Origin of the sequence: uncultured Actinomyces sp. (assembly GCA_900541895.1) — a bacterium.
Taxonomy (GTDB): Bacteria; Actinomycetota; Actinomycetes; order Actinomycetales; family Actinomycetaceae; genus Pauljensenia.
This window is the reverse complement of sequence record UWSI01000008.1, coordinates 1-57671: the sequence shown is the minus strand read 5'-3', so window position 1 is coordinate 57671 and position 57671 is coordinate 1. Positions and strand designations below refer to the sequence as shown.

At 53.3% G+C, this 57671-nt stretch carries 43 protein-coding genes, 1 tRNA gene and 1 pseudogene (1 of these 45 running past the window's edge); 8 read left to right on the top strand and 37 right to left on the bottom strand.

Annotated features, from left to right (window positions below; translation table 11 throughout):
• The 4 genes from scpB to xerD all read right to left on the bottom strand — a co-directional run.
• Nucleotides 1-417 carry the 5' portion of an SMC-Scp complex subunit ScpB gene (scpB, locus tag QZR18_RS03670; RefSeq protein ID WP_178707170.1) on the bottom strand. Its footprint begins 165 nt before the window's first position, so 417 of the gene's 582 nt are visible here — the first part of the coding sequence; its start codon is at nt 415-417; its stop codon lies beyond the left edge, outside the window.
• The gene (locus QZR18_RS03665; RefSeq protein WP_178707252.1) at nt 414-1202 is read right to left on the bottom strand and encodes a ScpA family protein; all 789 of its coding nucleotides are present in this window, start codon (nt 1200-1202) and stop codon (nt 414-416) included. The genes scpB and QZR18_RS03665 overlap by 4 nt, the downstream gene beginning before the upstream one ends.
• Nucleotides 1192-2058 (bottom strand): ParA family protein, encoded by an 867-nt coding sequence (locus tag QZR18_RS03660; RefSeq protein ID WP_178707172.1) that lies wholly within the window; start codon nt 2056-2058, stop codon nt 1192-1194. The genes QZR18_RS03665 and QZR18_RS03660 overlap by 11 nt, the downstream gene beginning before the upstream one ends.
• Before the next feature lie 69 nt (nt 2059-2127).
• The gene (gene xerD, locus QZR18_RS03655) at nt 2128-3084 is read right to left on the bottom strand and encodes a site-specific tyrosine recombinase XerD (RefSeq protein WP_178707254.1); all 957 of its coding nucleotides are present in this window, start codon (nt 3082-3084) and stop codon (nt 2128-2130) included.
• A gap of 128 nt (nt 3085-3212) precedes the next feature.
• Here xerD and tkt point away from each other — a divergent pair, with 128 nt between their 5' ends.
• Complete coding sequence (tkt, locus tag QZR18_RS03650) at nt 3213-5294, top strand: transketolase (RefSeq protein ID WP_178707174.1); 2082 nt, start codon at nt 3213-3215, stop codon at nt 5292-5294.
• A 10-nt stretch (nt 5295-5304) separates the two neighbouring features.
• On the opposite strand, the gene QZR18_RS03645 is transcribed toward tkt, so the two are convergent.
• From QZR18_RS03645 to uvrC, 9 genes are all read right to left on the bottom strand, one after another.
• Nucleotides 5305-6339 (bottom strand): YdcF family protein, encoded by a 1035-nt coding sequence (locus QZR18_RS03645; protein ID WP_178707176.1) that lies wholly within the window; start codon nt 6337-6339, stop codon nt 5305-5307.
• Nucleotides 6340-6411: 72 nt separating this feature from the next.
• Nucleotides 6412-6657, bottom strand: a complete 246-nt coding sequence (secG, locus tag QZR18_RS03640; protein ID WP_178707178.1) for a preprotein translocase subunit SecG — start codon at nt 6655-6657, stop codon at nt 6412-6414.
• Between the two features lie 119 nt (nt 6658-6776).
• On the bottom strand, nt 6777-7556 hold the full coding sequence (tpiA, locus tag QZR18_RS03635; protein ID WP_178707180.1) for a triose-phosphate isomerase: 780 nt from the start codon (nt 7554-7556) through the stop codon (nt 6777-6779).
• Between the two features lie 3 nt (nt 7557-7559).
• A complete protein-coding gene (locus QZR18_RS03630; protein ID WP_178707182.1) occupies nt 7560-8753 on the bottom strand; it encodes a phosphoglycerate kinase in 1194 nt (397 codons plus the stop codon).
• Between the two features lie 107 nt (nt 8754-8860).
• On the bottom strand, nt 8861-9868 hold the full coding sequence (gene gap, locus QZR18_RS03625; protein WP_034503387.1) for a type I glyceraldehyde-3-phosphate dehydrogenase: 1008 nt from the start codon (nt 9866-9868) through the stop codon (nt 8861-8863).
• Nucleotides 9869-10052: 184 nt separating this feature from the next.
• On the bottom strand, nt 10053-11036 hold the full coding sequence (gene whiA / locus QZR18_RS03620; RefSeq protein ID WP_178707184.1) for a DNA-binding protein WhiA: 984 nt from the start codon (nt 11034-11036) through the stop codon (nt 10053-10055).
• A gap of 41 nt (nt 11037-11077) precedes the next feature.
• Nucleotides 11078-12082: a uridine diphosphate-N-acetylglucosamine-binding protein YvcK gene (gene yvcK / locus QZR18_RS03615; protein ID WP_178707186.1), complete on the bottom strand. Its 1005-nt coding sequence runs from the start codon at nt 12080-12082 to the stop codon at nt 11078-11080.
• Nucleotides 12083-12085: 3 nt separating this feature from the next.
• Nucleotides 12086-13042, bottom strand: coding sequence for an RNase adapter RapZ (gene rapZ / locus QZR18_RS03610; RefSeq protein ID WP_178707188.1), 957 nt, complete (start codon nt 13040-13042; stop codon nt 12086-12088).
• Between the two features lie 59 nt (nt 13043-13101).
• Nucleotides 13102-15114: an excinuclease ABC subunit UvrC gene (uvrC, locus tag QZR18_RS03605; protein ID WP_178707190.1), complete on the bottom strand. Its 2013-nt coding sequence runs from the start codon at nt 15112-15114 to the stop codon at nt 13102-13104.
• A gap of 110 nt (nt 15115-15224) precedes the next feature.
• Between uvrC and glnA the strand changes: the two are divergent.
• The 3 genes and pseudogenes from glnA to QZR18_RS03590 all read left to right on the top strand — a co-directional run bounded on the left by glnA (nt 15225) and on the right by QZR18_RS03590 (nt 20530).
• Nucleotides 15225-16650 (top strand): annotated as a pseudogene (glnA, locus tag QZR18_RS03600) (type I glutamate--ammonia ligase).
• Nucleotides 16651-16723: 73 nt separating this feature from the next.
• The gene (locus QZR18_RS03595; RefSeq protein ID WP_178707192.1) at nt 16724-18583 is read left to right on the top strand and encodes a long-chain fatty acid--CoA ligase; all 1860 of its coding nucleotides are present in this window, start codon (nt 16724-16726) and stop codon (nt 18581-18583) included.
• A 33-nt stretch (nt 18584-18616) separates the two neighbouring features.
• A complete protein-coding gene (locus tag QZR18_RS03590) occupies nt 18617-20530 on the top strand; it encodes a long-chain fatty acid--CoA ligase (RefSeq protein ID WP_178707194.1) in 1914 nt (637 codons plus the stop codon).
• Nucleotides 20531-20670: 140 nt separating this feature from the next.
• On the opposite strand, the gene uvrA is transcribed toward QZR18_RS03590, so the two are convergent.
• The 3 genes from uvrA to QZR18_RS03575 all read right to left on the bottom strand — a co-directional run bounded on the left by uvrA (nt 20671) and on the right by QZR18_RS03575 (nt 27003).
• Nucleotides 20671-23526, bottom strand: coding sequence for an excinuclease ABC subunit UvrA (gene uvrA / locus QZR18_RS03585; protein ID WP_178707196.1), 2856 nt, complete (start codon nt 23524-23526; stop codon nt 20671-20673).
• Between the two features lie 67 nt (nt 23527-23593).
• A complete protein-coding gene (locus QZR18_RS03580; protein WP_178707199.1) occupies nt 23594-26005 on the bottom strand; it encodes an HAD-IC family P-type ATPase in 2412 nt (803 codons plus the stop codon).
• Nucleotides 26002-27003 (bottom strand): TerC/Alx family metal homeostasis membrane protein, encoded by a 1002-nt coding sequence (locus tag QZR18_RS03575; RefSeq protein ID WP_178707202.1) that lies wholly within the window; start codon nt 27001-27003, stop codon nt 26002-26004. The genes QZR18_RS03580 and QZR18_RS03575 overlap by 4 nt, the downstream gene beginning before the upstream one ends.
• Nucleotides 27004-27210: 207 nt before the next feature.
• Between QZR18_RS03575 and QZR18_RS03570 the strand changes: the two genes are divergently transcribed.
• Nucleotides 27211-28125 (top strand): hypothetical protein, encoded by a 915-nt coding sequence (locus QZR18_RS03570; RefSeq protein ID WP_178707204.1) that lies wholly within the window; start codon nt 27211-27213, stop codon nt 28123-28125.
• On the opposite strand, the gene QZR18_RS03565 is transcribed toward QZR18_RS03570, so the two are convergent.
• The 4 genes from QZR18_RS03565 to coaE all read right to left on the bottom strand — a co-directional run bounded on the left by QZR18_RS03565 (nt 28101) and on the right by coaE (nt 33915).
• Nucleotides 28101-28844 carry a phosphatidylcholine/phosphatidylserine synthase gene (locus QZR18_RS03565; protein ID WP_178707260.1) on the bottom strand — a complete coding sequence of 248 codons (744 nt, stop codon included), beginning with the start codon at nt 28842-28844 and terminating at the stop codon, nt 28101-28103. The two genes, QZR18_RS03570 and QZR18_RS03565, sit on opposite strands and share 25 nt — an antisense overlap.
• A 90-nt stretch (nt 28845-28934) precedes the next feature.
• Nucleotides 28935-31043 carry an excinuclease ABC subunit UvrB gene (uvrB, locus tag QZR18_RS03560; protein ID WP_178707206.1) on the bottom strand — a complete coding sequence of 703 codons (2109 nt, stop codon included), beginning with the start codon at nt 31041-31043 and terminating at the stop codon, nt 28935-28937.
• 153 nt (nt 31044-31196) lie between these two features.
• On the bottom strand, nt 31197-32969 hold the full coding sequence (locus QZR18_RS03555; RefSeq protein ID WP_178707208.1) for a family 16 glycosylhydrolase: 1773 nt from the start codon (nt 32967-32969) through the stop codon (nt 31197-31199).
• A 274-nt stretch (nt 32970-33243) separates the two neighbouring features.
• Complete coding sequence (coaE, locus tag QZR18_RS03550; RefSeq protein ID WP_178707210.1) at nt 33244-33915, bottom strand: dephospho-CoA kinase; 672 nt, start codon at nt 33913-33915, stop codon at nt 33244-33246.
• A 138-nt stretch (nt 33916-34053) separates the two neighbouring features.
• On the opposite strand from coaE, the gene brnQ reads away from it, so the two are divergent.
• A complete protein-coding gene (gene brnQ, locus QZR18_RS03545; RefSeq protein ID WP_178707263.1) occupies nt 34054-35361 on the top strand; it encodes a branched-chain amino acid transport system II carrier protein in 1308 nt (435 codons plus the stop codon).
• A 230-nt stretch (nt 35362-35591) separates the two neighbouring features.
• Here the strand turns inward: brnQ and rpsA are convergent, their stop codons facing one another.
• Both rpsA and polA read right to left on the bottom strand, forming a co-directional pair.
• Nucleotides 35592-37049 (bottom strand): 30S ribosomal protein S1, encoded by a 1458-nt coding sequence (gene rpsA / locus QZR18_RS03540; RefSeq protein WP_009409460.1) that lies wholly within the window; start codon nt 37047-37049, stop codon nt 35592-35594.
• A 127-nt stretch (nt 37050-37176) separates the two neighbouring features.
• On the bottom strand, nt 37177-39861 hold the full coding sequence (polA, locus tag QZR18_RS03535) for a DNA polymerase I (protein WP_178707212.1): 2685 nt from the start codon (nt 39859-39861) through the stop codon (nt 37177-37179).
• Nucleotides 39862-39889: 28 nt separating this feature from the next.
• Between polA and QZR18_RS03530 the strand changes: the two genes are divergently transcribed.
• Nucleotides 39890-40309, top strand: a complete 420-nt coding sequence (locus QZR18_RS03530; protein ID WP_178707214.1) for a PaaI family thioesterase — start codon at nt 39890-39892, stop codon at nt 40307-40309.
• A 45-nt stretch (nt 40310-40354) separates the two neighbouring features.
• Here the strand turns inward: QZR18_RS03530 and QZR18_RS03525 are convergent, their stop codons facing one another.
• The gene (locus tag QZR18_RS03525) at nt 40355-40945 is read right to left on the bottom strand and encodes an ANTAR domain-containing response regulator (RefSeq protein ID WP_009409463.1); all 591 of its coding nucleotides are present in this window, start codon (nt 40943-40945) and stop codon (nt 40355-40357) included.
• Nucleotides 40946-41017: 72 nt separating this feature from the next.
• Between QZR18_RS03525 and QZR18_RS03520 the strand changes: the two genes are divergently transcribed.
• A tRNA-Leu gene (locus tag QZR18_RS03520) sits at nt 41018-41094 on the top strand.
• A 174-nt stretch (nt 41095-41268) separates the two neighbouring features.
• Here the strand turns inward: QZR18_RS03520 and QZR18_RS03515 are convergent.
• The 14 genes from QZR18_RS03515 to QZR18_RS03450 form a co-directional block, all read right to left on the bottom strand.
• Entirely contained in the window at nt 41269-41484 is a 216-nt protein-coding gene (locus tag QZR18_RS03515) for a hypothetical protein (RefSeq protein ID WP_295910358.1), read from the bottom strand.
• 148 nt (nt 41485-41632) lie between these two features.
• Nucleotides 41633-43534, bottom strand: coding sequence for an acyltransferase family protein (locus QZR18_RS03510; RefSeq protein ID WP_295910356.1), 1902 nt, complete (start codon nt 43532-43534; stop codon nt 41633-41635).
• Nucleotides 43535-43653: 119 nt separating this feature from the next.
• Nucleotides 43654-45102 (bottom strand): pyruvate kinase, encoded by a 1449-nt coding sequence (pyk, locus tag QZR18_RS03505; protein ID WP_178707221.1) that lies wholly within the window; start codon nt 45100-45102, stop codon nt 43654-43656.
• A gap of 9 nt (nt 45103-45111) precedes the next feature.
• Entirely contained in the window at nt 45112-46059 is a 948-nt protein-coding gene (gene lgt / locus QZR18_RS03500) for a prolipoprotein diacylglyceryl transferase (RefSeq protein WP_178707224.1), read from the bottom strand.
• Between the two features lie 48 nt (nt 46060-46107).
• A complete protein-coding gene (locus QZR18_RS03495) occupies nt 46108-46980 on the bottom strand; it encodes an indole-3-glycerol-phosphate synthase (RefSeq protein ID WP_178707227.1) in 873 nt (290 codons plus the stop codon).
• Nucleotides 46981-47054: 74 nt separating this feature from the next.
• A complete protein-coding gene (locus QZR18_RS03490; protein ID WP_178707230.1) occupies nt 47055-47801 on the bottom strand; it encodes a prepilin peptidase in 747 nt (248 codons plus the stop codon).
• Between the two features lie 2 nt (nt 47802-47803).
• Nucleotides 47804-48652, bottom strand: coding sequence for a shikimate dehydrogenase (locus QZR18_RS03485; RefSeq protein WP_295910367.1), 849 nt, complete (start codon nt 48650-48652; stop codon nt 47804-47806).
• Entirely contained in the window at nt 48652-50061 is a 1410-nt protein-coding gene (gene mltG, locus QZR18_RS03480; protein ID WP_178707236.1) for an endolytic transglycosylase MltG, read from the bottom strand. The genes QZR18_RS03485 and mltG overlap by 1 nt, the downstream gene beginning before the upstream one ends.
• Nucleotides 50061-50531 carry a Holliday junction resolvase RuvX gene (gene ruvX / locus QZR18_RS03475; protein ID WP_178707239.1) on the bottom strand — a complete coding sequence of 157 codons (471 nt, stop codon included), beginning with the start codon at nt 50529-50531 and terminating at the stop codon, nt 50061-50063. The genes mltG and ruvX overlap by 1 nt, the downstream gene beginning before the upstream one ends.
• On the bottom strand, nt 50531-53239 hold the full coding sequence (gene alaS / locus QZR18_RS03470; RefSeq protein WP_178707242.1) for an alanine--tRNA ligase: 2709 nt from the start codon (nt 53237-53239) through the stop codon (nt 50531-50533). The genes ruvX and alaS overlap by 1 nt, the downstream gene beginning before the upstream one ends.
• Before the next feature lie 105 nt (nt 53240-53344).
• Nucleotides 53345-53968 carry a 30S ribosomal protein S4 gene (gene rpsD, locus QZR18_RS03465; RefSeq protein WP_009409474.1) on the bottom strand — a complete coding sequence of 208 codons (624 nt, stop codon included), beginning with the start codon at nt 53966-53968 and terminating at the stop codon, nt 53345-53347.
• 120 nt (nt 53969-54088) lie between these two features.
• On the bottom strand, nt 54089-55465 hold the full coding sequence (locus tag QZR18_RS03460) for a replication-associated recombination protein A (protein ID WP_178707243.1): 1377 nt from the start codon (nt 55463-55465) through the stop codon (nt 54089-54091).
• A 12-nt stretch (nt 55466-55477) separates the two neighbouring features.
• A complete protein-coding gene (locus QZR18_RS03455) occupies nt 55478-56896 on the bottom strand; it encodes a L,D-transpeptidase/peptidoglycan binding protein (RefSeq protein WP_178707246.1) in 1419 nt (472 codons plus the stop codon).
• 97 nt (nt 56897-56993) lie between these two features.
• On the bottom strand, nt 56994-57611 hold the full coding sequence (locus QZR18_RS03450) for an L-threonylcarbamoyladenylate synthase (RefSeq protein ID WP_178707249.1): 618 nt from the start codon (nt 57609-57611) through the stop codon (nt 56994-56996).
• Nucleotides 57612-57671 lie beyond the last annotated feature (60 nt).

Sequence of the window (57671 nt, the reverse complement as noted above, 5' to 3'; positions counted from 1 at the left end):
GCGTGCACACAAGGTTCGAACCACCGCATCAACATTCACGCCGCGAATTTGAGAGATCCTCGCACGCGAAATCGGCTGACGATAGGCAATAACCGCAAGTGTTTCCAGAGCAGCTTGTGACAGTTTAGATTGTCCCGACCCAACAATAAACTGGGACACAAGCGACTCCCAGCGAGGAGAAGAATAAATCCGCCATCCTCCGCCTAGACGCCGAAGTTCAAATCCGTGTTCACGGCCACCAGAGTGTCCACTGTATTGCGCAGAGAGTGCCTCAAGCACGTGCTCGACATCTTCGGCTGACACATTGAGAACACCTGCAAGCTGTTGAGCTGTAACTGGCTGATCGACAACCATCAAAATTGCTTCGATGGGAGCGAAGAGAAGTTGAGTCTCAGCAAGATCAAGTGCATCGCTCATACGTCCTCCTCCCATTCATCGACCTTTGGGTCATTTCCATTCCATACGAGTTCCAGTGTTGAAAGAGCCTCTTCCTGCTGGAACTCAATAGCTCGGCGCCTGTACAACTCTAAGATAGCGAGGAAACGCGAGACAACAACAGCCGTATCGCGCGCGTCCGAGATGAGCTGAGAAAAGGTTGCATGGCCATGAGCGCTTAGGTATGCGATGACGACCTTTGCTTCCTGAGCAACCGGAACTGCAGCTGAATGGAGGTGCGTCACTTCGACAGTCGGCGGTTGGGCGCTGAGCGCGTCCGCACATGCACGAGCAAGATCCTCGGCGCTTACTTCCCATCGAAGTTCCGGAAGAAGCCGAGTGAATTGAGGTTCAAGCGCAACGCTGCGCGGGATTAAACCCACATGGGCCTCAAGCCGTTGTGCGATCTCCCCCGCCGCAAGCTTGAATGCCCGATATTGAAGCAAACGACTGAAGAGCAGATCACGTGCCTCAAGGTCTTCACTACTCAGCGAGGATTCCTCTTCATAATCAGGAAGCAAACGCGCTGCCTTCATATCCAATAGAGTCGCTGCTACGACAAGGAATTCACTGGTCCGTGAAAGATCAGGAAAGGCATGCATATGCGCAATGAACTCATCGGTCACCTCGGCGAGGGCAACCTGAGTGATATCGAGCTTCTTCCGAGAGATCAATTGGAGCAGAAGGTCAAAAGGACCTTCGAAGACTTCAAGCGAAACTTGAAAATCATCAAGTGCCGCTTGAGTCCCGTCATATTCAGGCGACATCTCCACGCGCGATGATCTCTCTGGCCAAACGTCGGTAGGAACGCGCGCCCGGGTGGTTCGGCGCGTAGCTGGTAATTGGCACCGTCGCGACTGAAGCATCAGGGAACTTCACAGTACGCGCAATCCGTGTTGTGAAAACAAGGTCACCGAAGGCCTCGTCGAGTCGCTCCAATACCTCACGCGAGTGCAAGGTGCGGGTATCAACCATCGTCGCTAGGATTCCATCGATCTTCAGGCGCGGATTAATTCGATCGCGCACTGTTTCAATGGTTTCGACCAGCAATGCGACACCGCGAAGAGCAAAAAACTCTGCTTCCATAGGAACAATCACGCCGTGCGCCGCGGTCAAGGCATTGACGGTGAGTAGTCCGAGCGAAGGCTGGCAGTCAATCAAAATGACGTCGTAGTCATCGACGACTGGTCGAAGAACACGCGAGAGCGCTGATTCTCGCGCAACCTCGTTAACCAGCTGCACTTCGGCAGCCGAAAGATCGATATTCGCAGGCACGATATCGAGGCCGGGAATTGAGGTGTGGCACAGGGCCTGATGAACATCTTCCTTCGGATTCATCAGGAGGTTATAGATTGTGTGTTCCATCTCCAGGGTATTGATGCCCAAGCCGACAGATGCAGCGCCTTGAGGATCAAAGTCAACAATGAGAACACGACGTCCATATTCAGCAAGCGACGCTGCAAGATTGATGGTCGTCGTTGTCTTTCCAACCCCACCTTTTTGATTACACATCGCAATAATGCGTGCAGGTCCATGCCCGGTCAGTGGTGCCGGGACGGGGAAATCATTATCTTCGTTGGCAGGAAGATCCCCGGTAAGCGTTGGCTGAGATGGATTCGTCACGTATTCCATCTTAGTGCATTGCTCCATACAATTCCGCCCTACCCCACTTAATTTGTGCGCTCGCTTGTCTTATTGGGAGTCCGAGGCCGAGGTTGTGATAGCACGTGGATCGAGCTGCGCGCGCGGATGGGCAGTTCGGTACATTTCTTTAAGAGTCGCGATCGTCACCTTGGTATAAATTTGCGTCGTTGAAACAGAGGAATGCCCAAGCAATTCTTGTACGTCGCGGATATTCGCTCCGCCTTCTAATAAATGTGTGGCAAAGGAATGCCGCAGGGTGTGTGGAGAAACGGGGACCTGAAGCTGCGCACGAGTTGCCGCGCGTTGAATGATATCCCAAGCAGACTGACGTGAAAGTGCGCCTCCCCTATTGTTGAGGAAGACGTTTGGACACCCTTTCCCCTTTGAAGAAAAGAAGGGGCGCGCACGCACAAGATAGGCTTCAAGAGCCTGTTTCGCCATCGATCCCAAGGGAACAAGTCGTTCCTTACGTCCTTTTCCAAACAGACGAATAATCGGAAGTTCTTCATTAAGGTCTAGGTCATCAATTGCCATTGAAACGGCCTCGCTGACGCGGGCACCCGTTGCGTAGAGGGTCTCGAGCAGGGCTCGATCACGAAGGGAACGCGGATCATCTCCGGTACCTGCTGCCTCCAGCAAGGCTTCGACTTGATCGACTGTTAGAGCTTTTGGAAGGTGTTCAGCAACCTGAGGAACACGAACTTGGGCGCTGGGATCTTGAGCACTGAGGCCTTCTCGAAGTGCGTATTTGTGGAAGGAGCGAATCGCCGCTAACGCGCGCGCCACAGAGGAGGGGGCTGCAGCATGTCCGTCTTTTGCCTCGCTGAGTGATGCAAGAAAGTCTTCAATCGAACTCTCAGTGATCTGATCGCATTGTTCAATGCCGTGTGCTTCTTGGAAAGCACAATATTTTTGTACGTCGCGCCGATAGTTGGAGACAGTATGCGGGGATGCCCCCTTCTCCACACTCAGGAAAATGAGCCATTCTTCCTGAACACGCTCCATTTGTTTAGCCACGGGGTTATTGTATTTGCGCCCCACTGATTTGCTGCATATTCGCTGTTCGAGCGCGGCGAGCGGCTACACTTAACCCTGCAGGGAAGCCATCTTACCGATTGCCAGGAGGTCCAATCGTGCCCGCGTCTTGGAATGAGCTCGATAGCCGCGCTATTTCCACCGCCAAAATTCTCGCCGCTGATGCAGTTGAACGTGTCGGAAATGGACACCCGGGAGCAGCGATTTCTCTTGCTCCTGCGGCGTATGCGCTCTACCAGCATCACCTTCACCTTGACCCATCAGACCCGCACTGGTTGGGCCGAGATCGTTTCATTCTTTCATCGGGCCACTCTTCACTGACTCAATACCTGCAGCTCTATCTTGCGGGAATGGGCGTCGAACTTGAGGACCTGAAAGCCCTGCGTACCGAAGGCGCACTCACTCCCGGGCACCCCGAGTTCGGGCATACCCCGGGAGTTGAGCTCACGACAGGACCGCTGGGAACCGGTCTTGCTTCTGCTGTTGGTTTCGCAATGGCAGAACGTTTTACCCACGGTCTTCTTGATCCCGACACTCCTCATGGTCAGTCGATTTTTGATCACTGTGTGTACGTCATTGCCGGTGATGGGTGTCTTCAAGAAGGTGTATCAGCGGAGGCCTCGTCTCTTGCGGGAACACAAAAGCTCGGCAATCTCATTGTTTTATGGGACGATAACCGCATCTCGATCGAAGGCGACACCGATATCGCATTCAGCGAGGATGTTCTCAAGCGCTACGAGTCCTACGGTTGGCACATTCAGCGTGTGGACTGGGTGAGTGAGGATGGCTCCTACGTCGAAGACGTTCAGTCCTTGGATGAGGCTTTGGCAGCCGCTCGTGACAACACTGAACAACCATCAATCATTGCGCTTCGGACGATTATCGGATGGCCCACTCCCGAAAAATCTAATACCGGGGGAATCCACGGTGCCAAGCTCGGTGAAGAGGCACTTCGCGGTTTAAAGAGCGCATTGGGAGCCGATCCGGATGCTCACTTTGCCGTCGACGAAGAGGCCGTTGCGCATTCTCGCAGGCAATTTGCTCAGCGTGCACAAACACTGCGCGACCAATGGGATCAGCGCTTCGAAGAGTGGAAGAAAGCGAATCCGCAGCGAGCGGCTCTTCTTGAGCGCCTTCGGCAGGGAGAACTTCCGGAAGGTTGGGAGAAGGCCCTCCCCGAATTCCCGGCGGGAAAGGCAATCGCAACCCGCTCGGCCTCGGGAAAGGTACTGAACGCTATCGCACCGGTACTTCCTGAACTTTGGGGTGGCTCCGCTGACCTCGGTGGGTCAAATAACACCTTCCTCAATGGATTCACGTCATTCCTCCCGGAAGGAACCTACTCGCGTTCCTTTGAAGCTGATCCATACGGCCGTAACCTCCACTTTGGTATTCGCGAATTTGCGATGGCCTGCGCGATGAACGGTATCGCGGCTGATGGTCTCACCCGTGTGTATGGCGGCACTTTCTTCGTGTTCTCGGACTTCATGCGCGGCGCGGTTCGCCTTGCCGCTCTTATGGACCTTCCGGTCACCTATGTTTGGACGCATGATTCGATCGGTGTAGGCGAAGATGGACCTACACACCAGCCAATCGAACATCTTGCTTCCTACCGTGCGATTCCGAATCTCGCAGTGATTCGTCCTGCGGATGCTGCCGAGACCGTCCAGGTATGGAAGAACATTCTCGAGCAGCATCATCCTGCAGCTTTGGTCTTAAGCCGACAAAATCTTCCTAATCTCGCCCGTGGCGAAGGAAACGAGCTTGCTGATGCTCAAGGTGTTGCTCGCGGTGCCTACATTCTTGCCGATTGTGAAGGCACTCCCGAGGTCATTTTGATGGCTACGGGTTCAGAGGTAGCGCCTACTGTGGAGGCTCATCGCCTGCTGAAGGCTGAAGGGATTGCTTCGCGCGTGGTCTCGGTTCCGTGCCTTGAGTGGTTTGAGAGCCAGGACGAGGCCTACCGCGAGTCGGTCCTCCCCTCGGCGGTTCGTGCCCGTGTGGCTGTCGAGGCCGGGATTGCACTTCCTTGGTACCGCTGGGTTGGCGAGGCCGGACGGATCATCTCCCTCGAGCACTTTGGCGAGTCTGTGGACGGTGCCCGGCTCTTTGAGAAGTACGGATTCACGCCTGAGAACATCGCGGCACAGGCGCGCGAAAGTATCGCTGTCGCTCGCTGAGTACGCCATCCTACTGATTGGGAAAAAGGATCCCCAGTAGGTGACCTAAATACGGCGCAAGAACACTGGCTGCCCAGATCATCGTAATGATGACGTAGGGTAGCCAGTGTTCCTTTGTAATAGCAATAAATTCGCGGATAAACGCTGTTGGAAAGTAATATCCAGCTGTCTTCGAACCGATGCCGTCACCCTTAAGTCCAACTTTTGAAGCATAGAGTGCCGTGCGGAAAACATGGTAGTCAGAGGTGACAAAGGCGCAGCGGTATGTTCCTAACCCTTGTGCATCCAGAAGATGCTTGGCGAAAAGAAGATTCTCCATGGTTGTCGTCGAGCGATCTTCAAGAAGAATTGAGTCCTGCGGGATACCGCTCGCAGTTAAATAGCGGGACATGGCTTCAGCTTCGGAAATGACCTCATCACTCCCCTGCCCACCCGAGGGAACAAGGATCGCACGTGCGCCCTGAGCTTTCCAAAGCTCCACAGCTTTATCGATTCGTCCTTTGAGCAGGGGTGTCGGCTCCTCTCCCCTGAGTCCAGCACCATGAATGATGATGTAATCAAAGACGCGTTTCCGGGGAAGCTTGCGGTAGAACCAGGAATAAAGCAATAGCGCAACAAAGCTGAAGAAAAACCACATGCCCAAAACACAAATTAACGCGGCAAGGGATAGCGCAACACTTGATCCCCTGAAGCGACCGAGCACAAGCGGAAGGCCAACAAGCCACGCGATGATCGCCACAGCAAGCAGAAGCGGGAGCAAAGTAGGTAAAGAAACGCCTTCGCGCCTCATCACACGAACACCGTTAACAACCAAGAAAATGATGGTCACAATAGGTGCTAACGGAACAAGTAAAACAAGGAACAGGGTCAGACTTGAGCTATACGAATAAAGGAAGACGACACCAATAAGACTGAGAACGAGAAGAAGGAAGAAGATCGCGTTCTTAAACTGCCGAGGTTCCCTGTGATAGGACCAAGCGAAAAGACATCCCCAAAGAACGACAGGGAACCAGATGACAAGTTCTTCTACAAGGACGCTGAGCATAGTTTCATGCTACTCCGGTGTGAATACACAAACGCCGCGCTTTCCAAAAGCGCGGCGTTAAAAGACTTCCGTTCAGGAGGCAAACTTCATCAGCACTCCCATACCGATGATGCTCACGACCCAAATCAGGAGGATTGCCAAAGTAATTCGGTTGAGGTTCCGTTCTGCGACACCAGAAGAACCGGCAGAAGAAGAAATTCCGCCACCGAACATGTCGGAAAGGCCGCCACCCTTACCCTTGTGCATCAGAATCGTTAGGGTCAGCAAAATGCTGGTCAGAGCGATGATCACGATGAGTGTAATGTTCAGTGCCGCCACGTTCGATTTTCCGATTCTTTCAGAGACTTCAACGGTTTGTAGTCTAGCGAATAATGCCTAGGTAAGGCCAACTGGGCACCGAAGTGTTGCGTACTTCGGTGCCCAGAGCCTTTAAAGGATCACAGCTCCTGGAAGCGAGCCATCGCAGCGAAGGAGTCTGCCTTCAACGATGCGCCACCAACAAGTGCGCCATCAACATCGGGCTGGCTCATGAGCTCCTTGATGTTTCCGGGCTTTGCCGAGCCGCCGTAGAGAATACGGGTGGAGTCAGCAGTCGCGTCGCCATAGTCGGCGCGCAGTGCCTCGCGGATTGCACCGCAAACTTCCTGTGCGTCGTCTGCAGTTGCGGTCTCTCCAGTGCCGATTGCCCAAATGGGTTCGTAGGCGATAACAATCTTCGCGACCTCGTCGGCAGTGAAGCCTTCGAGTGCTGCGCGAACCTGACCAAGAACGAACTCGACATGGGTTCCAGCTTTACGAACCTCAAGGGCCTCGCCACAGCACAGGATTGGGGTCATGCCAGCATCAAATGCCTTGCGGGCCTTTTGGCCAACAAGCTGATCGGACTCGCTGTGGTATTCACGACGCTCGGAGTGGCCAACGACCACGTAGCTGCAGCCGAGCTTGGTCAGCATCTCAGAGGAAATCTCACCGGTGAATGCACCATTATCGTGGACAGAGATGTCCTGTGCGCCGTACTTAATCTGAAGATCATCGGCATCAACAACGGTCTGCACGGTACGAAGATCGGTGAAGGGAGGAATCACCAAAACCTCGCAACGCGAGTAGTCAAAGTTGTGATCAGAAAGTTCCATGGCCAAGCCCTGGACCAGGTGATTTGCCTCGAGGTGATCGAGGTTCATCTTCCAGTTACCTGCCATCAAAGGGGTACGTGTCATTGTTCAGTCCTCCAGTACTGCAATACCGGGCAGAACCTTACCCTCGAGCAGCTCGAGAGAGGCGCCACCACCGGTGGAAATGTGAGAGAAAGTAGATTCGTCAAAGCCGAGGTTACGAACGGCAGATGCGGAGTCTCCACCACCAATGACGGTGAACGCGGTTCCTTCGCTCATTGCACGTGCGACTGCCTTTGTCCCCTCTGCGAATGCGGGGAACTCGAAGACGCCCATGGGGCCGTTCCACACAACGGTCTTTGCAGAAGCAATTGCTTGAGAGAAAATCTCTTGGGTCTTCGGACCAATATCGAGGCCCATCTGATCCGCGGGAATCGCATCAGCGCTGACAACGGTTGCGGGTGCGTCTGCTGCAAACTCAGGTGCAACGACGGTGTCGACGGGCAGAAGAAGCTCGACACCATTCTTCGCGGCGGTCTCCATGTAGCCCTGAACCGTGGGAATCTGATCCGCTTCGAGAAGAGACTTACCAACTTCGTAGCCCTTTGCAGCCAAGAAGGTGTAAGCCATGCCGCCGCCGATAATCAGCTTGTCAGCCTTGGACAGCAGGTTCGCAATAACTCCGAGCTTGTCTGAAACCTTAGAACCACCGAGGACGACGACGTAGGGACGCTCGGGATCATTAACGGCCTTGCCCAAGGACTCGATTTCCTTGACAACAAGAAGACCAGCGGCGCTAGGAAGAAGCTTGGCAACATCGTAAACCGAAGCCTGCTTGCGGTGAACAACACCGAAACCATCGGACACAAAAGCATCGGCAAGAGAAGCGAGCTGTGCAGCGAAGGCTTCGCGCTCTGCATCGTCCTTCGAGGTTTCTGCAGCGTTGAAGCGAACGTTCTCAAGAAGAACGATCTCACCGGGCTTTGCAGCTTCAACAGCAGCGTGTGCTCCTTCACCGACGGTGTCGGGAGCAAGAGTGACCTTGACGCCGGTCAGCTCTGCAAGGCGGTGGGCAACGGGTGCAAGCGAAAATGCGGGATTGACTTGGCCCTTAGGACGTCCAAGGTGAGCGGCAATGATGACCTTTGCACCTGCATCCAAAAGAAGCTTGATCGTCGGAAGTGCCGCGCGAATACGGCCGTCATCGGTAATGTTCTGGTCAGCATCGAGGGGAACATTGAAGTCCGAACGAAGTAGAACGCTCTTACCGGAAAGATCACCCAGGCTATCAATTGTCCTCATGGGATTCTCCTTAAATTAACGAAAAATTGAGAGGCTAGCGAACTGGGCCCGCATACGCTTTCACGTACACGGGCCCAGTAACTAGCAGATCATGCTCTATGCGAGGATCAGGCCAGCTTGGAGCCAACCAGCGAGGTCAGGCGAACGAGAGCGTTCGAGTAGCCCCACTCGTTGTCGTACCAAGAGAGAACCTTCACCAGGTTGCCGATGACCTTGGTCTCGGTTGCATCGAAGATCGAGGTGTGGGGGTTGCCCACGATGTCGGTCGAAACGATCGGATCTTCGGTGTACTCGAGAACGCCCTTGAGCTCGCCCTCAGCAGCGGCCTTAACGGCAGCCTGAATAGCCTCAACCGAGACCTCCTTGCTGGCGACAAAGGTTAGGTCGGTCAGCGAACCGGTCGGGGTGGGGACGCGGACTGCAAGTCCGTCGAACTTGCCCTTGAGCTCGGGCAGAACCAGAGCAACAGCCTGAGCCGCACCGGTCTTGGTGGGGATCATGTTGAGGGCTGCTGCACGTGCACGACGCAGATCCTTGTGGGGGGCGTCGAGAACGCGCTGGTCGCCGGTGTAGGAGTGGATGGTGGTCATGATGCCACGCTCAATACCGAAGTTCTCGTGGAGAACCTTGGCCAGAGGAGCAAGGCAGTTGGTGGTGCACGAAGCGTTGGAGATGATGTTCATGGTGGCGGGATCGTAATCGCCATCGTTCACACCCATAACGAAGGTGCCGTCAACGTTCTTTGCAGGCGCCGAAATGACAACCTTCTTTGCGCCGGCTGCAATGTGTGCAGCTGCCTTCTCACCATCGGTGAAGAAACCGGTGGATTCGACGACAACCTCAACACCGAGCTCGCCCCAAGGCAGGTCGGCAGGATCGCGCTGTGCGAGAACCTTGATGTGCTTTCCGTCAACGATAATGCCCTCATCATCGTAGGAAACCTCACCATTGAAGCGACCCATAATCGAGTCGTACTTCAGCAGGTGTGCCAGAGTCTTATTGTCGGTCAGATCGTTAACTGCAACGACCTCGAGGTCTGCGCCCTGCTCAATTGCAGCGCGGAAGAAGTTACGACCGATGCGGCCGAAGCCGTTAATGCCAACGCGGGTGGTCACTGTTGTCCTCCTGCTTGTGCCCCCTGCGGGACACGCTTTCTGTATCAACCATGAAGATGCGGTTTGCATCTATGGCCCGCAGTGCTCTGCGGTTCCAGTACCTCTAATCTACACCTTCACGGTCCAAGATGAGGGTGAACTAAGTCCTTAGAGATCTGGCCCACATTATGCTGAAAGAGAGATCTCAGTCACCGTCGAGCATGTCTAAAGTCAAGGCCGATTCAGTATCGGGAATACCCCGTTCATGCGCGACCTTATCGGCCATAGCTAAAAGACGGCGAATACGGCCTGCAACCGCGTCCTTTGTCAGCGGCGGATCGGTATGTTTGCCCAGCTCTTCAAGGGAAGCCTGCTTGAACTGAATACGCAACTCCCCCGCTTGCCTGAGGTGATCTGGAACATCGTCGCCCAAAATCGCAAATGCCCGCTCAACTCGCGCTCCGGCCGCTACAGCGGCACGAGCGCTACGACGGAGGTTCGCATCGTCAAAGTTTGCTAAGCGGTTGGCTGAACCCCGGGCCTCGCGACGCTCACGCCTCTGCTCCCAGGCAACATGAGTAGCAGGTGCACCCAGCGCGCGGATAAGCGCACTAATGGCCTCGGAATCACGAGCAGTGACGCGATCAGATCCGCGCACTTCCTTTGAACGAACAGTAGCTCCGAGCTTACGTGCGAGTCCCACCATCGCGAGTGCAACCTCGGGTCCCGGGCATGTAATTTCCAAAGATGACGAACGTCCAGGCTCAAGAAGAGAACCGCGGGCAAGGAACGCACCGCGCCACACAGCTGCGGCTTCATCTTTCCCGGAAGCAACCAGGGTCGCAGGGAGCCCGCGCACTGGCCTTCCCGCCCCATCGACGAGGCCGGTGAGTCGAGCAAGTTCATCTGCTCGGTGCACGACACGTACGACGTAGCGCTTTCCTCGCCGTAACGACGAACCTGAAACTACAACGACAAAGGACTCTACGTTGTACAAGCAGGTCAGGAATGCGCGAAGACGGCGTACGGCTACGGAAGAATCTAACTCCGCTTCGATAAGGATCCGACCACCCACGAGGTGTAGGCCACCTGAGAAACGAAGAATTGCACATACCTCCGCGGCCATCGCAGATTGCGAGGGAACCGCGCTACGCGCTAATTCATCTTTCATATCCGATGTGAGGGACACCTTGTCTCCTTATGTCAGGGTGCACGGGAACGAGGAAGATTTTACGGGAGCCAGGTTTCGCTGCGGCCAACTTCGCCCAGAAAACCATCAAAAGCATCACGTAATGCTGCAGCAAGTCGTAAAGGATCATGATGGGCTTCACCATCACCAGTGCGAACCTGACGCAAAAGTACACGCGCGCCAAGAGCATCGGCAGCCTCGGCAAGATCATCAATATCGTCAGTTGTTGTCGGATCAGCGATCACTACATCCAGTTTGAAACTGGGAGCGTATTGAGCGATCGCTCGGACGTGATCAGCGGTTGTCATTGATTCTGTTTCACCACGCTGACGTTCAAGGTTCAAAATGAGTGCGCGGTGAGCTTCGGTCGTCACAAGTGCACGATGAAGATCAGGAACCAGTAAGTGCGGAATTACCGAGGTGTACCAAGAACCAGGGCCGAGAACAACCCAATCCGCTTCGGAGATTGCATCGGTGACTGCCGCTGGAACTCTTGGTTCTTCTGGGCTGAGGCGTACTGCCTCAACATCACCCGGTGCAATTGCGACCTTAGATTGCCCTTTAACGGTGTAGTGCCGGCCGTTATCATTCATATCCGCTTCAATACTCAGCGGGTCTATCGACATCGGGAGAACACGCCCCTGCGCTCCCAAGAGACGGCCAACAAAATCGAGGCCTTCTACCGGGTCGTCAAGAAGCTGCCACAATCCAGCAATCACAATATTGCCGACTGCATGACCATCCATCGGACCACTGGTCTTTAAGCGCATCTGGAAGACATCTCGCCAGGTCAAACCCCACTCAGTTTCTTCGCATAAAGACGCTAAAGCCATGCGTAAATCGCCGGGGGGAAGAATCGGCATTTCTGCCCGAAGGCGGCCCGAAGACCCACCGTCATCAGCAACGGTGACCACGGCTGTGAGCTGACGCGTAATGTGTCGCAGTGCGCGAAGAGTAGCGGATAGTCCGTGTCCACCACCTAGAGCGACGACACGGTTATTCGATTCGCCGCGCTGCATCCACCCAGCAGCATCAACGTAGGTCATCGACTATTCCTTTCCCATATCGCGATGCATGATTCGCACATTGAAACCATGCTCGCGCAGCCTGCGGGCGATGAGCTCTGCGCTCGCCACTGAACGGTGCTTCCCGCCCGTACACCCAACTGCAATTGTTGTGTAACGCTTGAGTTCACCAATATACCCCTTCAGCATGGGTGCAAGAAGATCAGCGTAACCAACAACGAAGTCGCGAGCACCCGGCTGGGACAGGACGTAATCTGCAACAGGTTGGTCTTTACCCGTCAAATGACGCAATTCATCAACCCAGTAGGGATTCTTTAAAAAGCGCACGTCAAGAACGTGGTCAGCATCCAAGGGGAGACCGTGCTTAAAACCAAACGATTCAACGGTGATACGAAGCGGCACATCGCCAGCCTGAGCAATAACATCACGGATATGACGTGTCAGGTCATGAACGGACATCCTGGACGTGTCAATAATCGTATCTGCGAAACGACGTAGAGGAGCAAGCGCGCGCTCTTCGGCTGTAATTCCGTCAAGAAGAGTTCCGTCTCCCTGAAGCGGGTGAGGGCGGCGATTTGATTCATAACGCCGGACAAGAGTGTCCGGCGAGGCCTCGAGGAAGATTACCCGATAGGCAACCCCCAACTCTTTAAGCTGTTCAAGGGCGCGAGCAAAATCAGCAAAGAACTCACGTGAACGCACATCAACGACGACAGCCAGTCGGTGGACTCCCCCGCCGTCGGGGCTCATCATGCCAACCAGCGCTGGCAGCATTGCCGGTGGAAGATTGTCGACGACGTACCAATCAAGATCTTCAAGTGCACGGGCGGCACCGGTACGTCCTGCCCCTGAGCGACCGGTGATGATCACGACCTCGTTGCCGCCCTCATCAGGAGCATCGGAGGCAATCTGATCGAGAAGTGGGATACCTCCGGGCACAGTTTCCTGCGAAGTGTCGGGTGGGATCGGAGTTTCGCTCATACCCCTATGGTGCCATTGATCAGCGAATCTTTCCCGGTTTTACCTCAGGCAGTTTGGTGCTACTGCACAAGCGGAAGATCTGGATTAAGCGCTTGCCAAATTGCACTTCCCAGGGCGGGGCCGATCCCACTCACTTGTGCAATTTGTTCGGGTGTGGACTCGCGAATCTTTTTAACGGAACCGAAGTGACGTAAGAGTGCCTTCTGCCGAGAAGGACCAACTCCTGCAATTCCGTCTAAAACTGAGCGCTGCTGATTCTTCGCGCGCCGTTTCCTATGCGCTGTGATTGCGAAGCGATGGGATTCATCTCTAAGGTACTGAAGCATATAGAGAGCTGCAGAGGTGCGCGGGAAGATCAGCGGGAACTCCTCGCCGGGAATCCACACTTCTTCCAGCCTCTTTGCAAGACCGATCAGGGGAATATCAATTCCCATTGAGTCTAAAGCGTCGCGGGCAGCATTAACCTGCGGCAAACCTCCATCAACAACTACTAAATCTGGTCGATACGAAAAGCGTCGTGGGCGTCCGCTCGCATCAACCGGTCCGGACTCAAAGGCGATACCTTCCTCATCTTCACCATCTTCGCCATTTTCTTCAGCAAGGAGCCTACGGAATCGGCGTCGAAGGACTTCGTCCATTGCAGACGTGTCATCGGGCGTTCCCTCACCATTTTCACCCTGAATGTTGAAGTGGCGATACGCGTCTTTCCTTGGCACTCCATCTTCAAAGACAACCATTGAACCGACCTGAAGCTGCCCCTGCGTGTGAGAGATGTCGTAGCACTCGATACGCAAAGGAGACGCGGGAAGATCGAGGTATTCAGCAAGCTCGTCCAGCGCCTGACCGCGTTGGGCAAGATCGCCACTTCGACGAGTCTTATGCAGAAGCAACGCCTGCTTGGCATTTTCTTTAACGGTCTCCATAAGCTGAGCCTTCGGACCACGTTTGGGGACATGAATGTCAACCGCCGCTCCCCTTTTTTCTGAAAGCCACTCGGCGATTGTGCCCCTTTCAGTAGGCATCACACTCACCAAAATCTCACGCGGAACCGCACGAGTCGGCGTATGAATGACATCGTCGACTGATACTGCCTGAGCCTGTTCAATGCCTCGTTTTGTTCCCTGAGGAACATCCGGTAGTTCGGAATAGATCTGTTCGAAGAGTCTGGCCATGAGTTCAGCTTCACCGGCATCGTCGTCGCGTGAAACTACCCATCCTCGAGTACCACGAATACGACCACCACGAACGTGGAAAACATGTACCGCGGCGTCAAGCTCATCGCTCACTAAGGCGAAAATATCGGCGTCAGTTCCATCGTTTAAAACCATCGTGTTGCGTTCAAGAACAGTCTCTAGTGCACGCAGATCATCACGTTTCTTTGCGGCCGTTTCAAAATCGAGCTCAGCACTAGCTTGCCGCATTTCAGACTCGACTTGACGCAGGATAGGGCTTGCCTTTCCCTCAAGAAAGTCGCACATCGACTGAGCTAAAGCACGATGTTTTGCTTGAGAAATGCGACCAACGCACGGCGCCGAACACTTGTCAATATACCCGAGGAGGCATGGACGTCCTTGAGCTTGCGCGCGGCGGAATACCCCGGCAGAACAGGTTCGGACGGGGAATACACGGATGAGGAGTTCAATGGTGTCGCGGATAGCCCAAACTTTCGTATACGGACCAAAGTAACGTGTGTCTTTCTTACGCGCTTCTCGGGTGACCTGAACCCTAGGGAACCGCTCCCCCATGCTCACAGCGAGATACGGATAGGACTTGTCATCCTTGAACATCACGTTAAAACGGGGATTGAATTCCTTGATCCACGTAAACTCGAGGGTGAGCGCTTCAATCTCGTTACGTACAACAGTCCACTGCACCGAGGCCGCGGTCGTCACCATTTTCTGGGTACGTGGATGAAGATTTGCAAGGTCTTGAAAGTAATTAGTCAGACGCGCTCGAAGGCTCTTTGCTTTTCCAACATAGATGACTGCACCCTGTTCATCGCGAAACCTATAGACCCCTGGGTCTGTCGGGATCTCGCTTGTTTTCGGTCGATAAGTCGAAGGATCAGCCACGCCCCTAGCCTAACCGCGCTATCAATGTGATGCTTGCTCTGCATGGCATTAGAAAACTGTTGGTCTGAGGTTTATCATTTCTTGAAGGTATCGCTGTGGAAAGGTTTGCCATGTTTACCCAGGCTCAAGAGGTTATCGACTTCATTGAAAAGGAAGAAATTGCGTACATCGACGTACGTTTCTGCGACCTTCCAGGAGTCCAACAGCACTTCACTATTCCCGCCAGCGAGCTTCAAGCTTCGGTCCTCAAAGATGGACTGATGTTCGACGGCTCGTCGGTTCGCGGCTTCACACAGATTCACGAATCAGACATGAAGCTGATTCCAGATATTACCTCAGCCTTCGTCGACCCTTTCCGCGCTAATAAGACACTCGTCATCATTTTTTCCATCGTCGACCCATTCACTGATGAGCCTTTCTCACGCGACCCTCGACAAGTTGCCGCGAAGGCCGAGGCCTACCTGCGCTCCACTGGCATCGCAGACACCTGTTACATCGGCGCAGAGGCAGAGTTTTTCGTCTTCAACGATGTGCGTTACCAAGTAAGCCCTCAATCGACCTTCTACGCACTTGACTCTGACGAGGCCTACTGGAACACAGGACGCACAGAGGAAGGTGGGAATCTGGGATATAAAGTCGCACCTAAGGGCGGTTATTTCCCCGTCTCCCCCAGCGATGACTTCACCGATCTTCGCGATGAGATGTCTAATCTCCTGACCGAGGTTGGACTGAAGCTTGAGCGTGCACATCACGAGGTCGGCTCGGGCGGCCAGCAGGAGATCAACTACCGCTTCGATACCTTAACAACTGCCGCAGACGACATGATGAAGTTTAAGTACGTCATTAAGAACGCTGCGCGTGCTGCGGGGCTGTCGGCGACCTTCATGCCCAAGCCGCTATTTGGTGATAACGGTTCTGGAATGCACACGCACCTTTCCCCTATGGAAAGACGGCGAGCCTCTCTTCTATGACGAACGAGGCTACGGTTCTCTTTCCGATACCGCCCGCTGGTTCATTGGTGGGCTTTTGGAGCACGCGCCTGCATTGCTTGCCTTCACAAACCCTTCGGTCAATTCCTTCCGCCGGCTTGTACCCGGCTTTGAGGCGCCGATTAACCTGGTCTATTCGGCACGTAACCGCAGCGCCTGTATTCGCATTCCCGTAACTGGTACTTCGCCTGCCGCGAAACGGGTCGAATACCGCGTTCCTGATCCCAGCGCGAACCCCTACTTATCTTTCTCTGCCTGTCTCATGGCGGGTATCGACGGGATCAAACGCCGTATCGACCCAGCCGCACCCATTGATAAGGACCTCTACGAACTTCCGAGCGCTGACTACGACTCCATTGCGAAGCTTCCCTCCAGTTTGGAAGCGGCTCTTGAGGCACTTCGTCATGACTATGAATTCCTCACCGAGGGAGACGTCTTTACTGAAGACCTGATCGAAACCTGGATTAACTATAAAGAAACGGTGGAGATTGCCCCAATGCGCGCCTACCCGCATCCTTACGAATTTCAGCTGTATTACGATCTGTGAGCTAGATAGCCGCCATTAGACGCTATATTCATAGTGTCTGCTCGTGTAACTGCAGGTCCGAAACGGAGACATCATGAAACGCATGCGTGACGGTTCGTATACGATCAAGCCGAAATTCAAGCTCTCTTCGCACGAGCTGCTCCCCGACCTGCTCGCTGCACGAGCCTCTGCCCATCCGGATCAGGTCGTCATCGAGACACGTTCCTCCGTTGGTGCAACCCGTAATATCACTGCTACAGAACTTCAACGTCAGGTTGAGTACATCTCCTGTGGACTTGTCGGCCTTGGTATTGAAGCGGGAGACTCGGTCGCGATTCTCGCTTCCACATCCATGGAATGGCTACTGCTAGACCTTTCTCTTCTCTCGATTGGTGCTGTTACGGTCCCAATCTATGAGTCTGATTCGGCCGCACAGATCCACCACATCCTCGAAGATGCCCATGTCGTTCAAGTGTTTACTGCGACGACACAACAGGCAGAACTAGTTCGAAGTGTCGCCCCCACTTTCACACGTTCCATCGACAGTTTCGATCAGGGAGCATTGCGAACCATCGCTCGCGCTGCCAAACATGTGTCGATAGACGACGTTAAAACTCGCCGTTCGTCACTGGACTCTTCATCGATCGCAACAATTATCTATACCTCCGGAACTACCGGAGTTCCCAAGGGAGTTGTTCTCACCCACGCAAACTTCCTGGCGACGATTGCGGGCGCACGTCAGGTTGTTGGCGATATCATTGACTCTCCTGATACACGTCTGCTCCTCTTCCTTCCGGTCGCACATGTTCTTGCACGCCTCGTGATGCACCTCGTGCTTTCTGGAGCGGGTGTCCTTGGATTCTCGCCAAATATTAAGAATCTCCTCCCCGACATTCAGGCTTTCAAGCCCTCTGTTCTGCTTGTTGTACCGCGTGTGCTCGAAAAGGTCTACAACGCCGCTTCCGCGAAAGCCGGGGGCGGAATCAAAGGCAAGATGTTCGCATGGAGCGCCAAGCAGGCGCGCACATATGCACTTGCGCAAGAACGTACTTTCGGGCCTTCCCTACTGAAGAAGGCACGCCACGGCATTGCCGATGCACTTGTTCTAAAGAAAATCCGTTCCATTCTTGGCCCGAATCTTCGCTACATCGTTTCCGGTGGGGCTCCTTTAGCCACCGACCTTGCCCAGTTCTACGCGGGCATGGGTATCACACTTCTCCAGGGGTACGGTCTCTCCGAGACAACCGGACCGATTGCTGTTCAGCATGTTGGAAAGAACCCCGTAGGCACTGTGGGCCTGCCGCTTCCGGGAAACTTCATCAAGATCGCAAAAGACGGAGAAATCCTCGTCAAAGGCCTTTCAGTCATGCCCGGCTACTACCACTTGCCTGAGCAAACTCACCAGGTTATGCCCGATGGCGAGTGGTTCCATACCGGTGATTTAGGGTCTATCTCAAAGAGCGGCCAGCTTTCAATTACCGGACGAAAGAAAGAACTCATCGTCACCGCAGGTGGCAAAAATGTCTCTCCTGAGGTTTTGGAAGATTCACTGGCAACTCACCCCTTAATTGCAAACGTCATTGTTGTTGGCGACCAGCGGCCATTTATCGGTGCGCTCTTTACCCTTGACACTGAGATGCTTCCAGATTGGCTGCGTAAGCACGGACTTCCCCGTTGCTCGCCACTCGAGGCCGCCCAGCTTCCCGAAGTACAAGCTTCACTCCAACGCGCAGTAGACCGCGCCAACAAGGCAGTCTCTCGCGCGGAGTCCATTCGCAAATTCCGAATCATTGATGCGAGCTTCACTGTCGAAAACGGCTACGTGACTCCCTCGATGAAGCTTCGTCGTGGAAAAGTACTGCATGATTTCGCAGATGAAGTCGACGAACTTTACGGTGGTCCAGTTGAATCTGCCCCGGCAAAGCGCCGGCGCTTCTTCCGACGTGCGCGATAGACGCTGAACTCAATTCAACCGAAAGGGATACTCATGACAGTACGCAGGCTTGCTGATGGCTCTTGGGAAGCGATTGCAACTCGCGAGGCGAGCCCCGAGATGAATCTGCCATCGATGCTGCGCCTGCGAGCTCAAGAGCATCCTGGGCAGGTCGCAATCGAGCGTCGCTCACCTGTAGGCACTTGGCGACCGGTTACCATCGATCAATTCCTTTCGGATGTTGATTCGATTGCTCGAGGCCTCATCGCCCTGGGGCTCGAAGCAGGTGAGCACCTTGCGATTTTGGCGCCCACATCGTACGAGTGGGCTCTCATTGACGTTGCCGCTCTGTCCTGCGGTGCGATCACCGTCCCGATCTACGAAACTGATTCTGCCGTCCAAATTGAGCACATCCTCAAGGACGCAGATATCCGCATTGTCATTACCGCGACGACTCAGCAGGCCGAACTTGTTCAGTCCGTCAAGACAGATTCGGTTCGTCATCTCCTCTCGCTTGATAAGGGAGCTCAGCGAGAGCTTGCCCAAGCCGGACTCGACGTTCCAATCGAAGAAGTGCGCCTGCGGACCGAGGCCGTCAACCTTGAGGATGAAGCCACTATTATTTACACCTCCGGAACCACAGGGGTCCCCAAAGGCGTTGTACTCACACATGGGAACTTCATCAGCCCCATGCTTCAGGCCTACGATTTTCTTCCCCTTCTCATCAATGACCCGCGCTCTCGTTCGCTGCTATTTTTGCCCGTGGCTCACGTACTTGCACGCTTTGTCATGTACTGCTTGCTCTCGGGACAGGGAGTTGTCGCCTTTTCGCCAGATACACGCAACCTGGTTGATGATATTGCGACCTTCAAGCCCTCAATGCTTCTGGTTGTCCCACGCGTCTTGGAGAAGGTCTATAACGCGGCATCAGCCAAGGCCGGCGGCGGTTTCAAGGGGCGAATGTTTTCCTGGGCAGCAAAGCAAGCACGCGCCCTTTCGCAGTCGCGCGCCTATGTGGATACTCCTCTTCCCGAGTCCTTAGTTGCTGGTCCCCTACCAGACACCACGCCCGTGCCCGATGCCTCGGCGATTCCATCTCCCGGCCCTTCCGCTCTATTAAAGATTCGCGGGCGTGTTGCTGACGCATTGGTTCTGTCGAAGGTCAAGGCAATTCTTGGACCAAACCTTCATACGATCATCTCTGGAGGCGCTCCCCTCGCCCTCGACCTTGCAAACTTCTACCGAGGCCTCGGACTGACCTTGCTCCAGGGATACGGACTCTCCGAAACTACCGGTCCCATCAGCGTCGAGATCCCCCAGGATTTCCCGCCGGATAGTGTTGGTTTCGTATGGCCCGGTAACCAGGCGAAACTGGCCAGCGATGGGGAACTTTTAGTCCGCGGAATTTCAGTTTCCCGCGGTTACCATAACCTTCCCGAGGCCACTGCCGAGGCCTTTGTCGATGGCTGGTTTAAGACCGGGGATCTTGCCTCGATTGATGACCGAGGCCACGTCCGTATCACTGGCCGCAAGAAGGAGCTCATTGTCACCGCAGGTGGGAAGAATGTCTCCCCCGAAATTTTGGAAGATGCCCTTTCAACCCATCCGTTAATTGCAAATATCATTGTTGTTGGTGACAATCGGCCATATATCGGAGCACTGATTTCGCTCGACACGGAAATGCTTCCAGAATGGCTGCGCGCCCATGGACAACCTGTTGTCGATGCGGCTCAGGCTGCAGAGCTACCCGCAGTGCGTGAGTCTCTAGAACGTGCGATTGCGCGGGCAAATAAGCAAGTTTCACGGGCCGAATCAATCCGTCGCTACCGCATTGTGAACGCAGCCTTTACTGTTGAGAACGGGTATATGACACCATCATTGAAACTCAAGAGGCGCCGGGTTCTTGCTGATTTTGCGGATGAGGTTGAAGCGCTTTATGAATCGGGAACAACTCCCGAAGCACAGTAACCTCTGTCAAGGTCACAGTGTTTGACTTTCTCAGGCAAAAGTACTGCTTTTCAATGTTGTGTGGGCTCCCCTTTTAGGAAGCCCACACAACTCTTTTCAGCTCAGCTTTTCAGCGCACATCGATTGCGCTGCTACTTTGATTACGCTCCTTGCTGCTGAGAGGCCTCGAAAATCTCCGCAAGGAACTGACCTGTGAATGATTCATGGACCTTGGCGACTTCTTCGGGGGTTCCTTCTGCAACGACAGTGCCGCCACCACTGCCCCCCTCAGGCCCCATGTCGATGACCCAGTCGGCACTCTTGATGACGTCAAGATTGTGCTCGATAACAATCACTGTATTGCCCTTATCGACCAGGCTCTGGAGAACGAGCAGGAGTTTGCGTATATCTTCAGTGTGCAGACCAGTAGTTGGCTCGTCTAGGACATACACCGTCAGCCCCGTCGACCGGCGTTGCAGCTCCGATGCGAGCTTGACGCGCTGCGCTTCCCCACCAGATAGAGTTGTCGCAGCTTGACCAAGTCGTACGTAGCCCAAACCAACTTCAACCAAGGTGTTCAGGTGACGGGCAATCCGCGAGATTGGAGCAAAGAACTCAGCGGCCTCGGCAATAGGCATATTGAGGACATCTGCGACGCTCTTACCTTTGTAGAGAATCTCCAAAGTCTCACGGTTGTACCGTGCACCATGGCAAACCTCGCAGGGGACGTAAACATCGGGAAGGAAGTTCATCTCAATCTTGAGGGTTCCATCTCCCTTACAGGACTCGCACCGTCCCCCCTTCACGTTGAAGGAGAAACGCCCGGGACCATAACCGCGAAGCTTTGCCTCAGGGACTTCAGCAAAGAGCTTACGAATTTGATCCCAGACTCCCGTGTAGGTGGCCGGATTTGACCGCGGTGTGCGACCGATAGGCGATTGGTCGACATGCACGACCTTATCAAGGCCATCAGTTCCTACAACAGAACGATGGCGTCCGGGCACAAGACGTGCTCCGTTCAAACGGCTAGCTAAGGATCGATAAAGAATTTGATTGACCAGGGTAGATTTACCCGAGCCCGATACGCCTGTCACCGCTGTGAAAGTCGAAAGAGGGAAGGACACCGTAACGTCTTTGAGATTGTTTTCGCGCGCGCCCTTCACCGTAATCTGGCGCTTGGGATCACGCTCCCTGCGAGATTGAGGGATAACAATCGAACGTTTTCCACTGAGATATTGACCGGTTAAAGAGCGTTTATTCTTTTTAAGTTCCTCAAGAGTTCCACTGTGAACGATCCAGCCACCGTTTTCACCGGCTCCCGGGCCCACGTCAACGATCCAGTCAGCAGCCTCGATGGTCTCTTCATCATGTTCGACAACGATCAGGGTATTTCCGAGATCACGTAGGTGTTCCAAGGTCGCGATGAGCTTGCGGTTATCACGCTGGTGAAGACCAATCGAAGGCTCATCAAGGACATACAAAACTCCGACAAGGCCGGAACCGATTTGGGTTGCTAAACGAATTCGTTGGGCCTCTCCTCCGGAAAGAGTTGCAGCTCCACGGGAGAGCGTCAGATAAGATAGGCCAACATCGACCAGGAAGTTCAATCGCGCTTGAATTTCTGTGAGAATCGGTGCGGCGATGACGGAAAAACGTTCTTCTAAAGTAACACTGTCGAGGAAGTCTTTTGCATCGCTAATCGACAAATCCGAAAGCTGTGCGATTGAAAGATCACCGATAGTAACTGCCAGGACCTCGGGACGTAATCTGGCTCCTTGACACGCGCTACAGGGGACTTCACGCATGTACGAATCCATACGATCAATGACCAGCTGCGACTCAGTCTCTTCTTTTTTGCGCTGGATGTAGGTGAGCGCGCCCTCGAAACCAGTCGTATACGAACGTTCTCGCCCCCAACGGTTACGGAATTTAACTTTTACTTCGTAGTTTCGACCGTTGAGGATTGCATCCTTAACCTTCTTGGGAAGATCTTTCCACGGTGTGTCCATGGAAAAACCGAGCTCTTTTGCCAAGGCTTCCAGAAGGTGTCGGTGATACTTAAAATTCGAGTTCCAAACAATCACTGCGCCTTGGTTGAGCGAGAGTTCCTCATCGGGCACGACAAGTTCAGGATCAACTTCAAGCTTCGAGCCCAAGCCCGAACACTCGGGGCACGCACCGTAGGGGGCGTTAAAGGAGAAAGTTCGCGGTTCGATTTCATCCAACGTCAAAGGATGGTCGTTGGGGCACGAACGCTTTTCAGAGTATTTACGTCGACGATCAGGATCTGACTCATCCAAATCGATGCAGTCAATAATCACCAAGCCGTCAGAAAGACGTAGTGCTGTTTCAACGGAGTCGGTTAAGCGCTGACGGACACCCTCACGTACGACAAGACGGTCAACAACGACTTCAATCGTGTGCTTGAGCTTCTTCTCTAGCGGAGGGACATCTTCAAGTCGAAGTAATTGACCATCGATAATTGCTCGCACATAGCCAGATGCCCTGAGTTCTTCGAGAAGGTCCTGATATTCCCCCTTGCGGCCTCGAACAACAGGCGAAACAACCTGGAAGCGGGTTCCTTCAGGAAGCGAGCGCACACGGTCAACAATCTGCTGGGGAGTCTGAGCTTGAATACGAGCTCCACACACTGGACAGTGGGCTACCCCAGCGCGCGCAAATAATAGACGCAAGTAGTCGTGGATTTCGGTGATCGTGCCGACTGTCGAACGCGGATTACGCGAAGTAGATTTCTGGTCGATTGACACTGCTGGAGAGAGCCCCTCGATGAAATCAACATCAGGCTTATCCATCTGTCCCAAAAACTGACGCGCATATGAAGACAGTGATTCAACGTATCGTCTCTGTCCTTCTGCAAAAATCGTGTCGAAGGCAAGAGACGACTTACCCGATCCCGATAAACCGGTGAAAACAATCATCGAGCCACGGGGAAGTTCAAGGTCAACACCCTTGAGGTTATGCTCGCGGGCACCACGGACAATTAACTGATCATGCACTCCACTAGTTTACGTGTTGACGCATTGCTTTGGTCGAACATGTGTTCTTTTATGCTTTGCTTCACGTTTAGTCTATGGAATGGCCTTCGGACTCTGCTTCGCGAAGCTTACCCATGTAGAGCACCCGCGAGAATGCCTCGATGACGAGGCCGGCAGCAAGTCCTGATCCGATAACCGTCAGCCACAACGAGGCCGAGGGCCATTGGAAGGCAAAGAAGGCTCGAGCAAAGGGAAGGAGAACACCCAAAACTCCCGCTATAGCCATAGCGCAGATCAAAACTATGCGCCACGGTACCAGTGGTCGTGCTGTGATCGATAAAAGCCACAATCCTGCTATTAGAACCGTCATTGCGGCCGCAGTAGAACCGAGTACCGTACCGTTACCGACTGAAGAATAGACAGCAAGAGCCGCAACCCCCAGAACGATGCCACTGGGAATTGCCAGCGACAAAGTTCGAGACAGAAAACCCGGGACATAACGACGATTGTTGGGGCCTAAGGCAATGAAGAAAGCAGGAACACCAATAGTCAGAGTGTCGACATACGTAAAATGCCGCGGCAAGAAAGGATAACGCCACGCAAAAATTGCACTGAGAATGACAAAAAGTGTCGCGTAGGTCGTCTTTGCCAAGAAAAGCGATGACACGCGTTCCATATTGGCCATGATGCGACGCCCTTCGGCCAAAACACTGGGGAGCACCGAAAACTTTTGATCAACCAAAACCAACTGTGAAACGGCCTTGGTTGCTGCTGCGCCATTGCCCATCGCGATACCCAAATCAGCATCTTTGAGTGCGAGCGCGTCATTGACACCATCGCCCGTCATGGCAACACAGTGCTTCTGCGTTTGCAGAGCCTTAACCAGCGCACGTTTCTGTTCGGGGGTAACACGTCCGAAAACATCTGTCGCCTCAACGATAGAGAGGAATTCAGCAGACGTTGGATCCTGAGGGAGATTCCGGGCGTCAAATGCGTGAGGAGCGTCGCCATTAGGTGAACGCAGTCCGACCTGTGCGGCTAGTGCGGCAACCGTAGTCGGACTATCACCCGAAATAATGCGTACACGCACACCTTGGCGGCGGAAGTAAGCGAGGGTTTCGGTAGCATCATCGCGCAAGTCTTCTTCCAAAACCAGGAGGGCGAGAGCCGTTGGATTTGTCGGAAGGATGTGGTCTTCAATGGCCTCGTCATAGCGAACGACGACTAATACTCTCAAGCCCTCACTCGCATACGAACGAATATCAGCTCGAAGACTTGCGAGGTTTTCAACGTGGTCAATAAGCATCTCAGGGGCACCCATGACGATTGATGCACTATGTGTGACCCACGCTGCCCATTTGCGTTCAGAGGAGAAGGGAATAGTTCGCGACGGTTGAGTATCTTTCTGCGGAAGCTCTCCCCTATTGAGCAAATACTCTTTGATCGCTCGCGCGGTTGCATTTGTTTCATCGTCGTTGAGCGCCCACAGCGCACGGAAGAGCTCATCTTCTCGCTGTCGATCGAGGATCTCCAAGGAGCGCAATCTAATTCCACCGGTTGTAAGCGTGCCGGTTTTATCCAGACACAGTGCGTCAACGCGAGCCAGCACTTCAACTGCTGGAAGCTCCTGAACAAGAGCACCTTTCCGCGCCAAGGTCGCTGAACCGATCGCGAAGTTCATGGAAGTAAGAAGCACCAGTCCCTGTGGAATCATTCCGACAACGCTTGCAACAGCAAGAACCAATGCGTGTTGCCACGCGTAAGGGGTAGCTTCTCCTGCAATTCGCGTTTGCGACCAGAGCGTCAAAAGGATAATTGGAGGCAGAGCAATCGAGATAACGCGCAGAATCTTATTAATACCCTGTTGGATCTCAGAAGTGGCAAGAGAGAAAGTCCGCGCATGACGTGCAATCCCCTGCGCGTACAGATCCGAACCGACTGCTTGCACATGCATCACACCAGAACCTGAAACGACGGATGTTCCGGCAAGAACACGATCACCAACCTGCTTGAGAACCGGACGAGATTCACCAGTGAGCATCGATTCGTCAATTTCCAAACCGGAAACTTCTACGACCTCGCCGTCAGCCGCAATTTGATCGCCGAGTGAAAGCTCGACAATGTCGTCGAGAACAATGCGTTGAACGTCAATTTCCTCGGTGTGCCCATCGCGTCGGACCTTCGCCCGAGGGGCGTCGACGATTGCAAGATCGTCCAGTGTTTTCTTCGCACGAAGTTCGGAGAAAATTCCAATAACCGCGTTAATGATCATAATCGCACCGAAAACGGCATCCTGCCAGGACCCGAAGATGATCACGATGACCATTGCGATGCTCAATATCGCATTAAAAAGCGTCAAGACATTTGCGCGGATAATCGATGCCAGCGATCGCGATGAGGGGAGCTTAGTGATGTTCAGCTTGCCTGCTTCTTCGCGGATCTTTACTTCGGACCCAGTTAGTCCCTGAGCAAGGTTAGGAGCTTGTGCAGTAGAGGTCATCGGCCGTTACTCCTCGAGGAATCGCGCTTTGAATAAATAAGCGAGGCTAGAACTGTCATGATGAGTGTCCCTGCAATGACAGCAAGTGAGACCGGGATTCCGATTTCCGGAATTCCATGAATTGGCGCGCCCCCGTTAAGGAAGGGTAAGGAGTTTTCGTGGAGTGCATGAAGAATGAGCTTCACCCCAATGAAGCCCAAGATCACTGCAAGTCCATAGTTGAGGAAAACGAGTTTTTCGAGAAGGCCATCGATCAGGAAGAAGAGTTGTCGTAGCCCTAGCAATGCAAAAGCGTTGCACGCAAAGACCAAATACTCCTCTTGAGTAAGTCCAAGGATCGCAGGAATGGAGTCGAGTGCAAACATAAGATCCGCGGATCCTAGCGCCAGAACGACAAGGAACAAGGGAGTGATCGATGTGTGACGATTATGGCGGTAGAAGAAACGGTCTCCAATGTATCCATCGGTCACGGGAAGAATACGCCGGACAAATCGGACAAACGCATTCTCTTGAATTTCCTCAACTTCTTCCTCTTCATCAGATGTGCCTTCGCGTGCCTGCGAATATGCCGTCCACAGTAGCCACGCACCAAAGAAGAAGAACATCCATGTGAAACGGTTGACTAAGGTAACACCGACGATGATGAAAAATGCTCTAAATATCAGGGCAAGGATGATTCCTGCTAGAAGTGCTTTCTGCTGAAACTCCCATGGTACTTTGAAGGATGCCATGATGATGACGAAGACAAAGAGGTTGTCCAGCGAAAGTGACCACTCCATCATGTAGCCGCTATAGAACTGGATCGCGTAGCTTGCTCCGTAGATCACCCAAATCGCAAGGCCAAACAGCACCGCAAGAGCAACGTAACCCAGTGTCCACGCCGTTGCTTCTTTCATAGAAGGCGCATGGGGTTTACGCACGTGTCCAATGATGTCAGTGGAAATTAGGGCGATAACAGCGACGGCCAAGCCGATCCAGCCGAGGATATGTACGTCCACGAATGACCTTTCAGGCAGAGACTTGAGGTCTCTTCCCACCCAAAATTGGGCAGCAACACCGGGTATCTGGGAGATACCGCGTTGACGATGGTGCTCTTTTTGGGATTACTCCCCTCGCGTCTAGCGTAACAAACGATTCCGCTCACATTCTCTGTCAGATCACAACTCGTTAAGAGCTTCACACGCAAGTGCTTTAGACTCAACAGAGTGAGTGTTCAAAATCGTGCAGCCCAAGTGTCCCGACTGCGTCGTCTGAAGGAGACCCTTTTCGGGTCGACCCAGGCGCCTTTTGAACTGTCAGTCGTCCATTCCTGTGCTTTCGATACAACAAATCTCGCGCATACTGCCGGTGTTTCCAGACTTGCCGAATTGGGACGTCGCGAGGTTCGCGAACTTACGCCACAGATATTGTCGTCAACCGATGATTTTTACTCTGAAGTACGTGATGCTTTAGAGCACCGGGCTTTGATCTGGTTGATTGGCCCTATTGACACTGAACTGCTGAAAGAACTCGCAGGTCCATTGTTCGGCCTGTTCGTGAACGTCGGTGCGCAGCACTCTGAGATGCAGACTGTCTTCGGGCTACGGGTCAGCGACGTTGTTCATCAGCTACTTCCCGATGCAAGCTTCAGGGCGGCATTAGAAGGAATGAATGCAACACGAACTCCGCACGGCCTCGCCCATAAAATTGAGGCAGCGGGGGTAAAGGTTTTCAAACGTTCTCTGATCACACGAGTTCTCAAAGACCCACGTTTCTGGGTTTACGCGGTGGTCTTCGTGTACTCATCGCTTCGGGCGCTTCCAGTCGTCTTTGTCCCACAATTCCACGGCTCTGTATTGGTCTTGTGGGCAATCGACGTACTGACCGCAATTCCGTATACCTGGGGAATTCTCGCGATGCTGACGGCGTCAAGACCATTGGAACGTTACTCCGGCGCAATTGTCGCATTAGCAACATTCATGGCGCCCTACGTATATTTCTGGGTACACGGACGCGGATACCCCGGCTCAGTCATCATCATCGTGGGCCTGATGATTGCGGCCTCTCTTGCCACTGAGGTTTGGCGCGGGATTCAGAACACGCGTCTTGTCAAGCGTTACTCTGCGTCACGAAATTCTTGAGGAATTCCCTGAATCGAACGCACAGCGCTCACAACAAGAATCCAGATCCCCGCAACCCACCAAATACTTGTAAGAATAAACGGGCGCAGGGGTGCATATGCGACAAGTATGGCCGTTGCTGCAACCCATACCAGTGCTGCGACGATGTTAAGAATACGCAAACGACCAACCCTGAAGGGGTGGACAAAAGCAATCGGAGCAACCGTAAGGATTGCCAAAATTACGGTCGCAATAAAGTTAAAAAGAGCTCCGGTTTGGAAAATCCACATAATGGCTGCAACCACGTTCCATGCCGCTGGAAAACCCATAAAGTAGTGATCTGGTGTCTTCAAAGAAACATTGCAGTAACAGAATATTGAGGAGAGACAGACAATTAAAACGGCTGCGATGCCTAGCCCGCGGGATCCGAACGGCAGATAGAAGACCATAAACAGTGCCGGAATAAAGGTCCAGGTCAGGTAATCGACAATATTGTCCAAGGTCGCTCCGTCAAAACCAGGAGCGTATTCAGTGACGCGAACAGCGCGCGCGAAACTCCCGTCAACTGCATCAACAAGAAGTGCGATTCCCAGCCACATCCACATCTGGCGAATATGTCCCTCATACAGAGCAATTGTCGCCAAAGACGCCCACAGTACACCGGTTAGTGTGAAGAGGTGAGCAGACCAAGCAAGGGCGCGTTTGGAAAAAGGAACGGGACGCGCTTGCGTATGCGCCATCGTAGACACAGTCGACTCCCAGCATTGAGAACTTAGAACAGCACTATCTTAGTGCCTTTACTCAAAGGCACTCACCACTTTCCACAAAGATTAGTTTGCGGCTTTCATCGCACGAAGCTCTTTCTTGAGTTCAGCAAGCTCATCACGTAGGCGAGCAGCAAGCTCAAACTGGAGGTTCTCTGCAGCTTCCATCATTCGAGAACTCAACTGGGCAATAAGATCCTCAAGGTCATTTTGCGCCATATTGGCAAGTTCTTCCCGGCTCCTCGGCACATCCTCTATAGCCTCCGAGGCCATCGCATCTGCGCGAATGTCTGTAGCCGGCCGCTCACGGCGGTATCCGCCTTCGAGAAGTTCTGCAGTATCAACCTCTTCGCGAGCTAGCACATCAGTGACGTCCGCGATCTTCTTACGCAGTGGTTTGGGATCAATCCCGTGCTCACGGTTATAGGCCAGCTGGATCTCGCGGCGTCGCTCGGTTTCGTCGATTGCTGCGCGCATCGAGTCAGTGATGTTATCGGCATACATGTGCACTTCACCCGAAACGTTACGCGCGGCTCGCCCAATGGTCTGAATGAGCGATCGGGTTGAGCGTAGGAAGCCTTCTTTATCGGCATCCAAAATGGACACCAGTGAAACTTCAGGCAGGTCCAATCCCTCACGAAGCAGGTTAATTCCTACCAAAACATCAAAGACTCCAAGGCGAAGTTCACGAAGTAACTCAACGCGCCTTAAGGTGTCGACATCAGAGTGCAGGTATTCGACCTTCACTCCCCTCTCACCCAAGTAGGTTGTCAGATCTTCAGCCATTTTCTTGGTGAGAGTCGTGACCAAAACACGCTCGTCACGTTGAGTACGCTCACGAATTTGTTCGAGCAAGTCATCAACCTGCCCTTGAGTTGGTTTAACAATAACTTGCGGATCCACGAGGCCAGTCGGACGAATGATCTGCTCGACTACACCGTCAGAACGATCCAGCTCATACTGCCCGGGTGTTGCTGAAAGATAGACAGTTTGACCAATGCGCTGCGTAAACTCGTCCCATTTCAGTGGACGATTATCCATTGCCGAAGGGAGGCGGAAACCGTAATCAACCAGAGTGCGCTTACGTGACATATCGCCTTCAAACATCGCTCCAATTTGCGGAACCGTCACGTGGGATTCATCGATCACTAGAACGAAATCATCGGGGAAATAATCGAGCAGCGTATTCGGAGGTGTTCCCGGGCCGCGCCCATCAATATGGCGTGAATAGTTCTCGACTCCGGCACACGTGCCTATTTCCTTAAGCATTTCGAGGTCGTAGGTTGTTCGCATCCGAAGACGCTGAGCTTCAAGCAGTTTTCCTTGGGATTCAAACCACTCGAGGCGTTCTTCGAGCTCTTTCTCGATGGAAGCGATCGCGCGTTTCATTCGTTCTTCACCAGCAACGTAGTGCGATGCCGGGAAGAGGTAGACATGATCAACTTCCTCGATGACATTGCCCGTCACGGGATGGAGTACTGCCAAGGAATCGATTTCATCACCGAACATTTCAATCCGGATTGCCAGTTCCTCATACACCGGAATGATCTCAATCGTGTCTCCACGAACCCTAAAAGTTCCGCGGGTAAATCCAATATCGTTTCGCGTGTACTGCATACCGATGAAGGCGCGCAGGAGATCGTCACGCTCAATACACATTCCGCGGCTCAGCTCGATCATCCGCGCAACGTACTCTTCCGGTGTACCCAAACCATAGATGCATGAGACAGAGGAAACAACAACCGTATCTCGACGAGTTAAAAGAGAGTTTGTTGCACTGTGACGCAGCCTCTCGACTTCATCGTTGATCGAGGAGTCCTTTTCAATGAAGGTATCGGTTTGAGGAACGTAGGCTTCAGGCTGGTAGTAGTCGTAATAAGACACGAAGTACTCAACAGCATTATTGGGCAGCAGCTGACGAAACTCCGCTGCCAGCTGCGCTGCCAAAGTTTTATTGGGCTCAAGCACCAAGGCCGGACGTTGAACTTCTTCGATCAGCCAAGCAGTCGTTGCGCTCTTACCGGTTCCTGTCGCACCGAGAAGAACAATGTCTTGTTCACCCGCGCGCAGGCGTTCTGCTAGCTCATGAATCGCCTTCGGTTGGTCACCGGATGGCGTGTATTCAGAAATAACCTCAAAGGGGTGTTCTGCACGAATGATAGGGCTTTGGCTCACCCTTTAACGCTACGTCATTTCACACACGAACGCGCCGTGAACGGGTACATCAGTAAGTGTCGATAGCTCATTTACCTGAGCCACGCACCTCTTAGGTACACGTTCACGGCGCAAATCGCAGTAAGCGGCTTACTACCAAGGGGAACCTGGCGATTACTCCTTCACACGACGCTGCGAGGCAATCATCGCAACACCGCCACCAGCAAGCACCCCAGCGAGAACTAACGACCAGAAGGAGCCACCTGTTTGAGCCAAGGCACGAACAATTGCAGGCTTTTGCTCGATTGCCTGTGCGGTCGATGCAACAGATGTATGATCTCCAACAGTCGAAGTATTACCGATGTTCTCAGCTTCAGTGGCACGATCACGTACCTGGTCCTGTGGATCCTCGGAGATCTGCGATGAGGAATCACTTGGAGCAGAAGACTCCGTAGTGCTTGGGGAAGTCGAAACCTCGTTACTCGGGGTCGTGACAGCGCTGGTTGTCTCCGTTGCTACTGGGCTTGGCTCCGTCTCAGTTGAGCGACGAACTCGCCTGCGGGAATTGGTATTTGAGTCGGAAGTTGGCTTAGGCGCCTCGGTTGTCGCGGGCGGAGCAACGGGCTGAGGCGCGACAACATTTTTGTTTGCAACCGGTGTAGTTGCAACAGGATCCGGGGTACTTTCAGTTGGTACAACCGGCCGAGGCGCGACAACCGTTGGTTGCGTTGTCGGCGCTACGGGTGCTTCGGAAGTGGCGCTAGGAACGACCGGTTTTGGTGCAACAATAGGAGCCTTGGGCGTTGGGGCTACAGGAGTCTCAACTGTCGTGCTAGGAGTAACCGGAGAAGGAGCCTGTGTAGTTACCTCCGGTGTCGGTGTCGTTACTTCAGGTGCACTTGTCGCAGGAGTCGGCTCAGGAACGGTTGTTGCCGGCCCCTTCTTCCATACACGCACGTAATCGACGAGCATGTCAGAGCCATTTCCCTTGTACGCATCGATGTACTTTGTTGCATCCGTATAGGTTGTATCGCCCTTGTCGGACGCAAGGAATGTTCCGCCAACCATCTGGTTCAGGCGCAAGATCATACCGTTGGCGTCATTCACGAAGGGGTTGCTCCCCTTCACCTTGTCATAAGTAACGGTATGCGCCTTACGTCCGTCGAGGTAGAAAGTAATCGCCCGACCGTTTTTCTCAACGCCATAGGTGTGGAATTGGCTCTGCGACGAGCCGTCACCACCCAATTGTCCCTGATGTTGTTCGGTCTTCTGTGGGTTACCAACGCGAGGTGTATGAACGTTAGCTTGAAGGTAGTGCGGATCCCAGCCCTTTGCCTCAACTACGTCAATCTCGCCGTGTGCGGGGAAGCTAGTTGGATCTGTACCCGTCATCCAGAATGCGGGCCATGATGCGACTGCTGTGGGAAGCTTGATTCGGGCTTCAGCGTAGAAGTCGCCGTAGGCTGCCCACTTCACTCCCTTGTTATCGCGAGTTTGAACCATCGCAGAGGTAAACGGAGCCTTGTAGGAATCAGTCTGTCCGTTAGAGGTACGTTTGCATTCGCGGTCAACGGTGACCATGGAATGCGTATTACGATCCCACTTCTGCGTCTTTGGCTCATAACGTGCGGTCAGGTGTAGAACACCACCTGAAACGCTGACATTTTCCTTGGCGTCGGAGTATTGGGCTTGAGAGTGAGCATTGGGATCGAAGCAACCTAGCGCCAAACCCCATTTCGAGGTGTCAAGCTCGCTCCCGTTAAATTCATCCTGAAAGGTCAGAGTGTTGTATCCCAGTGCGCGCACTTCATCAGGACCAGGCACTTCATCGCCAGCCCACGCAAGCGAGAGACCGCCCAAAGTCATTCCTGCGCCAAGGGTCAGTGCACCAAGCGTGCGCACTGCCCTACTTCCAACAAAAGTACGCTTCGTCTTCAACTGCGCCATTTATCCTCATCCCTGCGGTAAATGTCGGCTGGTCTGTTCGCTATCCGATGCGGAAGCTCTATGTTGCCCCCACGAGGAAGAGAGTAATCATTGCCGCAAGCAGCTTTGACAATATCCGACTTCAAGCGACCCAGTAACAACCGGTCTAGTTTCTCGTTCACATCAATGCTTACGTATCAAACTGGTTGTTTCTGGATGTTTTCCGGATTATTTATTGAGCGTTACCCGTTGAATTCATGTGAAAGCTGACGAAATACTGAAGAAGTTTGAACAACTAGTGCACACGTGTCAACCAGGAGAAATAGAGCTGCTTGGATACATCGGCAAGGTCTTCTTGATTCCCGAGGTTCTCAACCCAGATACTTGCTAACTTCCTGCGCTCACTATCCGAAATTTGCGAGCGTATACGAGCTCGAGCATCTTCTTCGCTTAGACCTCGAGATATTAGCCGATGAACTCGCAATTCCTCTGGTGCACTGACCATAATCACTCCATCAAAGAGCGAGGCATCTTCATAGGTCGTCAGAAGTGGGACATCATAGAGCGCACAACCCCCTTGGGGGGCAGATTTCAGTTGTTCCCAAGCAAGAGCTGAAATCGCAGGGTGCGTGAGCAAGTTCAGCAGCGAAGTCGATTCAGGTGAAGAGAAGGCTCTCTGCGCAAGAAGACGCCGGTCAAGTGAGCCATCTGGGAATGCAAGGTCGGCACCAAAGTTAGCCAGCACGGCCTCGTACACGGGGTGGGAAGGCGAAAGAACTTCGCGAGCCAGTTGGTCAGCGTCGACGACAAAGACACCGAGGCCGCGCAACACATGAGAAATCGTAGACTTTCCCGCGCCGATTCCTCCACTGAGTGCAAGGAAAAGTGCCGGTCCTTGAGTGCGCGCCTGCGGTATCGAGCGAAGAAGATAGGCGCTCGCGCCTCCGGATTGAATGACTGTCTTCACATCTGAAGACTAGAACAGTGAACACAGCTTGGCACAACCGGCACGAAGTGAAAGAATCACGATGGATGAATTACTTCTACGGCTAGAAGCAGAATAGTGACTGAAACAGCAACAACGCAGACGAAGCGTCCTCAAGGAATGGGACTGCTGATCGCAACCTCCCTCACCTTGTTCTCAATGTTTTTTGGTGCGGGAAACTTGATCTTCCCGCCCATCATGGGCGCCAATTCCGGATCACACTTTAACCCAGCCATGATCGGTTTCCTGATCGGCGGTGTAGCTCTGCCCGTCATCGCAATTATTGCAATCGCGTTGTCAGGAACTGATCTGCGGGACCTTTCTGGACGAGGCGGAAAGGCATTCGGAATTACCTTCTCATGCATGGTCTATCTGTCAATCGGGGCCTTCTACGCACTTCCACGTACGGGTGCCGTCTCCTTCTCGACCGCAATTGCACCGATCATTCATTCGACTACATTCATGAGCTCGATGCTCTTTAATGCAGTCTTTTTCGGACTTGCGCTGTTTCTTTCGTGGAATCCTCGTCAAATCGTCAACCACCTCGGTAAAATCCTGACTCCTGTCCTTCTGGTTCTTCTTGTTCTTTTGGTTTTCCTGTCGCTGGCTAAACTTCCCCCCTCTGATGTTGCTCCCGTCGGACAGTACGTCCACGCACCATTAACAGCTGGCTTACTCGACGGATATATGACCATGGATTCGATTGCCGCACTTGCATTCGGCATCATCGTCGTCGCTTCATTTGATCAAGGAGAAGGGGGAATCAGCGGCGCAAAGCTCATTCGTCGAACCAGTGCAGCAGGTCTTATTGCGGGTATTTTGCTTGGTTTGGTCTATGTCGGTCTGGGCTTGATTGGACACGTCATTCCTGGCGGGCAAGACTACACCGATGGAGCTACACTCCTTGCCGACGCTTCTCACATAACGATGGGGACGGCTGGACAGCTTGTATTTGGGCTCATTGTGCTCACCGCATGCATGACAACTGCTGTCGGTTTACTCGCCGCAACTTCAGAATTCTTTGAAAGGCTGCTCCCTAAGATCACCTACAAAATGTGGCTTGTCGGTTTCACGATTAGCTCCTTCGTGCTGGCTTCCGCTGGACTCTCAACGGTTCTGAAGGTTGCGGTTCCAATCATTACTTTCCTCTACCCCATCGCCATTAGCATCGTTTTCATTACGATCCTCACCCATCCCCTTCACTACTCAATGCAGGTTCGCTGGACCTTCCGTCTTGGTGTGTGGGTTGCAAGTATTTGGTCACTTCTCACGACAGTGATTTCCTTTGGGGTACTGGACTTTGTTGCGCCTTTGATGGCTTGGAGTCCCGGTCAGGACCTTCAAATCGGTTGGATAGTACCGACAGTCATCGTAGCGTTGATCGGCTTGGTTATTGATCTCATCTTGTCGAAGCGAATCCATTCCTAGCATGTATGTCTACGACGATGGCCCGTCTCGCTGCAGACGGGCCATCACTCTTAAGCCTCGATAAACTCAAGCAACGACTTCCCCAGACTTAAGAGGAACATCAGAATCAAAAACCCAATCTTTTCGATACCGAGTCAAGCGTTCCGCCGGTCGAACGATGGCAAAAAACTCTGAGGCCCCGGTTTTCACCGGGGCCTCAGAACTGACTATGAGCGCTTAGACGCTGCGATTCAGTTGTTGGTCAGCTTCTCACGAAGTGCTGCAAGTGCCTCATCGGAGGCGAGGGTGCCTTCGGAGTCGACCGGGGTCGAGTACGAAGCCTGCTCTTCAACTGCGGGAGCTGCTTCGGCGTCCTCTTCAAGGGCCTTTGCAACCTGAGCCTTGTGGGCTTCCCAGCGAGCCTGAGCCTGTGCGTACTGAGCTTCCCAAGCTTCACGCTGAGCTTCGTAGCCTTCCATCCATTCCTGGGTTTCGGGATCGAAGCCTTCGGGGTACTTGTAGTTGCCCTCTTCGTCGTACTCGGCAGCCATACCGTAGAGCGAAGGATCGAACTCTTCAGAGTTGGGATCAACACGCTCGTTGGCCTGCTTCAGGGACAGCGAGATACGACGGCGCTCAAGGTCGATATCGATGACCTTGACGAAGACCTCGTCGCCAACCTTGACGACCTGCTCGGGCAGCTCGACGTGACGCTGAGCAAGTTCGGAGATGTGAACCAAGCCCTCAATTCCGTCTTCAACACGCACGAATGCGCCGAAGGGAACGAGCTTGGTGACCTTGCCGGGCACGACCTGACCGATGGCGTGGGTACGCGCGAAGGTCTGCCACGGATCTTCCTGGGTCGCCTTCAGCGACAGCGATACACGCTCGCGGTCCATGTCGACATCCAGCACCTCAACGGTGACTTCCTGGCCAACCTCGACGACCTCTGAGGGGTGGTCGATGTGCTTCCAAGACAGCTCGGAGACGTGAACGAGGCCGTCGACCCCACCGAGGTCAACGAAGGCACCGAAGTTAACGATGGAGGACACGACACCACTGCGAACCTGGCCCTTCTGGAGGGTGTGCAGGAAGTTGGTGCGAACCTCGGACTGAGTCTGCTCAAGCCATGCGCGGCGGGACAGAACAACGTTGTTACGGTTCTTATCCAGCTCAATAATCTTGGCTTCGATCTCACGACCGATGTAAGGAGCAAGATCGCGAACACGACGCATCTCAACGAGGGATGCGGGAAGGAAGCCACGCAGACCGATATCCAGGATCAGGCCGCCCTTGACGACCTCGATAACGGTACCGGTAACAACGCCGTCTTCTTCTTTGACCTTCTCGATTTGTCCCCATGCGCGCTCGTACTGTGCACGCTTCTTGGACAGGAGCAGGCGACCTTCCTTGTCCTCCTTCTGGAGAACCAGGGCCTCGATCTGATCACCAACGGCAACCACATCATCCGGGTTGACATCGTGCTTGATGGAAAGCTCGCGAGAGAGGATGACACCCTCGGTCTTGTAGCCAATGTCAAGAAGGACCTCATCGTGGTCAACCTTGACGACAGTGCCCTCGACGATGTCGCCATCGTTGAAGTACTTGATGGTCTCGTCAATAGCGGCGAGCAGGTCCTCACGGGACCCAATGTCGTTCACTGCAACCTGGGGTGTAGAAACTGCCGGCTGCGAGTTGGTGCTGGTCATGTAGTTGTGTTCTCCGAAACGGACGTATTACTAGATATGGACAATTGCGGCTGCACAGTGCAAATGGCTATTGCACGTAGCAGTACCTTGAGCATTCTAACAGAATAGGGCTAAAAGTCCACCTCTCCTAGTGCGCAGCATCCTTCCATGTCTTACCAACACCAATCGCCACTTCTAGCGGAACCCTCAACTTCATCACGCCTTCCATTCCATCATGGACAAGTCGACGAAGTTGCTCTTCCTCACTCGGGGCAATCTCAAACAGTAATTCGTCATGGATTTGAACGAGCATCCTCGACGAAAGATCACTGTGGTCAAGACGATTTTGGACATCGAGCATCGCCATTTTGACGATGTCCGCCGCACTTCCTTGGATTGGAGCATTCAATGCTGCACGTTCAGCCATTTCACGGCGCGTCCTATTTGCCGAGTGAAGATCAGGCAGATATCTCCGACGTCCGCAGATAGTCTGAGTCCATCCATCCTTACGTGCTTGATCAACAAGGCTTTCAAGGTAGTCACGAACTCCGCCGAAACGCTCGAAATAGCGATCACGCAAAGCCGAGGCCTCGTGAACCGGAATCTGCAGCTGCGCTGAAAGACCATAAGCTGACAGGCCATAGGCCAAACCGTATGAAGTTGCCTTAATACGCGAGCGTTCTTCTGAGGTCACATCTGCCGGATCTACACCGAAGACCATGGCTGCCATGGTGCGGTGAAGGTCCTCCCCAGAATTAAAGGCCTCGATCAGGCCTTGATCCTGCGATAGGTGCGCCATGATGCGCATTTCAATCTGCGAGTAATCAGCGCTCATAAGATTCGTATACGGCTCTTGCGCAACAAACCCGCCACGAATCCGCAGGCCATCAGCAGAACGAGCCGGAATGTTCTGTAGGTTCGGGTCCGAAGAGGCAAGACGTCCCGTCGCAGCTGCAGTCTGAGAGAAAGTGGTGTGTATGCGTTGGTCATCCCCAATGCATGCGCTGAGGCCATCAACCATCTGCTTGAGCTTAATCCGGTCACGGTGTACCAGAAGATGGCGCAGAAATTCATTCCCCGTACGCTCAAACAGATCCGTCAATGCTTCAGCATTAGTCGTGTATCCGGTCTTTGTCTTCTTTGTTTTTGGCAGGTCGAGCTCATCAAAGAGAACCGTCTGAAGTTGTTTGGGAGATGAGAGGTTTACTTCATGTCCCAAGACCTCCCATGCGCTGCGTTGCGCAGACTCAACATCTGAGGCCAACTCGTGCGAGAGCAAGCGGAGGAATTCCTCATCAACACCGATTCCATAGTGTTCCATCTGCGCTAAGAGTCGAGCGATTGGCTGTTCCAGTTGTTCAAGGAGACGAGCTTGCTCGCTCTCTTCCAACTTCGACATAAGGATCGCAGCAAGCGGGTGCATACGCCCTGCAGCCACTCCAAGTTCGTGTGCTCGTTCTTCAGTAATCCCCATGTCGAAGAGCGTTGTCTCACTCTTCTTTTCCTCTTCATCAATACCCAAGTAACGAGAGAACAACTGGGAAAGCCTGTAACCACGGTGCTCAGAATTCACCAAATATGCGGCGAGAAGCAGGTCGCAGTAAGGATCACCAAGTTCCCACCCCCGCGCTCGCAACGCATGGATACTACCTTTGAAGTCGTAGACAATGAGGCCATCTTCTGAAATAAGCGATGCGAGTTGAGCATCTTGCTGAGCTGTAAGCAACGTCGGCTCAATGACAAGTGCCTCATCAGCAGTAGCAAAAGTAAGGGTGTTTACCTCCGCGCCATTGACTTTTAGTACACCATCAACAAAGAGGGAGAGGCTCCCCGGATGGTCCTGACGCCACTGGCTGAGCTTGGTCCGCTCATCAGCAACCGTCACTGATACTTCATGGACCACCTCTTCAGATTGAGAAACACTCTGTTCCTCGCTTTGCTCCGCTTTCCCAAGGCCGATACTGGCGACTGCAAGGATCTTAGAGCGGAGCGAACGAAATTCCAGTGCGTCACAAAGAGCCGCAAGCGACTGCCGATCTGTCACGTCACGACGTAAATCGTCCAATTCGCATTCGAGATCCATATCGGTCAGAAGGTGATTGAGTCGGCGGTTTCGACGAACATCTTCGACGTGCTCACGAAGGGCCTCTCCCCGCTTTCCTGTCACTTGATCAGCATTCTCTAAGAGATTATCGAGGCCATCGAAGCGGTTAACCCATTGAGCCGCGGTCTTGGGGCCAACCCCCGGGACGCCCGGAAGATTGTCCGAGGCCTCGCCGACCAAAGCAGCAATTTCTGGGTATCGGTACGGAGGAACACCATATTTATCCTCAATACGCTCCGGAGTCATCTCACGAAGATCCCCCGGGGTTAATCCGGGATAAAGCACTGTGACAGTATCGGTAACTGTCTGGAAGCTATCCCGGTCTCCGGAAACGACGAAGACGCGCATGTCTGCCTGCGCGCCTCGATGAGCCAGAGTTGCAAGAAAATCATCCGCTTCAAAGCCCTCGCGAGAGAGCGAGCGAATACCCATTGCACTGAGAAGATCCCTGATTAGCTCAATCTGCCCTTTAAACTCCTCGGGGGTCGCATCGCGAGTTCCCTTATATTCGGGATATTCCTCAGTCCTGAAGGAATGCCGAGAAACATCAAAGGCGACCGCAACATGGCTCGGTTGGTATTTCTCGAGAATCTTAATCAGCATCGAGGCGAAGCCATATACCGCATTCGTATGCTGTCCTTGCGCAGTCACAAATTTCTCTACCGGTAAGGCATAGAATGCACGAAAGGCCATTGAATGACCATCGATAACAAGCAGGGTCTCCTTCATAGAAGACACACTACGGCGAGAGGGCACGATGCACACCTCGAATGGCGAAATTGGTCTGCCTAAAAGCTGGCAAGACACACTGATGAATCGGATGGGCATGCGTATTCTTTCGCAGAGCCCGGAGCGCACCGTGATCGAAATGCCAATTTCTGGTAACACCCAGCCCCAAGGCCTTCTCCATGGTGGCGCCAGTGCGGCCTTGGCTGAAACCGCCGCTTCACATTCTGCGATTCTCCACGCCCAGAGGCTTATGGGTGACAATGCAGTTGCAGTTGGCGTCGAACTCAATATTTCTCATTTAAAAGCTGCCCGAGGATCATTGATCCGAGCGACGGCTGAGGCACTCCATCTCGGACGAAGCTCAACAGTTCATACAGTCCGTATTACGGACGAAGATCAGCAACTCATCGCCGTTGCGCGCGTATCCAACCGGATTCTCAACAAGTAAAAAGGGCGCGGGTAATACCCGCGCCCACTCGTCGATCGAAAGTTCTTAACCTTCAACCTGGTTAATAACCGCGTCTGCAACTTCACGCATGGAAAGGCGACGGTCCATCGAGGTCTTTTGGATCCAACGGAACGCATCGGGTTCCGTCATTCCCATGTTCTTCATGAGAAGGCCCTTAGCACGGTCAACACGCTTACGGGTTTCAAAACGATCAGCTAGGTCGGCAACCTCTTCTTCAAGGGATTCAATCTCTTGATGACGGGAAAGCGCAATCTCCACAGCTGGGATCAGATCGGCTGGCGTAAAGGGCTTAACGACGTACGCCATTGCTCCAGCATCACGAGCACGCTCGACTAGTTCTGTCTGACTGAAGGCAGTGAGCATGACAACCGCGCAAGAAAGCTCCGCGAGGATCTTCTCCGCAGCAGTGATGCCATCCATCTTCGGCATCTTGACGTCCATAACACAAAGGTCAGGCTCCAACTCAAGGGCAAGCTTTACGGCTTCTTCACCGTTCGAAGCTTCACCAACAATTTCAAAGCCTGCACCGCTTAGCGTCTCAACGATATCCAGGCGGATTAATCCTTCATCCTCCGCAACAAGCACCCGTCGCGGCTCAGTAGCTTCTTCACTCATGTCGTCTTCCTTGTCCGATAGTTTGTCACAAGCGCTGGTTATATCTTATCCTTATTAGCGCACTTGTGTGCTGCCCCGATAGCCCAACTGGCAGAGGCGGTCGGCTCAAACCCGGCTTGTTGTGGGTTCGAATCCCACTCGGGGTACCAAGATGTCTAGATCTGACACTTTGCGGCTTAAAAGTTTCCAAAACTTTTAAGCCGCTTTTTCTTTGAGCTTATGCGGTTTTACACTGTGGAAATTGCAACAAAATAGACAGTTTATGAATCAACTCCGCCAACCAACAAGGTTGACGGAGTTGCTTTAGAGAGACAAATCACATCTCAGGCAGCGGGGATAAGTTCCAAACCCAAGAAGCGTGCAGCTCGATCACGCATTTCAGGATGCGCCAGATTATCGACTGCCTCTTGAATTCGCTGATCGTTCCAGTCTGAATACCAGGGGCGAACGGCATCGCTGAGTTGAGCCACTGGCAGATTCAGAGCTTGCTGGCGACCGTAAGCCGCACGGACCGAGATTTTCGTATTGAGTTGATTCATTTCATCCTCCTCTTCATTCTTCATCTGTATCTACGGATATGCGCTCAAGGTGCGCAGGCAACCGCATGTAGATACGTTCAAGGCAAAAGCCTTATATGTCATCCAACGTGGATGAACAGATAAGTATTCCACAATGATCAGAATGTGTCTAATTATCCTGCCCCATGAGGCCGTACTCGATCATTCGCACATAGGCTTTACGACCATCTTCTGTTAGATGCTGTCCATCATCATAGAAATAGTCATCATGCCCCTCACTGAACTTATACCAATCGAGAATACCGACCTGGGGATACTTCTCAGCGAGCTTGTACATCAACGCATTATTCTCATCCTGGAAAGGATGGGGTGCTCGCACGGTAACGAAGAAGATTGGTCTCTCCCCCGCCGCCTCGATGAGCGGGGCCGCAGACTCCACAGAGGTGATCGGCCCATTGCCACCAAGTGCAACAATCACCGGCATGCCATCGTGGCCTTGTGCGAGATCCTCACGATAAACTGCTATCCCCTTCTCAAAGGAGCGCCCAACCTCCGTGTCGGTAAAGGAATCGGGAAATACCGCCGGAATCCAGTAATAACTTGCACCTTCTGCTACAGAATCTCCAATTAGCACAAAGGGAACAGAACATGTGCCCTGTTCATCTGAGCACTGCCATTGCGAGGGATCATAGTTCTCGGGAATAACCGCGGCCTGCGGCTCGATAGCCTTGCCATTCTTCTCATGGAAACGAGGCTGCGTTGGCGTTGGCGTTGGGGTCGTCGACGTTTCCGTTTGAGCAGTAGAAGGCTCAGCTTGCGGGGCAGAGGGGGTCGGCGAAGCAAGAGTTGACGAAACTTTCTTCGACCCAGACTCTAAAACATGACTGGGAACACAAGCGGTCACGAGGCTCAAGGTTAAGCTGCCGACGAGTAGCGACGCACACGCTCGCACACGACGGCTCTCTTGCTTTCCTCCTCGAAGTGCTCGCCAGGTCTGTACGCTCGCCCAAGATGGCGCCTTCTCAACAAAGCGATAGGCGGCCTCGACAAGACAGAGGAAAACTGTAAGTTCGAGAAGCCATCCCCACCATGGAAGTGCAGAGGTTCTGCGTGCAGGGTTCATCAGAAGAATCAGAGGGTAGTGCCAGATATAGGCGCTCATCGAACGTGAAGCAATCAGCTGAATCGGGTGAAATGAGAGCAGGCGAGAGAAAGCCCCGGGAACCATCGCACCGCAGATTAACAACGCGCTCACCAAGGCCGAGAAGAAGAAACCGCCACGATAGAGCCACGTCATATAGCCGCGTGCGTAAATGGATACGAGGACAAGGAAACCTAAACCAAGCCACGACGAAAGCGAAAGAAGAGTGCGCACGCGAGGAGACGCATTCACAACATAAGAATCAACGAAAGCAAGTGCCATACCAACTAAAAGCTCAGCCAGACGCGTATCAAGACCGTAGTAGACACGAGAAGAATCGGTCCCAGGCACAAAGAGAAGCGCCATTTCAACGGCAGAAAGACATGCCAAGACGATAAGGGCGATAGATGCATGGAGACGCGAGCGGAAAAGCTCTTTGAGCAGTAAGACAATTACGGGAGCCAGCAGGTAAAACTGCATTATCACAGCGACAAACCAAAGATGAGTTAAAGGTGACGGTAATCCTGCCTGCGCAAAATACGGAACTTGTCGGAAGATGTAAAACCAGTTTGAGAAAAACGCAAGTGCCGGAATGGCATCATCATGCATCTTCACAAGTAAGGAAGGAGAAAACACAAATGACGCAATGGCTGAAAAAGCAGTAACAACCACCATTGATGGCCATAGGCGGGAGAAGCGTCGAATAAGGTAACGGCCGACCGTAATCTCATGTTCAGCGTCCAACTCGCGAAGAAGCGAACGGGTGACTAGGAAGCCAGAAATCACAAAGAACAATGTGACCCCGATGAAACCTCCGGGAGCAGGCGAACTCGGCCGGATATGGTAAAGAATTACCGCAATGATTCCCAGTGCCCTAAGGCCATTGACACCGGTCAGATAAGAAGTATTCTTCTGTACGGTTTCACTCACGATATTGGTATCACTCTTGTCGTGAGATAACCGTGGCACCGTTGTCATGGCTCAATAAACTCCTCAGAGTACGAGGGTGGGTAGGCCTCCCGGCCTGCCCACCCTCTGATCTACAGACACTAAGCGTCGCTACGCGATCCACCGATAGCGTAGTCGACCTCGTCTCCCAAGCGATGGACGCGCAGGAGATTGGAAGAACCGGGAGTCCCCGGCGGCATACCAGCAACAATCACCATTTCATCGCCGACCTCTGCAAGACGTGCGGATTGGGCAACCTGATCTACCTGCCAAACCATATCGTCTGTGTGTCTCACCTCAGGAACGCGGTAAGCGTGGATACCCCAAGACAATGCGAGCTGTCGACGGGTGGATTCCAAGGGAGTAAAGGCAAGCATCGGGATAGGTGTGCGCAGGCGAGAAAGCAGACGCGCAGAGGTTCCCGATTGAGTGAAAGTCACAAGATAACGGGCATCCAGCTTCTCAGCAATGATCGCGGCAGCACCGCAGATTGCAGAAGCACGATCAAGCTCAATAGGCGTCATAGGTGCAATGCGCTCTCCGCCATTTTCCTCTGTTGCCTCGATAATACGAGCCATGGTTCGTACTGCTTCGATCGGATAAGCACCAACTGAAGTTTCACCAGAAAGCATAACCGCGTCTGCACCGTCAAGAATCGCGTTTGCACAGTCAGATGCTTCTGCACGGGTCGGTCGAGGATTCTTAATCATCGAGTCCATAACCTGCGTCGCGACGATCACAGGCTTAGCGGCACGGCGCGCCAGCTCAATTGCGCGCTTTTGAACCAGTGGAACGTCCTCAAGCGGCATTTCCACACCGAGGTCGCCACGCGCGACCATAATTCCGTCAAAGGCATCGACGATCTCAGAAAGTGCTTCTACGGCCTGAGGCTTTTCAATCTTAGCGATGACCGGAAGTCGCTTCCCGCACTCATCCATAATTGCATGAACAGAATCGATATCAGACGCAGACCGGACGAAAGACAAAGCAATGAAGTCCGCGTCGATCTGGATACCCCAACGTAGGTCTTCCTCATCCTTCGCACTCATCGCCGGAACCGAAACGGCGACACCCGGAAGATTCAAGCCCTTGTGGTCAGAAACGTAACCGGGAACCTCCACGCGAGTAACGACATCTGTATCAGTCACCTCGACAACTCGAACTGCAACGTTACCGTCGTCAATCAGCAGGCGATCACCGGGAGCACAGTCACCAGGCAGCCCCTTAAAGGTTGTCCCAACGAGTTCTTTGGTTCCAGGAACATCGCGGGTAGTGATGGTGAAAGTATCGCCAATTTCGAGATACTGAGGTCCCTCTTCGAAAGTTTCAAGACGAATTTTGGGTCCCTGAAGGTCAACAAGAACGGCGACGCCTCGGCCTGAATTCTGTGCAGCTCGGCGAACGCGCTCAACGACTTCCTCATGCTCTTCAGCGGTGCCGTGGGAACGGTTAATACGGGCGACATCCATGCCGGCATCAACCAGAGCCTGGATCTGTTCAGCAGAGGCTGTCGCGGGTCCAATAGTGCATACAATCTTTGCTCGACGCATGTTTCTATCCTAACGTGCCTCAGTCTCTTCGACAGGGCGACTTTCCGGTGATATAGGACTATCGCACTTATCTCCATCGGTCTTCTCAGTAGCCGAATCTTCATCCTGGTTATCAGTTGGATGAGAAGTCGCGGGCAGTTCGACGGGATCAACTCGAGTAGAAGCAGAGCGTCGCCCCGCGATGATAAAAGTCATCAAACCCAGCAAAAAGACAACAATCGAAGTCCATACATTAATGCGTAGTCCCAAGAAATGATGGGCATCATCAATGCGCAGCATCTCAATCCACACTCGCCCAAGCGTGTAAACCATGATGTACGAAGCAAAGAGCTGACCCGACTTCACCTTGATTTGACGATCGATCAACAGTAGAACTGCTACCCCAGCTAGATTCCATAGGCATTCATAAAGGAAGGTCGGGTGAAACAGAGTTCCTGGAGCATAACCCGAGGGAAGATGCGCATTGTCAATGCTCAGTCCCCACGGAAGAGTCGTCGGTGCTCCGAAGAGTTCTTGATTGAACCAATTCCCCCAGCGACCAAGCGCCTGCGCAGCCAGAAGGGGAACAGCAAGGGAATCTGCAATCGGGCCCAAGCGCTGGCCTCGGTGACGAACAAGCAACCAAGCAGCGAGTGCCCCGCCTGCGACCGCGCCCCAAATTCCCAAGCCGCCATTCCAGATCGCAAAAGCCATGAGCGGTTTTCCGCCCTGGCCGAAATATGCATCTGGTGAAGTGATCACGTGATAAACACGAGCGCCAACAATGCCAGCCGGAACCGCCCACAGTGCCACATCATAAAAAAGGTCCGGGTCTCCCCCGCGTTTCTGGTAACGCCGAGCGGACCAATATACGGAAATCAGAATCGCACAGGCGATGATCAAGCCATAAGCGCGAATTGGAATCGGACCAAGATGCCATACACCGTTACTCGGTGACGGCAAAGCAAGAGCTCGCATGAAAACTAGTCCTCGTGAATAACAACTATTTCCTCCTACCTTAGTAGATTATTCACGGCGAGTATCACTCCAGCTTCCATCACTACCACGATGTGCCTCACGAATACGCATCCGCCGATCAGCAAGCAGCGAAGGATGATGCCCCGCACTCACCATTTCAGCAACCAGCTCTTCAGGATTATCACTGCGCATAAGTGCTTCACCGACAAGAACTGCATCCGCTCCCGCTCTCGCGTATTCAAATACATCTTTCGGGCCACGGACACCAGATTCCGCAATAGCCAGCACTCCTGTTGGAACCACATCAATAACTTCGTCGATGACGTGACGATCAACGCATCCTGTTGCTAGATCGCGCGCGTTAACACCAATCATCAGCGCTCCTGCGTCAAGCGCCCTCAAGGCATCAAGACGCGAGTGTGTCTCGACGAGGGCGCCCATACCAAGAGACTGAGCGCGTTCGAGAAGACCATTGAGTGCCGCTTCCGAAAGAAGCTGGGCAATAAGAAGCACGACGTCAGCTCCATTACGGCGCGCTTCAAAAAGCTGATACGCCGACAAGATGATGTCTTTACAGAGGATCGGAGAGGTTGTCACTGCCTTTACCCGAGCGAGGTCTGAATACTGTCCGCGAAAGTAAGAAGATTCAGTGACGACGGAAAGCATAGCCGCTCCCCCACGTTCAAACGCCTGTGCGAGCGGTGAAGGATCAGCAATCGTGGAATACACCCCCCATGGTGATGCACGTTTAATCTCGGCAATCACCGCTGTGGCACCATCAGAGCGGAGGAACTCCTCAGGATGCCGTAGAGGATCAGGAATGTTCTCACATTCCCGTTTTAAATCATCCAAGCTGAGGTGTTCTTCGCGTACGGCACGCTGACGCTGTGTGTTTGCGATGACCTCATCAAGTTTGAGCACCGCCACCTCCTTGTGTGAACTCTCAATCTGATGCTAGTCCTCATTGAGAAAAAGAGGTAATTACACACATTTAGCTAAATGCCAATATGAAACAACAATGAAAGGTCGGTGGAAACATCACGCCACAGAAGGAAGCTCAAAAGAGTGGAACCGATCATCCAAGGGCCAAAAGCAATCCGAGAACGTGTGCCAGCTTGGCCGCTAACGATTTTCCACAGCGCTGCGCAGGCGGCTGAGACAATCGAGAACAAGAGCCCAAAGAGTGCAGCATGCCAACCAAGAAGCCCAAGCAGTGAACCTAGGATCGGCGCAAGCCTAAGATCCCCCTTACCAAAGCCGCCTTTAGGAAGCGTGCCCAGCCATAAAGGCAAGGTCCAAATTAACGTCCCAAAAACTACCTGCGCAACAAGCAGATAAGGCTGCGGGTGAAAGTAGATAGTCACTCCGATGCCGCTCAATACACCACAGGCAAGCGCAAGAACGTACGGAGTCGGGAGTCTATGCGTGCGCGCATCAATATAGCCAAGCAAAGTGCCCATCATTGTCAGTGACACTACAGCGGGTGAAGCGGGTCGCGCCTGAGCCCCCACAAGCACGACTGCTCCCACGAGCACAGCCGCCCACACAACACCATTTCGTTTCAGCGGAGTGAGTGACGCCTCGACAAAGTACCGGCGTTGGATTGCCCACCCAGACAGACTAAGCCACACCGCATACGTAATCCAGACAATGACAGAAAGAAACAGGTTCCACTCTGCCGCACCTAAGGACTTGTCCGCAATCCTTGAAAAAACTGGAAAAAGTATTGGAAGCGTACCCATACTTAGTTCTTCCCAAGTAAGTCAAAGACAGCAGATACCGCATGTTCGTCGGCTTCTAAGCCCGTCATCAGTTTAAATTGCATGATGGCTTGATACACAAGCATGTCTACCCCAAAGGCAACGGGGATTGACCGATCTTGACACATAGCGATAGCAGGAGTCACTCGCGGCGCATAGCTGACATCAAGAAAACTTGACTTTTCTGGCATTGATGCAAGTTGCGGTACATGTGTATCAAGAGCGCCCGAAGGCAGGGTCGAAACGACGAGATCCGCGCTTGAACAACATCTTGAGAGCTCATCGCGCTGCATCAAATCATGACCACGGTAGCTAACGCCGAGATTGAGGGCAACACGGTGAAAATCAACAGGGACTTTCCCGTTATGGAAGGCGCGAGCCACAACATGCACCTCTGTAAAACCCAATGAAACAACAGCGGCAAGTGCTGATGCTGCCGTTGCTCCCGAGCCAATGATGACCGCTCTTCCGCTGCTGTCTAGGTCGGCGTGACTTCTACTAAGCTCAATCGCCTGGCTCATTCCATAAACATCAGTATTGAAACCGGTCTTTAAGCTTCCGGTAGGAATCAGCGTATTGACCGAATTCAATGCTTCAGCTTGCGGATCGACGACATCAAGAAGCGCAATTACTGCCTTCTTGCACGGCATCGTAATAGAAACACCGACGCATTCATCGTCAATGGAAGAAATCCACTGAGGCAAAGAGTCTACGGTGACTTCATGCTTCAGATAAGTCCACCCATTCAGTCCCGCGTAATCCCAGAGACAGCGATGTATCAGCGGAGACAATGAATGCTCAATGGGTGATCCAATGACGCACGCCCAAGGCATCAGCACTTCCCCTGATGGGTTGAACAATATTCCTCAAGACGCTTCGTATTCTGAGTTTGCTCATCATGGGTCGCGGCAAAGAGAGTTTCACCAGAGTCCAGATCAACAGTCACAAAGTACAGCCAATTCCCCTCGGCAGGGTGAATTGCCGCATTAATGGCCTCCCTAGACGGCTGAGAAATCGGCGATGGCGGAAGCCCCGGATTTCGATACGTATTGTAAGGATTATCAGCAGCAAGGTCCTCGGCAGTAGGAATACCACCGGTTTTCCCAACTCCATAAAGAACAGTCGAATCCATTTGTAACAGCCCGCGGGTCTCGCCGTTCGTATCGGCAAGGCGGTTGTCAATAACCCGCGACACCATCGGCAAGTATTCGGGGTTTCGAACCTCACGCTCAAGAATCGATGCTTTTGTGAGGACTTTCTCCCGATCTGCCGCAGGCACACCGAGGTCATCAAGTTGCTTCTTGGTGGCAGACACCATTTGAGTAATTAATGACTCAGCGGTCTCTCCCTCTCCAAGTTCATAGGAGCCCGGGGCCAGCCATCCTTCAACATTCCCATTTGCTTCAGCGGGCAAGCCAATAGTCGTTGCATCCGCCATCGCGGTTTTGACCTGGTCAAGTGGAATTTCTGTCACTAGAGCAATCTGTTCGGCGACTTGGTCCTTCGTTTGTCCAGGGGTAACAGTCACCGTATTATCCATACGATTCGCGTCATCAAGGAGCGCGGCGATTGCCCCAGAAGCGCTCATCTCTTTCTTCAAGGTATAACTACCTGGACGAATCCCGACAGCGGCCTTATTAGCCTCAAACGCACGAATAAAAGCAGAGAGAGACTTGACGACACCGGCATCGACAAGTCGTTGTCCAATCTGCTGGCCCGATTCACCGTCATAAATTGTGACGACAACTTGACCATTTCCTGGACCCGGAAAATCATCAGCCGCCGTACTTGAGGAGGAGGAACCTCGAAGCTGTGTGTAAGCAAGATAAATTCCACCAGCACAGAGCGTAAGGGTCAGAAGAAGAACGATGAATGTACGAATTGAACGACGGCGCCTGCGTTTGCGAACCGCACGCCGTTCTTGCGCAAGGCGTCGGCTCCGCATACCAGTCGTCTCGGACACCGCCTCTTCATGAGCTACACGTCGAGTACGACGCGTTGGGAGGCCTGTGGGCACTGCCGTTTCTGGATCAAGAGTCTCATGACTACCCGGACGAACAATCTGATCAAAGTCAGTATCGTTCACATGTGAGCGTGCCGAAGTACGTGACGCCCCAAGGCTGTCACTAGGCCGTGATTCCTCACGATGCACCTGCGGTTCTGGAGGTACAGATTCTTGCGCGCGACGTTGGTGAATGCTCGCTCGCTTGGGGAAAGGATATCCGGGCGTATTGTCGCTCATCACTGTCCTTCCTCAAGGACGAGTTCCTTTCCAGGAGCTCGTCCGCTCATTCGTTCCATTTCCAAAGCTGTTTCAAGAATAATAGACGCAGCCACCTGGTCAATCATCTGACGATGTTCACGCCGTTCAACTCCGGCTTGGAGAAGACGCTCATGCCCTTCGTGTGAGCTTAAGCGTTCGTCAACTAAGCACACACGACACTCAGGTAAAACCATCTTAAGCTTTCGCGCGTAACGACGTGCGCCCTTGGCTGAAATTCCTTCGCCACCGCGCATATGCCTCGGTAAGCCAACGATTATTTCAATGACCTCAAGCTGATGGGCATAGCGAACAATCTCGTTAATTTCCGAAGCATCGTCTTGGCGTGTCAGTGTTTCGAGAGGAAGGGCCAGGATGCCCCCCGCGTCACTTCGCGCAAGGCCGACCCTGACCGTCCCAACATCGACAGCCAGACGAACTCCCGATCGCATCACAGCTCTTTAATCTGCTCGTTCACATCCGCCAATGCGTCGTCAATTGCTGCGGAGTTTGAGCCACCGCCCTGTGCAAGGTCATCACGACCCCCGCCGCCGCCACCGAGAATCTTTGCAGCGCGACGAACAAACTGTCCCGCGCGCGCACTGTGCTGACGCGCCAGATCGTTGGTTGCAACAGTTACCATGGGCTTCCCGTTAATAATTGCCGCGAGAGCAACTAAAACCGGGCCATCATTGCCCAGACGTTCACGCACATCAGTTGCCATTGCACGGAGCTCATCTGCCGTACCAAGAGCACCAACGGGCGCAACAACCGAAGTAAATTTACCGATCTTACGAGCATTCTGGGCAAGAAGAGCGGCTTCGGCTAGAGCCTGCTGCTCGCGAATCTTCTGAAGTTCCTTCTCGGCGTCACGAAGACGAGTCATGACAGACTCAAGTCGCGTCGCGAGTTCATCTGGTCGTCCACCCAGCATCGAGGTCAGCTGCGAAACTAACGCGTGTTCCTTCGCTTGGAAGGAATATGCCCCATCACCAACAAGCGCATCAATACGACGAACACCAGAACCAATGGATCCTTCACCCAAGACGGTAATGCGTCCAAGATGACCAGTGGATGGAACGTGGGTACCACCGCAGAGCTCACGATCGAAGTTGTCACCGATAGTCACCACTCGGACCTCAGAACCGTACTTCTCACCGAAGAGCGCGATCGCTCCCGATCGCTTGGCCTCATCAAGAGACATAATCTCTGTGTTCACAGGAAGATTTTGTGCAAGCTTTTCGTTGACAAGGCTTTCAATTTCGTTCAGCTGGCCTTCGCCAAGCGAACTTGAGTTCGTGAAATCAAAGCGCAAACGTGAAGGCGAGTTCTCGCTACCGGCTTGTTCCGCATCTTTGTTAACAATGCGTCGTAGTCCCGCATAGACCATGTGCGTTGCCGTGTGAGCACGGGCGATAGCGAGTCGACGCTCAGTGTCGATCTGCGCAAAAGCCTTCTCCCCCAGCGTCGCAGTCCCCTCAGTCAGGGTGCCACGATGTACGGAAAGACCACGAACGGGAGCCTGTACGTCGTGAACCTCAATAACGCCGCCATCAGCAAGTCGAATGGTGCCGTGATCAGCGAGCTGACCACCCATTTCCGCATAGAAGGGGGTTCGGTCCAGGATGATTTCTACTTCAGCGGGCGCGCTGACCGCAGGGGTTGGAACGCCATCAACCAGCAGGCCTGCCACTTGGGCGTCCGAGGCGCTCTCTGTGTAGCCAACAAAAGTTGAACCGCCGCCGAGTTCCTTTTCGATATCGTGGAAAATACGAACGTCGGTGTGGCCGGTCTTCTTCGCACGAGCATCAGCACGTGCGCGTTCCTTCTGTTCCTCCATAAGCGCACGGAAAGCAGCCTCGTCAACGTGGACGCCCTGTTCCGACGCCATCTCCAGAGTCAGGTCAATCGGGAAGCCATAGGTGTCGTGAAGCGAGAATGCCGCTTCGCCAGAAATCATCGGAGCACCTGGAGCGGCCTTTGCCTTCTCAACTGCGGCATCAAGAATAGTGGTACCCGCAGTAAGAGTACGACGGAATGCATCTTCTTCTGCATATGCCACTTCAGAAATTGTTCCCCAATTCTCTTCGAGTTCAGGGTAGGAAGCCTTCATCGCTTCCTTCGAAGCAGTCAGCAGAGTCGGCATCGTAGCCGTATCAACACCCAGCAAACGCATCGAACGAACTGCGCGTCGAATGAGGCGGCGAAGCACATAGCCACGGCCATCATTTCCAGGCCGGACTCCATCACCAATTAGCATCAGCGAAGAGCGTACGTGGTCAGCAACCACACGCAGACGAACGTCATCGTCGTAGGCGGCACCGGCCTCGGGACCGGCCGCACCAAGACCATAGCGCTTACCGCTCATCTCTTCAGCGGCAGCGATAACGGGATAAACCTCATCAATCTCATACATATTCGGTTTGTCTTGCATGACGAAAGCCAAACGTTCCAAACCTGCACCGGTATCGATCGCTTTCTGGTCAAGCTCACCCAGTAGCGGGTAATCCTTACCGCTTCCCTCGCCGCGCATGTACTGGTCAAAAACGAGATTCCACAGCTCAAGATAGCGGTCGCCGCCCGGGTCAACATTGCCCCCCACGGCCTCGGGACCATAAGCAGGGCCACGATCGTAGTGCCACTCGCAGCAGGGACCTGCGGGACCGGGCTGACCGGTGTCCCAGAAGTTTTCTTCTCGGGGCAGGCGCACAATGTGGCGAGGATCCATTCCGACCTGCTTAGTCAGAACATCAAATGCCTCAGCGTCCTTCTCCCAAATGGTGACCCACATGCGATCGCCATCGAGGCCATACTTGCCTTCCGATTGCGAACCAGTGAGCAAATCCCACGCGAAGTGAATAGCGCCTTCTTTGAAGTAATCACCGAAGGAGAAATTACCATTCATCTGGAAGAAAGTGCCGTGACGGGTCGTGCGACCGACGTTGTCGATATCGTTCGTACGAATGCACTTTTGAACGGATGCAGCCCTGGGCCAAGGTGCCGGTTCAACACCGGTGATGTAAGGAATGAAGGGCACCATTCCAGCGATGGTGAACAAAATAGAAGGCTCAGGAGACACCAAAGAAACAGATGGACGAATCTCGTGTCCTTGCGATGCAAAGTAGTCAAGCCAACGTTGACGAATTTCAGAAGTGCGCATAGTACCCCATAGTAGTGGACATCAATAAGAATCGTGTATTGACAAGACGACTCGAGAAAAAGAACAAGACCCCGAGGGAAACCCTCGGGGTCTTGGAAGACACACTCAGCGCGAGTAGTGTTCGACGACCATCTGCACGTCGCAGGTGACGGGAACTTCAGCGCGCTTCGGGCGACGCACCAGCGTTGCCTTCAGGCGAGCAATGTCAACGTCCAGGTAATCGGGAGTTGCGGGAAGAGCTTCCTGGTTGATGCCTTCAGCTGCAATCTCGAAGGGGACGCTGGTCTGAGACTTCGGCTTGACCTGCAGGGTCTGTCCCGGCTTCACACGGAAGGAGGGACGATCGACGATCTTGCCGTCAACCATGATGTGACGGTGAACGACGAACTGACGTGCCTGCTGGATGGTGCGAGCAAAACCTGCACGCAGCACCAGAGCGTCAAGACGCATTTCAAGGAGCTCGACCAAGTTCTCACCGGTCAGGCCAGCAGTACGACGTGCTTCTTCGAAGACGTGACGCATCTGAGCCTCACGAATGCCGTACTGAGCGCGCAGACGCTGCTTTTCCTTCAGACGAACAGCGTAGTCAGATTCCTGGCGGCGACGGGTGCGACCGTGTTCGCCGGGACCATACGGACGCTTTTCGAAGTAACGAACAGCCTTCGGGGTGAGAGCAAAGCCCAGCGCGCGGGACTCGCGCACCTGCTTGCGTGAACGATTGTGAGCCATTAAATGACCTTTCCTGTCTCTTATGTCGCATTCGCAAAACGAATGCGGGGTCAACTCCAGGCATATCGCCGTCGGCTAAGACCCCAGGTATACGTTGCCCGATAAGACAACCGCATCAGTCTAACGTACTTTAAGCAATTCGCGAAGCGCAGCTAAGCGTTTCGTGAGCATAGCCTCATTGCCATTCGTCGTTGGACGGTAGTAGGACGTTCCGCGAAGATCTTCGGGCAGATAGTACTGGGCCGCGACATGGTGAGGTGCATCGTGCGCATAAATGTAGTCCACACCGTGTCCAAGAGCTTGAGCACCACTGTAATGAGCATCCCGGAGGTGCGGAGGAACCGGTCCCCCTTTTCCTTGACGAATATCCCCCAAGGCGGCGTCAATAGCAAGGTAAGCGCGATTAGACTTTGGGGCAACTGCCACCGCAATCACAGCTTCACTCAGAATAATTCGAGCTTCTGGCATTCCGACCATTGCAACCGCTTGCGCTGCGGAAACAGCCGTGGTGAGGACCTCGGGTGCGGCCATTCCAACATCTTCAGCGGCACAGATCATAATGCGTCGCGCGATGAAGCGCGGGTCTTCCCCTGCTTCAAGCATGCGTGCAAGATAGTGGATAGCCGCATCAACATCAGATCCGCGCATCGATTTAATGAAGGCGCTTGCCACGTCGTAGTGCTGATCTTGATCCCAACGCACTAAGGCCTGATTAGCAGCATTCTCAACATCGGCGATTTCGATTTCCCGAGGAGCGTTCCCGTCCTCCGCTAGCTGGCCCTCTCCCCCACGCTCAAGGCACGAGGCCGCTGCAGCCTCGAGAAGAGTCAGGGCCTTGCGAGCATCTGCGCCTGCCAAGCGCAACAAAGCTGAGCGGGCATCTGCAGATAGGGTGAATAGAGACTTCAATCCCGATTCACTTGTCAAGGCACGATCAAGAAGAAGGGAGAGATCTTCACTGCTCAACGCATGAAGAGTAAGAAGTAGGGAACGAGACAGAAGCGGAGAAATCACCGAAAAGGATGGGTTCTCTGTCGTTGCAGCTACTAGGGTTACCCAACGATTTTCGACAGCTGGAAGAAGAGCATCCTGCTGTGATTTTGAAAAACGGTGAACCTCATCAACAAAAAGGATTGTTTCCTCTCCTGTTGTTGTCAGACCTCGCCGCGCTTGCGAGATCACATCACGAAGGTCTTTTACCCCGGATGTAACTGCAGAAACCTCGCAGAATCTGCGACCAGAAGCACGTGCGATCAGGTACGCAAGAGTGGTCTTTCCGGTTCCCGGAGGCCCCCATAAAATCACAGAGCTTAAACCCGCGGGGGAATCAGTAGATGGAGTGAGAAGTCTACGCAGAGGCGATCCCGGCTTAAGCAGGTGTTGCTGGCCAACAATCTCATCAGCGCTTTGCGGACGCATTCGAACCGCGAGTGGCGCATGGTCATCAACTACCGGAGTCCCGAAATCTTCGATCCCCTGCGTATCAAAGAGATCCATCTTCACTCACCTTTAGTAGTGGCTGATAACTACCGTCCCGTTATCTGCCCAGTCATAAATCCAGTGTGCACCGTCAACCGGCATATTCACACACCCGTGAGAGCCACCGTAACCGGACCATCCAAAAGAGGAACGCCACGGAGCACCGTGCAGTGCATACCCCGCGTAGAAGTAGGTGACCCATGGGACGCCTTCTGTCCGGTAGTTCGTGCCATCTGCATTTTCACCTTCCATTGTCTGAGAGGCGTATTGCAAATAGACATGGAACTTGCCGGTTACGGTTGGAGTATTGGGCGCACCCGGGACCATCGGGGTTGGACCGTGAACTATTGTCCGGCCTTCATAGGCAGAAACCGTGTTCTTCGACAAGTCGATATCGATCCATTTTTCACCGGCCGAGGCCTGATAAACATGATCACCGTAGCCGTCAGGAATATCTTGGCGATCATATTCAGGCTGAATCTTGTCGTAATCAAAATCGCCCGAATAGGATTTCCCATTATTGAGGGCGTCCGCAATTCCAGAAATTACAGACTGTGTATTGTTCGCGCGATAACCAACCGTCCCAGCTTTGAGCACACCAACAACGTCACCACGACTATTAACACCCTGAATTCCTTTTTCGGATTCAACGTTCGTCGATTTTGCAAGATCATTCACCCAAGCTGATAGCGCATCCGAATCAAGCACAGCAGCTCGATCACCCTCTGCGCTCACCTTGACCCATTTCATTTTGTCGGCCTTCGACGCAGTGAAATCATCAATACCATCAGTGATCGTGACGCTGGGAGCAATCAGTGATTGCGCTTGAGTGAGTGCTTCTTCGGCTCTCTGAGTAGTAATCTTCGGTTGTTGAACCTCAACGCTAATAGTTCTCGGGGAAGAACCCAAATCTTGAGCGACATCCTGTTGGACTTTCGCAAGATCAGCCGTATTCAATGCAATACCCTCATGAGAGGGAACCACCGTGAATCCCGATCCGTCTTCCTTAGGTGACAAAGCTGCATCACTCACAGGGGTCCCCACGCGCTGAGCTAAAGAAGCTCCGAATCGAGAGAGCTGGGAGTTATCAAGTTGAACGACAGGGGTGATCGACCGAGAGCGGAAGATCCCAAGGAAACGAGAGAGCAAACCTGAATTCTCTGAGAAAGCAGCATCGACTGTCGCGGGGATATCAACAGTGATGCCTAGGTCCTCCAAGCTAGCCTGCTGTGTCGTATCGCCCAACTGCAAAGTAACTTGAGCCGACTCAACGCGATGTTTGAGCGCCTCGTTGACCTGAGCCCGAGAGGACGAAGAGAAAGACTGACCTGCGATTGAGGTTCGTGGAAGAGCATGCGCGGAATAAAACCAGCCTGAGAACGCCAAACCGACGCACAGCAGACCGCATAGACCAAGGAGTGTCCACACTTTGAGGGAAAGCTTCTTCATAGCCCTCTCATGCTACCGGTTATTGAAGCGAAAACACGGCGACAAAAGGGATAAGAGATGCGATTGAAGCGTGATGCTGCTTACGCAGCCTTGGAGGCTACTCCCAAAGACTGGTATCCCCTGCGCCACGTCGCGCGACTCGTCCCACGCCATCCGTATAGTCGATAACCGATGTTGCTTCGTCTCCTCCTACTGGAGCCACAACAACCAAATCGACAAGTGAACCGATTTTGTCATCGACCTCGAAGCCGTCACTCATCACCTGTTCTTCTCCTGGAAGGATAAGAGATGAGGCAACTAGGGGCTGCCCCAGCGCAGCAAGAAGTGACTGAACAACACGATGGTCAGGGATCCGCACCCCGATGGTGTGTTTCTTCTTATTCAGTGTCATTCTGGGAACTTCTTTTGTCCCGGGAAGGATGAATGTGTACGGACCGGGAGTTGTTGCTTTCATTGCCCGGAATTGTGAATTGTCCATAATCACTAAATCACCCAGACGCGAGAAAGCATCACATAGCAACGAGTAATTGTGTTTGTCATCGAGTTTGCGAATCTGCCGAATTCGATCAATTCCCGATTTGTTGCCCATAAGACAGGCAAGCGCATAGCCAGAATCTGTCGGCAGTGCGATCAAACCACCTTCTCGAAGGACGCCAACAACGCGATCAAGAAGTCGCGTCTGCGGATTGACTGGATGAAGCTCGACATAGGACATGATTCGGGTTAAAGGACAAAAAGAGTTGGTGGAGGGTTAGTCCCAGTTGTTTCGGTGGGG

What these genes read in the sequence shown, in the direction of transcription:
- QZR18_RS03630 (WP_178707182.1), bottom strand. Translation starts at nt 8,753, where the DNA reads ATGAGGACAATTGATAGCCTGGGTGATCTTTCCGGTAAGAGCGTTCTA.
- pyk (WP_178707221.1), bottom strand. Translation starts at nt 45,102, where the DNA reads ATGCGTCGAGCAAAGATTGTATGCACTATTGGACCCGCGACAGCCTCT.
- QZR18_RS03665 (WP_178707252.1), bottom strand. Translation starts at nt 1,202, where the DNA reads ATGTCGCCTGAATATGACGGGACTCAAGCGGCACTTGATGATTTTCAA.
- QZR18_RS03555 (WP_178707208.1), bottom strand. Translation starts at nt 32,969, where the DNA reads ATGGCGCAGTTGAAGACGAAGCGTACTTTTGTTGGAAGTAGGGCAGTG.
- QZR18_RS03525 (WP_009409463.1), bottom strand. Translation starts at nt 40,945, where the DNA reads ATGAGTGAAGAAGCTACTGAGCCGCGACGGGTGCTTGTTGCGGAGGAT.
- lgt (WP_178707224.1), bottom strand. Translation starts at nt 46,059, where the DNA reads ATGCGAGCTCTTGCTTTGCCGTCACCGAGTAACGGTGTATGGCATCTT.
- QZR18_RS03460 (WP_178707243.1), bottom strand. Translation starts at nt 55,465, where the DNA reads ATGGATCTCTTTGATACGCAGGGGATCGAAGATTTCGGGACTCCGGTA.
- brnQ (WP_178707263.1), top strand. Translation starts at nt 34,054, where the DNA reads ATGGGACTGCTGATCGCAACCTCCCTCACCTTGTTCTCAATGTTTTTT.
- QZR18_RS03580 (WP_178707199.1), bottom strand. Translation starts at nt 26,005, where the DNA reads ATGACCTCTACTGCACAAGCTCCTAACCTTGCTCAGGGACTAACTGGG.
- ruvX (WP_178707239.1), bottom strand. Translation starts at nt 50,531, where the DNA reads ATGCGATCGGGAGTTCGTCTGGCTGTCGATGTTGGGACGGTCAGGGTC.
- QZR18_RS03590 (WP_178707194.1), top strand. Translation starts at nt 18,617, where the DNA reads ATGACAGTACGCAGGCTTGCTGATGGCTCTTGGGAAGCGATTGCAACT.
- QZR18_RS03450 (WP_178707249.1), bottom strand. Translation starts at nt 57,611, where the DNA reads ATGTCCTATGTCGAGCTTCATCCAGTCAATCCGCAGACGCGACTTCTT.
- xerD (WP_178707254.1), bottom strand. Translation starts at nt 3,084, where the DNA reads ATGGAGCGTGTTCAGGAAGAATGGCTCATTTTCCTGAGTGTGGAGAAG.
- QZR18_RS03530 (WP_178707214.1), top strand. Translation starts at nt 39,890, where the DNA reads ATGCACACCTCGAATGGCGAAATTGGTCTGCCTAAAAGCTGGCAAGAC.
- polA (WP_178707212.1), bottom strand. Translation starts at nt 39,861, where the DNA reads ATGAAGGAGACCCTGCTTGTTATCGATGGTCATTCAATGGCCTTTCGT.
- QZR18_RS03455 (WP_178707246.1), bottom strand. Translation starts at nt 56,896, where the DNA reads ATGAAGAAGCTTTCCCTCAAAGTGTGGACACTCCTTGGTCTATGCGGT.
- QZR18_RS03515 (WP_295910358.1), bottom strand. Translation starts at nt 41,484, where the DNA reads ATGAATCAACTCAATACGAAAATCTCGGTCCGTGCGGCTTACGGTCGC.
- QZR18_RS03490 (WP_178707230.1), bottom strand. Translation starts at nt 47,801, where the DNA reads ATGGGTACGCTTCCAATACTTTTTCCAGTTTTTTCAAGGATTGCGGAC.
- rapZ (WP_178707188.1), bottom strand. Translation starts at nt 13,042, where the DNA reads ATGAGCGAAACTCCGATCCCACCCGACACTTCGCAGGAAACTGTGCCC.
- rpsD (WP_009409474.1), bottom strand. Translation starts at nt 53,968, where the DNA reads ATGGCTCACAATCGTTCACGCAAGCAGGTGCGCGAGTCCCGCGCGCTG.
- tpiA (WP_178707180.1), bottom strand. Translation starts at nt 7,556, where the DNA reads ATGACACGTACCCCTTTGATGGCAGGTAACTGGAAGATGAACCTCGAT.
- QZR18_RS03485 (WP_295910367.1), bottom strand. Translation starts at nt 48,652, where the DNA reads ATGCCTTGGGCGTGCGTCATTGGATCACCCATTGAGCATTCATTGTCT.
- yvcK (WP_178707186.1), bottom strand. Translation starts at nt 12,082, where the DNA reads ATGACCTACGTTGATGCTGCTGGGTGGATGCAGCGCGGCGAATCGAAT.
- alaS (WP_178707242.1), bottom strand. Translation starts at nt 53,239, where the DNA reads ATGCGCACTTCTGAAATTCGTCAACGTTGGCTTGACTACTTTGCATCG.
- QZR18_RS03565 (WP_178707260.1), bottom strand. Translation starts at nt 28,844, where the DNA reads ATGGCGCATACGCAAGCGCGTCCCGTTCCTTTTTCCAAACGCGCCCTT.
- QZR18_RS03595 (WP_178707192.1), top strand. Translation starts at nt 16,724, where the DNA reads ATGAAACGCATGCGTGACGGTTCGTATACGATCAAGCCGAAATTCAAG.
- rpsA (WP_009409460.1), bottom strand. Translation starts at nt 37,049, where the DNA reads ATGACCAGCACCAACTCGCAGCCGGCAGTTTCTACACCCCAGGTTGCA.
- QZR18_RS03645 (WP_178707176.1), bottom strand. Translation starts at nt 6,339, where the DNA reads ATGCTCAGCGTCCTTGTAGAAGAACTTGTCATCTGGTTCCCTGTCGTT.
- mltG (WP_178707236.1), bottom strand. Translation starts at nt 50,061, where the DNA reads ATGAGCGACAATACGCCCGGATATCCTTTCCCCAAGCGAGCGAGCATT.